The 55960-nt window shown below is 74.6% G+C and carries 53 protein-coding genes, 1 tRNA gene, 1 pseudogene and 1 riboswitch (2 of these 56 running past the window's edge); of the genes and pseudogenes, 18 read left to right on the top strand and 37 right to left on the bottom strand.

Annotation, left to right across the window (positions count from 1 at the left end; genetic code table 11):
* On the bottom strand, window positions 1-69 hold the start of the coding sequence (locus tag ACQP04_RS15560; protein ID WP_433507745.1) for a cytochrome P450 family protein. The gene continues 1128 nt to the left of window position 1, outside the view; 69 of the gene's 1197 nt are visible here — the first part of the coding sequence; its start codon is at window positions 67-69; its stop codon lies off the left edge, out of view.
* Between the two features lie 34 nt (window positions 70-103).
* A complete protein-coding gene (locus tag ACQP04_RS15555) occupies window positions 104-1207 on the bottom strand; it encodes an NAD(P)/FAD-dependent oxidoreductase (RefSeq protein WP_433507744.1) in 1104 nt (367 codons plus the stop codon).
* A 326-nt stretch (window positions 1208-1533) separates the two neighbouring features.
* On the opposite strand from ACQP04_RS15555, the gene ACQP04_RS15550 reads away from it, so the two are divergent.
* A complete protein-coding gene (locus tag ACQP04_RS15550; protein WP_433507743.1) occupies window positions 1534-1716 on the top strand; it encodes a hypothetical protein in 183 nt (60 codons plus the stop codon).
* A gap of 451 nt (window positions 1717-2167) precedes the next feature.
* Here ACQP04_RS15550 and ACQP04_RS15545 read toward each other — a convergent pair whose 3' ends face one another.
* The gene (locus ACQP04_RS15545) at window positions 2168-2512 is read right to left on the bottom strand and encodes a hypothetical protein (RefSeq protein WP_433507742.1); all 345 of its coding nucleotides are present in this window, start codon (window positions 2510-2512) and stop codon (window positions 2168-2170) included.
* Window positions 2513-2659: 147 nt separating this feature from the next.
* Between ACQP04_RS15545 and ACQP04_RS15540 the strand changes: the two genes are divergently transcribed.
* Window positions 2660-3328, top strand: coding sequence for a 4'-phosphopantetheinyl transferase family protein (locus tag ACQP04_RS15540; RefSeq protein ID WP_433507741.1), 669 nt, complete (start codon window positions 2660-2662; stop codon window positions 3326-3328).
* A gap of 1 nt (window position 3329) precedes the next feature.
* On the opposite strand, the gene nhaA is transcribed toward ACQP04_RS15540, so the two are convergent.
* Window positions 3330-4664, bottom strand: a complete 1335-nt coding sequence (gene nhaA / locus ACQP04_RS15535) for a Na+/H+ antiporter NhaA (protein ID WP_433507740.1) — start codon at window positions 4662-4664, stop codon at window positions 3330-3332.
* 46 nt (window positions 4665-4710) lie between these two features.
* On the opposite strand from nhaA, the gene ACQP04_RS15530 reads away from it, so the two are divergent.
* The 3 genes from ACQP04_RS15530 to ACQP04_RS15520 all read left to right on the top strand — a co-directional run bounded on the left by ACQP04_RS15530 (window position 4711) and on the right by ACQP04_RS15520 (window position 7694).
* Window positions 4711-5250: a DsbA family protein gene (locus tag ACQP04_RS15530; protein ID WP_433507739.1), complete on the top strand. Its 540-nt coding sequence runs from the start codon at window positions 4711-4713 to the stop codon at window positions 5248-5250.
* Between the two features lie 228 nt (window positions 5251-5478).
* The gene (locus tag ACQP04_RS15525) at window positions 5479-6231 is read left to right on the top strand and encodes a helix-turn-helix domain-containing protein (protein WP_433507738.1); all 753 of its coding nucleotides are present in this window, start codon (window positions 5479-5481) and stop codon (window positions 6229-6231) included.
* A 38-nt stretch (window positions 6232-6269) separates the two neighbouring features.
* Complete coding sequence (locus tag ACQP04_RS15520; RefSeq protein WP_433507737.1) at window positions 6270-7694, top strand: DNA polymerase IV; 1425 nt, start codon at window positions 6270-6272, stop codon at window positions 7692-7694.
* An 18-nt stretch (window positions 7695-7712) separates the two neighbouring features.
* Here ACQP04_RS15520 and cobT read toward each other — a convergent pair whose 3' ends face one another.
* Together cobT and ACQP04_RS15510 are read right to left on the bottom strand one after the other, a co-directional pair.
* Window positions 7713-9434 carry a nicotinate-nucleotide--dimethylbenzimidazole phosphoribosyltransferase gene (cobT, locus tag ACQP04_RS15515; RefSeq protein WP_433507736.1) on the bottom strand — a complete coding sequence of 574 codons (1722 nt, stop codon included), beginning with the start codon at window positions 9432-9434 and terminating at the stop codon, window positions 7713-7715.
* Window positions 9431-9820: a hypothetical protein gene (locus ACQP04_RS15510; protein ID WP_433507735.1), complete on the bottom strand. Its 390-nt coding sequence runs from the start codon at window positions 9818-9820 to the stop codon at window positions 9431-9433. Before ACQP04_RS15510 ends, cobT begins: the two co-directional genes overlap by 4 nt.
* A 31-nt stretch (window positions 9821-9851) precedes the next feature.
* A riboswitch (cobalamin riboswitch) is annotated at window positions 9852-10043 on the bottom strand.
* Window positions 10044-10203: 160 nt separating this feature from the next.
* Between ACQP04_RS15510 and ACQP04_RS15505 the strand changes: the two genes are divergently transcribed.
* Window positions 10204-10279 (top strand) — tRNA-Gly (locus ACQP04_RS15505).
* A 7-nt stretch (window positions 10280-10286) separates the two neighbouring features.
* Here ACQP04_RS15505 and ACQP04_RS15500 read toward each other — a convergent pair.
* The 8 genes and pseudogenes from ACQP04_RS15500 to ACQP04_RS15465 all read right to left on the bottom strand — a co-directional run.
* The gene (locus ACQP04_RS15500; protein WP_433507734.1) at window positions 10287-10871 is read right to left on the bottom strand and encodes a histidine phosphatase family protein; all 585 of its coding nucleotides are present in this window, start codon (window positions 10869-10871) and stop codon (window positions 10287-10289) included.
* Window positions 10868-12079 (bottom strand): uroporphyrinogen-III C-methyltransferase, encoded by a 1212-nt coding sequence (cobA, locus tag ACQP04_RS15495; RefSeq protein ID WP_433507733.1) that lies wholly within the window; start codon window positions 12077-12079, stop codon window positions 10868-10870. Before cobA ends, ACQP04_RS15500 begins: the two co-directional genes overlap by 4 nt.
* Window positions 12076-12684, bottom strand: coding sequence for a cobalamin biosynthesis protein (locus ACQP04_RS15490; protein WP_433507732.1), 609 nt, complete (start codon window positions 12682-12684; stop codon window positions 12076-12078). Before ACQP04_RS15490 ends, cobA begins: the two co-directional genes overlap by 4 nt.
* Window positions 12681-14036 (bottom strand): cobyrinate a,c-diamide synthase, encoded by a 1356-nt coding sequence (locus tag ACQP04_RS15485; protein WP_433507731.1) that lies wholly within the window; start codon window positions 14034-14036, stop codon window positions 12681-12683. Before ACQP04_RS15485 ends, ACQP04_RS15490 begins: the two co-directional genes overlap by 4 nt.
* A complete protein-coding gene (gene cobO, locus ACQP04_RS15480) occupies window positions 14030-14644 on the bottom strand; it encodes a cob(I)yrinic acid a,c-diamide adenosyltransferase (RefSeq protein ID WP_433507730.1) in 615 nt (204 codons plus the stop codon). Before cobO ends, ACQP04_RS15485 begins: the two co-directional genes overlap by 7 nt.
* 55 nt (window positions 14645-14699) lie before the next feature.
* Window positions 14700-16838, bottom strand: coding sequence for a putative cobaltochelatase (locus ACQP04_RS15475; RefSeq protein WP_433507729.1), 2139 nt, complete (start codon window positions 16836-16838; stop codon window positions 14700-14702).
* Window positions 16835-18364 carry a cobyric acid synthase gene (locus tag ACQP04_RS15470; protein ID WP_433507728.1) on the bottom strand — a complete coding sequence of 510 codons (1530 nt, stop codon included), beginning with the start codon at window positions 18362-18364 and terminating at the stop codon, window positions 16835-16837. Before ACQP04_RS15470 ends, ACQP04_RS15475 begins: the two co-directional genes overlap by 4 nt.
* Before the next feature lie 148 nt (window positions 18365-18512).
* A pseudogene (locus tag ACQP04_RS15465) lies at window positions 18513-18812 on the bottom strand (NosD domain-containing protein); the annotation flags it as partial.
* Window positions 18813-19127: 315 nt separating this feature from the next.
* Between ACQP04_RS15465 and ACQP04_RS15460 the strand changes: the two are divergent.
* Complete coding sequence (locus ACQP04_RS15460) at window positions 19128-19994, top strand: SURF1 family cytochrome oxidase biogenesis protein (protein ID WP_433507727.1); 867 nt, start codon at window positions 19128-19130, stop codon at window positions 19992-19994.
* Window positions 19995-20047: 53 nt separating this feature from the next.
* Here ACQP04_RS15460 and ACQP04_RS15455 read toward each other — a convergent pair whose 3' ends face one another.
* Window positions 20048-20998 carry a cobalamin biosynthesis protein gene (locus ACQP04_RS15455; RefSeq protein ID WP_433507726.1) on the bottom strand — a complete coding sequence of 317 codons (951 nt, stop codon included), beginning with the start codon at window positions 20996-20998 and terminating at the stop codon, window positions 20048-20050.
* A 33-nt stretch (window positions 20999-21031) separates the two neighbouring features.
* Here ACQP04_RS15455 and ACQP04_RS15450 point away from each other — a divergent pair, with 33 nt between their 5' ends.
* The gene (locus ACQP04_RS15450; protein ID WP_433507725.1) at window positions 21032-21667 is read left to right on the top strand and encodes a flavin reductase family protein; all 636 of its coding nucleotides are present in this window, start codon (window positions 21032-21034) and stop codon (window positions 21665-21667) included.
* 130 nt (window positions 21668-21797) lie between these two features.
* Window positions 21798-22514, top strand: a complete 717-nt coding sequence (locus tag ACQP04_RS15445; RefSeq protein WP_433507724.1) for a DUF4097 family beta strand repeat-containing protein — start codon at window positions 21798-21800, stop codon at window positions 22512-22514.
* Window positions 22515-22517: 3 nt separating this feature from the next.
* Here the strand turns inward: ACQP04_RS15445 and ACQP04_RS15440 are convergent, their stop codons facing one another.
* Both ACQP04_RS15440 and ACQP04_RS15435 read right to left on the bottom strand, forming a co-directional pair.
* Window positions 22518-22736 carry a hypothetical protein gene (locus ACQP04_RS15440; protein WP_433507723.1) on the bottom strand — a complete coding sequence of 73 codons (219 nt, stop codon included), beginning with the start codon at window positions 22734-22736 and terminating at the stop codon, window positions 22518-22520.
* 151 nt (window positions 22737-22887) lie between these two features.
* Window positions 22888-24573, bottom strand: coding sequence for an AMP-binding protein (locus ACQP04_RS15435; protein WP_433507722.1), 1686 nt, complete (start codon window positions 24571-24573; stop codon window positions 22888-22890).
* 160 nt (window positions 24574-24733) lie between these two features.
* On the opposite strand from ACQP04_RS15435, the gene ACQP04_RS15430 reads away from it, so the two are divergent.
* A complete protein-coding gene (locus tag ACQP04_RS15430) occupies window positions 24734-25207 on the top strand; it encodes a hypothetical protein (RefSeq protein ID WP_433507721.1) in 474 nt (157 codons plus the stop codon).
* A gap of 152 nt (window positions 25208-25359) precedes the next feature.
* A complete protein-coding gene (locus tag ACQP04_RS15425; protein WP_433507720.1) occupies window positions 25360-25776 on the top strand; it encodes an SsgA family sporulation/cell division regulator in 417 nt (138 codons plus the stop codon).
* Here ACQP04_RS15425 and ACQP04_RS15420 read toward each other — a convergent pair.
* Window positions 25754-26389, bottom strand: a complete 636-nt coding sequence (locus ACQP04_RS15420) for a DUF5709 domain-containing protein (RefSeq protein WP_433507719.1) — start codon at window positions 26387-26389, stop codon at window positions 25754-25756. The genes ACQP04_RS15425 and ACQP04_RS15420 overlap by 23 nt on opposite strands.
* 95 nt (window positions 26390-26484) lie before the next feature.
* Between ACQP04_RS15420 and ACQP04_RS15415 the strand changes: the two genes are divergently transcribed.
* Window positions 26485-27117: a TetR family transcriptional regulator gene (locus ACQP04_RS15415; RefSeq protein ID WP_433507718.1), complete on the top strand. Its 633-nt coding sequence runs from the start codon at window positions 26485-26487 to the stop codon at window positions 27115-27117.
* Window positions 27118-27997: 880 nt separating this feature from the next.
* Here the strand turns inward: ACQP04_RS15415 and ACQP04_RS15410 are convergent.
* From ACQP04_RS15410 to cobF, 3 genes are all read right to left on the bottom strand, one after another.
* On the bottom strand, window positions 27998-28666 hold the full coding sequence (locus ACQP04_RS15410) for an ATP-binding protein (RefSeq protein WP_433507717.1): 669 nt from the start codon (window positions 28664-28666) through the stop codon (window positions 27998-28000).
* Between the two features lie 428 nt (window positions 28667-29094).
* Window positions 29095-30606 (bottom strand): AI-2E family transporter, encoded by a 1512-nt coding sequence (locus ACQP04_RS15405; protein ID WP_433507716.1) that lies wholly within the window; start codon window positions 30604-30606, stop codon window positions 29095-29097.
* A gap of 36 nt (window positions 30607-30642) precedes the next feature.
* A complete protein-coding gene (cobF, locus tag ACQP04_RS15400; protein WP_433507715.1) occupies window positions 30643-31425 on the bottom strand; it encodes a precorrin-6A synthase (deacetylating) in 783 nt (260 codons plus the stop codon).
* Between the two features lie 134 nt (window positions 31426-31559).
* Between cobF and ACQP04_RS15395 the strand changes: the two genes are divergently transcribed.
* Window positions 31560-32678 carry a glycosyltransferase gene (locus ACQP04_RS15395; protein WP_433507714.1) on the top strand — a complete coding sequence of 373 codons (1119 nt, stop codon included), beginning with the start codon at window positions 31560-31562 and terminating at the stop codon, window positions 32676-32678.
* A 622-nt stretch (window positions 32679-33300) separates the two neighbouring features.
* Window positions 33301-34509 carry a C40 family peptidase gene (locus ACQP04_RS15390; RefSeq protein WP_433507713.1) on the top strand — a complete coding sequence of 403 codons (1209 nt, stop codon included), beginning with the start codon at window positions 33301-33303 and terminating at the stop codon, window positions 34507-34509.
* A gap of 113 nt (window positions 34510-34622) precedes the next feature.
* On the opposite strand, the gene rutA is transcribed toward ACQP04_RS15390, so the two are convergent.
* From rutA to ACQP04_RS15345, 9 genes are all read right to left on the bottom strand, one after another.
* Window positions 34623-35675: a pyrimidine utilization protein A gene (gene rutA / locus ACQP04_RS15385; RefSeq protein ID WP_433507712.1), complete on the bottom strand. Its 1053-nt coding sequence runs from the start codon at window positions 35673-35675 to the stop codon at window positions 34623-34625.
* Window positions 35630-36718 carry an LLM class flavin-dependent oxidoreductase gene (locus tag ACQP04_RS15380; protein ID WP_433507711.1) on the bottom strand — a complete coding sequence of 363 codons (1089 nt, stop codon included), beginning with the start codon at window positions 36716-36718 and terminating at the stop codon, window positions 35630-35632. The genes rutA and ACQP04_RS15380 overlap by 46 nt, the downstream gene beginning before the upstream one ends.
* Window positions 36711-38093: an MmgE/PrpD family protein gene (locus ACQP04_RS15375; RefSeq protein ID WP_433507710.1), complete on the bottom strand. Its 1383-nt coding sequence runs from the start codon at window positions 38091-38093 to the stop codon at window positions 36711-36713. The genes ACQP04_RS15380 and ACQP04_RS15375 overlap by 8 nt, the downstream gene beginning before the upstream one ends.
* A 59-nt stretch (window positions 38094-38152) precedes the next feature.
* Window positions 38153-39802, bottom strand: a complete 1650-nt coding sequence (locus tag ACQP04_RS15370; protein ID WP_433507709.1) for an amidase — start codon at window positions 39800-39802, stop codon at window positions 38153-38155.
* Between the two features lie 28 nt (window positions 39803-39830).
* Window positions 39831-40994 carry an acyl-CoA dehydrogenase family protein gene (locus ACQP04_RS15365; RefSeq protein WP_433507708.1) on the bottom strand — a complete coding sequence of 388 codons (1164 nt, stop codon included), beginning with the start codon at window positions 40992-40994 and terminating at the stop codon, window positions 39831-39833.
* A gap of 1 nt (window position 40995) precedes the next feature.
* Window positions 40996-42201: a CaiB/BaiF CoA transferase family protein gene (locus ACQP04_RS15360; protein WP_037048140.1), complete on the bottom strand. Its 1206-nt coding sequence runs from the start codon at window positions 42199-42201 to the stop codon at window positions 40996-40998.
* Window positions 42198-42722 (bottom strand): MaoC family dehydratase, encoded by a 525-nt coding sequence (locus ACQP04_RS15355; protein WP_433507707.1) that lies wholly within the window; start codon window positions 42720-42722, stop codon window positions 42198-42200. Before ACQP04_RS15355 ends, ACQP04_RS15360 begins: the two co-directional genes overlap by 4 nt.
* A gap of 14 nt (window positions 42723-42736) precedes the next feature.
* Window positions 42737-44146, bottom strand: coding sequence for an MFS transporter (locus ACQP04_RS15350; protein WP_433507706.1), 1410 nt, complete (start codon window positions 44144-44146; stop codon window positions 42737-42739).
* Between the two features lie 193 nt (window positions 44147-44339).
* Complete coding sequence (locus tag ACQP04_RS15345; RefSeq protein ID WP_433507705.1) at window positions 44340-45188, bottom strand: HpcH/HpaI aldolase/citrate lyase family protein; 849 nt, start codon at window positions 45186-45188, stop codon at window positions 44340-44342.
* A gap of 141 nt (window positions 45189-45329) precedes the next feature.
* Between ACQP04_RS15345 and ACQP04_RS15340 the strand changes: the two genes are divergently transcribed.
* Complete coding sequence (locus tag ACQP04_RS15340) at window positions 45330-46163, top strand: FadR/GntR family transcriptional regulator (RefSeq protein ID WP_433507704.1); 834 nt, start codon at window positions 45330-45332, stop codon at window positions 46161-46163.
* A gap of 28 nt (window positions 46164-46191) precedes the next feature.
* On the opposite strand, the gene ACQP04_RS15335 is transcribed toward ACQP04_RS15340, so the two are convergent.
* Window positions 46192-46983 carry a DeoR/GlpR family DNA-binding transcription regulator gene (locus tag ACQP04_RS15335; protein WP_037048132.1) on the bottom strand — a complete coding sequence of 264 codons (792 nt, stop codon included), beginning with the start codon at window positions 46981-46983 and terminating at the stop codon, window positions 46192-46194.
* A gap of 297 nt (window positions 46984-47280) precedes the next feature.
* Here ACQP04_RS15335 and ACQP04_RS15330 point away from each other — a divergent pair, with 297 nt between their 5' ends.
* The 3 genes from ACQP04_RS15330 to ACQP04_RS15320 all read left to right on the top strand — a co-directional run bounded on the left by ACQP04_RS15330 (window position 47281) and on the right by ACQP04_RS15320 (window position 50238).
* A complete protein-coding gene (locus tag ACQP04_RS15330; RefSeq protein ID WP_433507703.1) occupies window positions 47281-48972 on the top strand; it encodes a sodium:solute symporter family protein in 1692 nt (563 codons plus the stop codon).
* A 10-nt stretch (window positions 48973-48982) separates the two neighbouring features.
* On the top strand, window positions 48983-49300 hold the full coding sequence (locus tag ACQP04_RS15325; RefSeq protein ID WP_433507702.1) for a hypothetical protein: 318 nt from the start codon (window positions 48983-48985) through the stop codon (window positions 49298-49300).
* 317 nt (window positions 49301-49617) lie between these two features.
* The gene (locus ACQP04_RS15320; RefSeq protein WP_433507701.1) at window positions 49618-50238 is read left to right on the top strand and encodes a YigZ family protein; all 621 of its coding nucleotides are present in this window, start codon (window positions 49618-49620) and stop codon (window positions 50236-50238) included.
* Here the strand turns inward: ACQP04_RS15320 and ACQP04_RS15315 are convergent.
* The 6 genes from ACQP04_RS15315 to ACQP04_RS15290 form a co-directional block, all read right to left on the bottom strand.
* Window positions 50235-50846 (bottom strand): UdgX family uracil-DNA binding protein, encoded by a 612-nt coding sequence (locus ACQP04_RS15315; protein WP_433507700.1) that lies wholly within the window; start codon window positions 50844-50846, stop codon window positions 50235-50237. The genes ACQP04_RS15320 and ACQP04_RS15315 overlap by 4 nt on opposite strands.
* A 247-nt stretch (window positions 50847-51093) precedes the next feature.
* Window positions 51094-51810: a TetR/AcrR family transcriptional regulator gene (locus ACQP04_RS15310; protein ID WP_433507699.1), complete on the bottom strand. Its 717-nt coding sequence runs from the start codon at window positions 51808-51810 to the stop codon at window positions 51094-51096.
* 127 nt (window positions 51811-51937) lie between these two features.
* Entirely contained in the window at window positions 51938-53479 is a 1542-nt protein-coding gene (locus ACQP04_RS15305) for a class I adenylate-forming enzyme family protein (protein ID WP_433507698.1), read from the bottom strand.
* Between the two features lie 37 nt (window positions 53480-53516).
* Window positions 53517-54287: a crotonase/enoyl-CoA hydratase family protein gene (locus ACQP04_RS15300; protein ID WP_433507697.1), complete on the bottom strand. Its 771-nt coding sequence runs from the start codon at window positions 54285-54287 to the stop codon at window positions 53517-53519.
* Entirely contained in the window at window positions 54284-55549 is a 1266-nt protein-coding gene (locus ACQP04_RS15295) for an acyl-CoA dehydrogenase family protein (protein WP_433507696.1), read from the bottom strand. Before ACQP04_RS15295 ends, ACQP04_RS15300 begins: the two co-directional genes overlap by 4 nt.
* A protein-coding gene (locus ACQP04_RS15290; RefSeq protein WP_433507695.1) for an acyl-CoA dehydrogenase family protein crosses the window boundary here: on the bottom strand, window positions 55546-55960 show its 3' end. It continues 764 nt past the right edge of the window; the window shows 415 of its 1179 coding nt (coding positions 765-1179); its start codon lies beyond the right edge, outside the window; the stop codon is at window positions 55546-55548. The genes ACQP04_RS15295 and ACQP04_RS15290 overlap by 4 nt, the downstream gene beginning before the upstream one ends.

Below are 55960 nucleotides of genomic sequence, written 5' to 3'. Positions count from 1 at the left end.
GGCCGGGTAGGGATCGCTCCAGAACGGCCCGTCGAAGAGCTCGAGGCCGGAGGTGGTGGTCGGCGCCATACACCCCATCGTGCCGCAAGAAGTCAGCGCGCGCTTACAAGCGTGACGGAGACACCTGCTCCGGCCGGACGGCGACGTCCGCGGGCACCGGAGTCCCCGTCACGACGGCCGCGCCGAGCGCGGCCAGGGCGGGCGCCGACTCGATCCCGGAACCGCCCTGACCGGCGAAGAAGTGGAACCCGGGGAACTCCGGACGAGGTCCGACGACCGGGTCCCGGTCCGGAGCGAAGGTCCGCAGGCCCGCCCACGACGTGCGCACCGAGCGCAGGCCGAGGTGCAGCGCGTCCTCGACCCGCTCGAGGGCGAGGGCGACGTCGAGCTCGTCCGGACGGGCGTCGCCGGGCTCGGCGGGCGTCTCGTCGCCGGGCGAGAGCAGCAGGGTCTCGCCCTCCGGCTTGCAGTAGAAGCGCTCGGCGGCGTCGATCAGCATCGGCATGCCCGCGGGCAGCGCGCACGGGGAGATCGCGATCGTGCGGCGGTACGGGGTGAGGCCCGCTTTCGGCACCCCGGCGAAGGCGGCGACGACGTCCGCCCACGACCCGGCGGCGTCGACGACGTCGGGCGCGGTCCACGTGCCCGCCTGGGTCTCGACCCGCCACCTGTCGCCGGTCTGCGCGATCGCGGTGACCCGGGCGCCCTGCACGACCCGGCCACCCCGGCGGCGCAGCCCGCGGACGTAGGCGCCGTGCAGGCCGATGGCGTCGGCGTCCGCGGCCGACTCGGTGATCGCGCCCGTGCGCACGTTCCGCAGACCGGGGCAGGCCTTCGCGGTCTCGGCACCGGTCAGGGCGTGGGGACCGTCGGGTTCGGTCGCCCACTCGGCCAGGAGTTGCCGCAGCGCGCGCTCGCCGTCCTCGTCGGACGCCGCCCAGACGACGGTCAGCGGCCGCAGGAAGGGGGGCGCCTCCAGCTCCTCGGCGAGCGCGGCGAAGCGCGGCGCGCTCGCGCGGATGAGCGCGCGGAACACGGCGGTGCCGTGGCCGGGGATGTAGGTCGCCGCCGAGCGGCCGGTCGAGTGCACCGCCAGCGACGACTCGGCCTCCAGCAGCAGGACCGAGCGGTGCGCGGCGATCTCGTAGGCCACCGAGGCACCGGCGATCCCGCCGCCGATCACGATCACGTCCGGGGAGCCGTCCACACAAGTCACCGTAATTCGGTCGCGCCGGGCGGGAGGTGTCCCTAGGGTTTCGGCCATGGACCTCATCACCCTGTGAGACGGCGCGGCGGTTCTCCGCTCCGAGGCCGCCACCCGTTCCCGGCGCATCTCCGCGCCCACCGGTTCCTGTCCGTCCGGGCCGCCCCGCAGTGGCCGGACGTCCTCCCTCCTCGGATCGCGCGCGTGTCGCGGTCCGCGATCCCCGGACCCGCCCGTCGCTCGTGCGTCGAGCGTCGCCAGGCGTGATCCACGGGAGGACGCGCACACCGTCCCTCGGGGCGGCCCCTCATCTCCTCCAGGAGGTCCTCGTGCGAGTACGTGACACCAGCCAGACCCCGACCCAGCCCGCCAACCGCGCCGCCCGCCGTGCCGCCGCCCGCGGGAAGACCCCGCAGGCCACCGGCGCGCCGCGCACCCTCGCCCGGATCGGCCGGGCGAGCACCACCCCGGTGCACTTCCGCACCGACTTCGCCGCACGTCGCAGCGGCTGAGACCGTGGCGGGGCCGGCCACTCCTGGGCGCCGGCCCCGCCGCAACCCACCCGTGGGGGGATCGCCGGAGGGGAGCGGGACCGCTCGAGCGGCCCGCTCCCCTCCCATCGACCGGCCCGTCCCCGCGAGTCGGCAGTTCCGGCACCGCGAGTCGGCACTTCTGACACCGCGAGTCGGCACTTCTGACACCGCGAGTCGGCACTTCTGACACCGCGAGTCGGCACTTCTGACACCGCGAGTCGGCAGTTCTGACACCGCGAGTCGCGAGCTCCAGCACCGCGAGTCGACAGCTCCCGGAGATCGGGCCGCAGCGCGTGGAACCGATCCTTCCCCACCCGTCGCACCATGATCACCGCAACCGGAACGCAGTCCGCGCTGAACGCTGCTCCCGCCCCACTCCCGACGATCACCACCTCGGCGCGGGTCCGTCGCACCGACGGAAGGCGCAGGGCTACGGGACGAGGATCCCGCTGACCGCGACCTCGACCGTCATCAGCCCGGTGACGTCGCTGCGTCGGACGTTGAAGCCGCCGTACGGGCCGGCCATCCACAGCAGCATCGAGCTCGCCCCGGTGAAGACGTCCTGACCGCCGAACTGGCCCTGCAGGCTCATGACGAAGTACTGGGAGCCGGCGATGAGGCCCGGCGGCCCGTTCGCGTGCAACGTCGCCTGGACGACCTGACCCGGCGGTACCGAGACCCGGACCGACGCCTGCGTCGCGGCGAGCGTCTGGCTCCCGGGCACGTAGACTGCGAGGTTCGCGTAGGTGCCGGGCTGGCCGGGCCAATTGTTCATCGAAAGCTGGAACGGGGTGCCCTGCGCGGTCAACGACTGTCCCGGCAACACTGCTGCCTCCTCGCGCGGCTCGGCCCGCCGCGGGAGAAGAGGACCTTCGATCGTCGCGTGATACGGCAGGCCCCTCAGGTCGCCTAGGCTCGGGACGTGGCAGACGTCTGGTGGGCCCGCCCCGTCGACCCCTCGTCGGCGCCGCAGCTCGTCGCGCTGCTCGACGCCCACGAGCGCACCCGGCTCGCCGCCTTCCGCCGCCCCGTCGACCAGGCCCGCTACCTCGCCGCGCACGCCCTCACCCGGCTCCTGCTCGGAGCGCGCCTCGGCACCGACCCCGCGGGGATCGCACTCGACCGGACCTGCCGCTGCGGCAAGCCCCACGGCAAGCCACGCCTGGCCACCGGCGCCGCGCCCGCCTTCTCGCTGACCCACTCCGGGGACTTCGTGGGCGTCGCGCTGAGCGACGACGGACCCGTCGGCCTCGACGTCGAGGAGGTCCGCGCCCTCTCCGACCTCGACCGCCTCGCCGAGCACGCCCTCTCCCCCGTCGAGCGCACCCGCCCGCCGGCCGACGCCCGGGCGTTCCTCACCATCTGGACCCGCAAGGAAGCGCTGCTCAAGGCCACCGGCGAGGGTCTCGCGAGCCCCATGGACGCGATCACCCTCGGCCCGACGGGTGCCGTCGAGGCCTGGACGGACGGGCCCGGCGCGGCCTGGGTCGTCGACCTCGCGGCGGGCCCGGACCATCCGGCCGCGCTGGCCGGACTCGGCGCCGTCGCCCCCGAGGTCCGGGTCCACGACGGCGCCGCCCTGCTGCGCTGAGTCAGTCGACCGGCCGCCAGGGCCGCGGCGGCAGCGTCGGCAGCCCGGACGGCGAGCACTGCCCGCCGCGCTCCCCCGCCACCCGGAACACCAGCCAGCCCACCACGGCCGCGAGCACCGACCCCGTCAGGATGCCGATCTTGGCCTCGCTGATGAGGAGCTCGTCGTCGAGCGCCAGCTCGGTCACGAACAGGGCGACCGTGAACCCGATGCCGGACAGCCCGGCCCCGCCGAAGAGCTGGCCCCAGCGCAGCGTGTCCGGGACGCGCCCGATGCCGGTGCGCAGCGCCACCCACGTGCCGAGCGTGACGCCGATCGGCTTGCCCAGCACGAGCCCGACGATGATGCCCCAGGTCAGCGGCGAGGCGAACGCGGCGGTGAGGGTCTCGCGGTCGAGCACCACGCCGGCGTTGGCCAGCACGAACAGCGGCACGATCACGTAGCTCGACCAGGGTTGGATCTTCAGCTGCAGCCGCTCGTTGGGCGAGACCGCCTCCGTGACCGCGGCCTGCGCGGCGAGGGCGCGCTCGGGCGTCGGGTCGAGGATGAACGTCTTCCCGACGATCAGCGCGCGCTTCATGTCCTGCCGCCGCGGCGCGTAGGCGTTGACGAGCAGACCCAACGCCACCCCGACGACGCTCGGGTGCACGCCCGACGCCAGCACCGCGACCCACATGACCACGCCGATGACCGCGTAGAAGGGCGTCCGCCAGAACCGGACGAACCGCAGCCCGAGGAGCGCGGCGAAGAGCAGGATCGCGAGGAACAGCGCGAGGACGTCGACCTGCTCGGTGTAGAAGACGGCGATGGCGATGACGGCGCCGATGTCGTCGACGATCGCCAGCGCCAGCAGGAACACCCGGAGCTGGTCGGGGCACCGCGGCCCGACGAGCGCGAGCACGCCGAGCAGCACCGCGGTGTCGGTGGAGATCGTGATGCCCCACGCGTTCTGGGCGGTCGTGCCGGCGTTGAAGGCGAGGAAGACCAGCGCGGGGATCACCAGCCCGCCGACCGCCGCGGCCGCCGGCGCCGCGACCGCCCGGAAGCCGCGCAGCTCCCCGAGGGTCATCTCGCGCGCGATCTCCAAGCCGACGCTGAAGAAGAACAGCACCATCAGGCCGTCGTTCACCCAGTGCCGCAGGTCCAGGCTGAGCGACCACTCGCCGAGGTTCATGGCCAACTGGGTGTGCCAGAACGTCTCGTAGCCCAGCGGCAGGTTCGCCCAGAGCAGGGCGATCACGGCGGCGGAGATCAGCATCACCGCCGAGCCGGACTCGGTGCGGAGGAACTGCCGCGCGGCGCGGGAGAGCTCCCCGCGCTCGGATAGGGTCGTCACGGCCACCGGATCATCCTGCCCGGAGGCCCGACGCGGACGCGAGGAGGTGGGCGAAATCGGGCAGCTCGATCCGCCGCTCGGGGCGTACGACCACGTCGCCGGGCGGATCGACGCGCCGTTGGCGCTGGTGGAGTACGGCGACTTCGAGTGCCCGTACTGCCGCGCCGCCGCACCGGTGATCGAGGAGGTGCGGGAGCGGCTCGGCGCGGAGCTGCGGTTCGCCTTCCGGCACTTCCCCCTGCACGAGCTGCACCCGCACGCGCTGGCCGCGGCCACGGCGGCGGAGATGGCGGCGCTAGAGGGCCGGTTCTGGCCGATGCACGACAGTCTCTACGCGCCCGGCCCGCCCCACCTCACCCAGGCCGACCTGCGCGACCACGCCGTCGCGGCCGGGGTGAACCCGGACCGGGTGGTCTGGCCCGCGACCCGGCTGGTCGAGGACCGGGTGGAGGCGGACTTCAACTCCGGCGTGCGCAGCGGGGTCCGCGGCACGCCCACGCTGTTCGTCAACGGCGAGCAGTACCGCGGGGAGGTCAGCGTGGACCGGTTGGTCGCCGCCCTCACCTCGGTCCCTTCCGACTCCTAGCCTCTCGACGACGGGCGGGCCTGTGGAGGCGCACCGCGGCGGCCTCGACCCCTGATCGCCGTTCGGGATCGGGAGGAGACACATCCGGCCGTCACGGTCCGACCGGGCGATCACCGCGCGCCCCGTGCCGCCCGGACTTCGCCCGGCGCCGCAGCCGGTGATCATCACCCTGCGCCGGGTAGGCGGCCGCCGTGGTCGGGTGGCAGGAAGGCTTCTACCCTGAGTCGCGTGACCGCGCCGCCCGACTCCCCGCTCCGGGGCCTCCGCGCGGCCGCGACCCTGCCCCCGACCGACGACCCGCCGGCCACCCACGTCCTGGCGCCGGGCGAGCCGTTCACCGTCCCGGCCACCGGGTCCCTCGTGTTGTGCGGGGTGCTCGACGGCGGCCTCGCCGAGCCGGACCTCGCCCGGGGTGGCGCCGTGCTGGCCCGCCGCAGCGCGCCGACCCAGGCCGGACGCACCGGCGCCCGGCTGCTGATCTGCACGTACGCGGGCGCCGCCGGCGGGCTGCCGGACCTCGCCGTGGTGTCCGACGGGGTGTGCCCGGACCTGCTCGCGCGGGTGGCCGCGGACGGCCCGCCCCTCCTGCGGGAACGCCTGCTCACGGCCACCCTGGCCTGCTGGTTCGCCCGACCCCACGGTGCGGAACCGACCTGGTCGGCCGATCCCGTCGTCGGGCCCGCCCTCGCCGCGATCGACGCGGACCCGGCGCGCCCGTGGACGGTCGCGGCCCTCGCGGCCGCGGCCGGCGTCGCCCCGACCGACTTCGCCGCGCGGTTCCGCACGGTGGTGGGCGTCGCCCCGCTGGCACACCTCCGGCAGCGACGGATGCGGCTGGCCGCGGACTACCTCGCCGAGCCCGCGGCCACGGTCGCCGCGGTCGCCCGCCGGGTCGGGTACGCCGACCCGTTCTCGTTCAGCGCGGTGTTCACGCAGGAGCGCGGGGTCTCGCCGGCCGAGGTCCGCGGATCGCGGGTCTGACGCACGGGGCCGTCGGTCCCGACCGTCACAATGGCGGGGTGAGCCGGTGGGTCCTGCATCTCGACATGGATGCGTTCTTCGCGTCCGTCGAGCAGCTCACCCGGCCGACGCTCGCGGACCGGCCGGTCCTGGTCGGCGGCACCGGCGGCCGGGGCGTCGTCGCGGGGGCCAGCTACCAGGCGCGGGTGTTCGGCGCACGGTCGGCGATGCCGATGGGGCAGGCCCGCCGGCGCTGCCCGCACGCCACCGTCCTGCCGCCGCGGTTCCCCCTGTACAAGGTGATCTCCGAGGAGGTCATGGCGGTCCTGCGCGAGGCCGCACCGGTACTGGAGCCGGTGTCGGTCGACGAGGCCTTCCTCGAACCGCCCGCGCTCGCCGGTGCGTCCGCCGCCGAGGTCGAGGCCTTCTGCGTCGCGCTGCGGGCCGAGGTGCGGGCGCGCACCGGGCTGCCCGCGTCGGTCGGGGCGGGGTCGGGCAAGCAGGTGGCGAAGATCGCGTCGGAGCTGGCGAAGCCGGACGGGTTGAAGGTCGTCGCGCCCGCGGTCGAGCGGGAGGTGCTGGACCCGCTGCCGGTGCGGTCGCTGTGGGGCGTCGGTCCGGTGGCCGAGGCCGGGTTGCGCAAGGTTGGGATCGAGACGATCGGCGCCCTCGCCGCGATGGACGCCCGCGAGGTCGCCGGGGTCCTCGGCTCCGCGGTCGGCGCCGAGCTCCACCGGCTCGCCCGCGGGATCGACGAGCGCCCGGTCGCCCCGCGCGGCGCCGCCAAGCAGATCTCGGCCGAGACCACGTTCGAGCACGACCTCACCGCGATGGACGACGTCCTGCGCGAGGTCGGGCGCATGACGGCGGCGGCCCACCGCAGGCTCGTCGTCGACGGCCGGGCCGCCCGCACCGTCACGGTGAAGGCGCGTAATGCGGACTTCGAGACCCATACCCGCTCAGAGACCACCGCCTTCGCCTCCACCGACCTCGCCACGCTCACCGCGGTCGCGCAGCGCCTGGCCCGCACCGCGGTCCCCGAGGGCGGGGTGCGGCTGGTCGGGGTGTCGCTCTCGGGGCTCGCGGAGAGCCCGCCGCCCGCGCTGTTCGAGGCCGTCCCGTCGGCGTCGGGCTGGACCACGGCCCCGCTCGCGGAGCCCGCGGACGACGCCGGGGCGGACACGGTGCTCACCGTCGAGACCTCGGAGGAGGCCCACCCGGAGCCCGGCACAGAGTTCGGACCGCGCCCGGGCGGCCGGCACGGGCCCCGCGACCCGGCGAGCCCGTGGCGGGCGGGCGACGACGTCGCCCACTCCGAGCACGGGCACGGCTGGGTGCAGGGCGCGGGGCACGGGCGGGTCACCGTCCGGTTCGAGACGCGGGCGACCGGACCCGGTCCGGCGCGGACCTTCGCCGCGGACGACCCTGCCCTCTCCTTCGCCGACCCGGTCGAGAGCTGGCGGCTGCCCTCATCGGCGCACTGACGAGGCGCCCTTCGCTCCTCACGCGTCCTTGTCCGCCACCCCCGCGGCGTCGAAGGTGGCCACGTCGGCGAGCGCCCGCGCCGCTCCCTGCACCACCGGCAGGGCGAGCAGCGCGCCCGTGCCCTCCCCCAGCCGCATCCCGAGGTCGAGCAGCGGGTCGAGGCCGAGGTGCGCCATCGCGATCCGGTGCCCGGGCTCGGCGGAGCGGTGCCCGGCGACGCAGGCCGCCACGGCGTCGGGGGCCAGGACCGAGGTCACGAGCACGGCCGCCCCCGCGTTGACGCCGTCGAGCAGCACCGGGACGCGCAGCGCGGCGGCGCCGAGGACGAACCCGGCGATGCCGGCGTGCTCGAGCCCCCCGAACGCGGCCAGCAGCCCGAGCCCGTCGGCCGGATCCGGCGAGTGCAGGGCCAGCGCCTGCCGGACGACGTCCGTCTTGCGGACGAGCGTCTCGTCGTCGATCCCGGTGCCCCGACCGGTCGCCTCGGCCGGGTCCGCCCCGGTGACGGCGCAGATCAGCGCGGCCGCGGCGGTGGTGTTGGCGATGCCCATGTCGCCGGTGATCAGGCAGCGGTTGCCGGCGGCGACGAGATCCCGCGCCACCTCGATGCCGGCTTCGACCGCCCGGCGGGCGTGGTCGCGGGTCAGCGCCGGACCGGCCGTCATGTCCGCGGTGCCCGCGGCGACCCGGCGCGGGAGCAGCCCGGGCACCGGGTCGAGGGGCGCCGCGACGCCGACGTCGACCACCTGGACCTCGGCGCCGAGCTGGCGGGCGAACGCGTTGACCACGGCCCCGCCGGCCAGGAAGTTCCCGACCATCTGCGCCGTGACCTCCTGCGGCCACGGCGTCACGCCCTGGGCGTGGACGCCGTGGTCCCCGGCGAACACGGCGACGGCCGCGGGCTCGGGCACCTCCGGCGGGCACTGCCCCGCGATCCCGGCCAGCCGCACCGCGAGGTCCTCGACCCGGCCGAGCGAGCCGCGTGGCTTGGTCATCCGGTCGAGCCGGTCCCGCGCCTCCGCCTCGGCGGTGGCGTCGGCGGGCCGGATCGCGGCCACGGTCTCGTCGAGCAGGGTCATCGCCACCTCCCCGGGCAGCGCCCGGTCTCCGTACCGCTCCTGGTGCACCGCCCACCGCAGCGGGCGGCGACGGGCCCAGCCCGCGCTCGCCAGCTCCGGCTCCGGCGCGAACTCCCGCACGTGCCCGACGCACAGGTACGCCACCACCTCGACGTGCGCGGGCAGCCCGAGCAGGTCGGCGAGGGCCCGCAGGCCGGCGTCGTCGAAGAAGCTGACCCAGCCGACGCCGAGGCCCTCGGCGCGCGCGGCCAGCCACAGGTTCTGCACCGCCGAGGCCGTGGAGTGCGCGGCCATCTCGGGCCGCCCGTACCGGCCGAGGACGTGCCGGCCGCCGCGCGTGGGTTCCGAGGTGACGACGACGTTGACCGGGGTGTCGAGCACCGCCTCCACCTTGAGCGCGCCGAAGGCCGCCGCCCGGGCGCGCGGCATGGAGGCGGCGAACGCGGCCCGCTGCGCCGCGACCAGCTCGGCCACGCGCTCGCGGGTCGCCCGGTCCCGCACCACGACGAAGTCCCAGGGCTGCGAGAACCCCACGCTCGGCGCGGCGTGCGCGGCCTCGAGCACGCGGCGGAGCGCCGCGTCCGAGACCGGCTCGTCCGGCAGGAACCCGGTCCGGACGTCCCGACGACCGTGGACGACCTCGTAGAAGTCCCCCGTCACCACGGCATCGGGCTCAGCCGCGGCGGGACGACCGAGACGCCGGGCCGCGCGACCGCCTCGATCCCGGCGACGCGCAGGCCGTCGAGCAGCGCCCGGCAGCCCGGGTTCGACGCGGGGTCACCGTGCACGGCGAGCACCACGTGCGTCGCCCCCAGACCGATCATGTCGGCGACGGCGGCGGCCGCCCCGGCCAGGTCCGGAAGGCGTTCGACGCGCCAGGCCTCGGCGTAGAACAGGACCGTCGACTCGACGTCCGGGGTGGTGAGCACGGCGTCGGCGGCGGCGAGCAGGTCGGCGCCCTCGGCCGCGTCCGGGTCACCCCCGCCGGCACCGAGGACCGTCACGGTGGGAGTGCGCGCAGCGGTGTCGCGACCGTCGCCGGTCATCCTGGCCTCCTCGAGGGTCCGCGCCCTCATCGTCGAAACCTGCGACGGCGGCGAGTGTCCTGGCTCCCGGATCGACGCGCGTCCCCGGCCTTCCCACCCCCTCGGGGCAGTGGCCATCGGGCGGGGACGCGCTCCCCGGTCACAGTGGCGGGACCGCACCGGATTCACACCGGCTTCCTCCACTGCCGTCGCCCACGACGACACCACGCCGCGGGCGGAGAATCAAGCGGCCGGGCGTCACACCCGGTCGACCGGTGAGGCCATATACCGCACGGGTCCGTCGCGCTCGGTGATCACCCCCTGGTCGGAGGCCTTCCGAGGTGGGGTACTGTGGTCGGCGTCGGAGCGAACAGCCCGGCGGCCCCGGGAGACCGGGTGCAGATGCGGACGTAGCGCAGCTGGTAGCGCATCACCTTGCCAAGGTGAGGGTCGCGGGTTCGAGTCCCGTCGTCCGCTCCACGACCTCCTAGCGGTGCGGAGCCAGGTCCTCCGCCCGCGCCCACCTCCCGCGCCCGACCGGCCGCAGCGCGACGACCGTGCCGTTGGCCGGGACCTCGCGGGGCGCCTCCTCGACCCCCAGCCCGCAGGCGGCGGCGACGAGGGCCCGCAGCGTCTCGCCGTGGGTGACCAGCACGACCGATCCGGCCGCAGGTAGGGCGCGCAGGACCCGGCCGGCCCGCGCGTGCAGCTCCCGGCCCGTCTCGCCGCCCGGCGGGGCCCAGTCCGGCTCCGCACCGGCCAGCACCCCGGCGCACTCGGCGGCCGGGCGGCCCTCCCAGTCGCCGTGCGACTGTTCGCGCAGGCCGGGGCACTCGCGCACCGGCAGGCCGAGGACCCGGCCGACCACCGCCGCCGTCTCGGCCGCCCGGCGCTGCGGGCTCGTGAGGACCAGCGCGCCGGTGCCGACCTGCAGCGCCTCCGCCGCGGCCCGCGCCTGCGCCCGGCCCCGCGCCGTCAGCCCGACGTGCGCGGTGCGGCCCTGCAGCAGCCCCGCGGCGTTCCACGTGCTCTCGCCGTGCCGGACCAGGTGCAGCACCGGCGGGGTGCTCACCGCTGGGCCGCGAGCCCCGCGACCGGCCCGATCACGACGATCGCCGGCGGGCTGATCTCCTGCTCCTTGACCTGCACCGCGACCGTGCCGAGGGTGGCGCGCAGCGTGCGCTGGATGCGGGTGGTGCCGTCCTGGATCACCCCGACCGGGGTGTCCGCGGGCCGGCCGTACTCGATCAGCGCGGCGGCGAACTGCGCGATCCGCTCCACGGCCATCATCAGCACGACCGTGCCGCGCATCCGGCCGAGCGCCTGCCAGTCGACGAGGCTGCGCGGGTCGTCCGGCGCGACGTGCCCGGACACCACCACGATCTCGTGCGCCACCCCGCGGTGGCTGACCGGGATCCCCGCGACGGCCGGCGCGGCGAACGCGCTGGTGATGCCGGGGACGACCGTGACGGGTACGCCGGCCTCGGCACAGGCCTGGACCTCCTCGAACCCGCGCCCGTAGACGAACGGGTCGCCGCCCTTGAGCCGCACCACGAACTTGCCGGCCTTCGCGTGCTCGATCAGCAGCTCGTTGATCCGCTGCTGCGCCATCGCGCGGCCGTACGGGATCTTGGAGGCGTCGATGACCTCGACGTCCGGGCCCAGTTCCTCGATCAGGTCCCGCGGGCCGAGCCGGTCGGCCACCACGACGTCCGCCCGGGCGAGCAGCCGCCGCCCGCGGACGGTGATCAGCTCGGGATCGCCCGGCCCACCGCCGACCAGCGCGACCCCCGGCAGCACCGGGTCGGCCGAGTCGGACACCACCCCGGCCTGCAGGGCCTCGACCAGCGCGGTCCGGACCGCGGCCGAACGGCGGTGCGCGCCCCTGGCGAGGACGCCGACGGTCAGGCCGTCGTACTCCCCGGTCGCCGGGGTGACGGCGGTGCCGAGGCGTCCGTCGTCGGCCCGGACGCAGAAGACGCGGCGGCGCTCGGCCTCGGCGCCGACGGCGGCGTTGACCTCGGGGTCGTCCGTGCAGGCGATGGCGTACCAGGCGCCGTCGAGGTCACCCTCGGCGAAGCGGCGCGCGGTCCAGGTGATCTCGCGGGCCGAGGCCATGCCCTCGACAGCCGGGGTCACCTCGGGCGAGACGACCTCGACGAGCGCCCCCGACGCGATCAGCCGGGAGACCCGGCGCTGCGCGACCTGGCCTCCCCCGACGACGACCACCTTGCGCCCGGCGAGCTCGAGGCCGACGAGGTACTGGTCGTGCTGGGTCACGTGCAGGTCCTTCCGCGGATCGCCCCGGCGGGCTGGTCGTGGGCCCGCGCGCCCTGGAGAGAAGGTCGCGGGACGCACCCGGTGTCGCCCCGGGTTCGCTGTCGCCGACCGCGGAAGCATAACGAGCCGACGATCGGAGCTGAACGGTCCCGGACGGGGATCGCCTCACCCGATGGAGAGTTCCCGCTGGTCAGGGACATGTGCTCGACGCGCGCGGCGGCGACCGTCACATCCCCCACGATCGTCTTGGGCACGACGAGCCGCGGCTGCGCACCGAGCTCGGACGCCACCAGGAGGGCCGCGGCCTCCGCCACGGACGGTGTGCCGACCGCCTCGCCGACCCGCACGCTGCCCGGGACGCCGACTCCCGCCAGCGCGTCGGCGGACCGCACCTCGAGCCGCGCCGGCGAGATCGCGTCGAGGATGCCCTGCTCCCCCGCCTTGGCCTCGACCGAGGCGTAGACGACGTCGGCCTCCGCACCGACCACGTCCCGCACGACCTCCAACGCCGCCCGCACCGCCGCCCCCGACACCCCGCGCCGGGCCCCGATGCCGACCACCACCCGTGAGCGGCGACTGCCCCTGGAGGGGCAGTCGCCGCTCACGACCCGACCTGGGCTGCGGGAAGGTGCGCGGCCAGGAAGCGGCTCACCGAGCCGGGCGTGCCGGCGGGGTGGGTGTGCAGGAACGACGCGTGCACCCCATCCGCGACGAAGCCCTCCGGCTCCCCGCCCCGCCAGCCCCACGCCGGCGCCGCGCCTGCCCGTGGCGTGACCGCGCAGTGGTGGAACTCGTGCCCGCTGACCCGCTCCCCCGCGGCGAAGCCCGTCGAGTCGCTCAGCGCCACCGCGTCGCGGTAGCCGAGGGTGAGCCGGCCGGTCATCGCGGCGGCGGCGTCGAGGGCCCCGACCAGCGGGACGCCGTCGAGCTCCCGGCACAGGTAGAGCAGCCCGCCGCACTCCGCGCGGATCGGGGCCCCCGCGGCCGCGAGCGCGCGGATCGCGGCGAGCAGTGCGGTGTTGGCGCCGAGGTCCGCGACGTGCTCCTCCGGGAACCCGCCGGGCAGGACGAGCCCGCCGATGCCCGCGGGCAGGGTCTCGTCGCGAAGCGGGTCGACGAGCACGACCTCGGACCCCGCCGCCTCCAGCAGCTCGACGTGCTCGGCGTAGCCGAAGGAGAAGGCCGCCCCACCCAGCACCGCGGTCCGCAGGCCCGGCCCGGCCCGGAACCCGCCCAGTTCGCCGGCCGGGTCCCACACCGGCCCCGCAGGCAGCGGCTCCGCGACCCGGACCACCGCGTCGAGGTCGACGTGCTCGGCCACCAGGGCCGCCATCGCGTCGACCGCCGCGGTCGCCGCCGCACCGTGCTCGACGGCCGTCACCAGGCCGAGGTGGCGCGAGGGCACGGCCAGCTCCGCGCGCCGCGGCAGGACGCCAAGCACCGGCAGCCCGATCTCGTCGCACGCCGCCCGGAGCACCTCCTCGTGCCGCGGCGACCCGACCCGGTTGAGGATCACCCCGGCGATGCGCGTGGTCGGGTCGAAGCTGCGGAAGCCGTGCAGGAGCGCCGCGACCGACCGCGACTGCCCCCGGCAGTCCACGACGAGGACCACCGGCGCGCCGACCATGGCCGCGACCTGAGCCGTCGAGCCGTAGCCGTCCGCGACCCGGCCGTCGAACAGCCCCATGACGCCCTCGATCACCGCGACCTCGCAGCCGGCGGCCCCGTGGCGGACCAGCGGCCCGATGCGCTGCTCGCCGACGAGGACGGGGTCGAGGTTCCGGCCGGGGCGTCCGGCGGCGAGGGTGTGGTAGCCGGGGTCGATGTAGTCCGGCCCGATCTTGAACGGCGCGACGGCGGTCCCCCGCCGGGCCAGGGCGGCCATCAGGCCGGTGGCGACAGTCGTCTTCCCGGACCCCGACGCCGGGGCCGCGACGACGAGCGCGCGGGCTACCACTCGATCCCCCGCTGCCCCTTCTGCCCGGCGTCCATCGGGTGCTTGATCTTGGTCGTCTGCATGACGAGGTCGGCGGCCTCGATCAGCTCCGGCGCCGCGTCACGCCCGGTGATGATCACGTGCTGCCGGCCCTCGCGCGCGGTGAGCACCTCGACGACCTCGTGCACGTCCACCCAGCCCCACTTCAGCGGGTAGGTGAACTCGTCGAGCACGTAGACCTCGTGGACCTGGTTCTCGATCCGGCGGCGGATCTCCCGCCAGCCCTCGAGGGCCGCGGCGGCGTGGTCCTCCTCGCTGCCGGCCTTGCGGCTCCAGCTCCAGCCCGAGCCCATCTTGTGCCACTCGACCGGCCCGCCCTCGCCGGTCTGCTCGTGCAGCCGGCCGAGCGCGCGGAAGGCCTCCTCCTCGCCGACCTTCCACTTCGCCGACTTCACGAACTGGAACACGCCGATCGACCAGCCCTGGTTCCAGCCGCGCAGGGCCAGCCCGAAGGCCGCCGTCGACTTGCCCTTCATCTCGCCGGTGTGCACCACGAGCAGCGGGCGGTTGCGGCGCTGGCGGGTGGTGAGCCCGTCCTGCGGAACGGTGGAGACCTGGCCCTGGGGCATCGTCGTCCTCCCTGGTCAGTGGTGGTCGTGAGTGGCTACTGCCCCGCTAGGGGCACTAGGCACTCACGGCGGACGTGAGATCGGCGACGGTGAGCTCGTCGACCGTGATCACGGGGGCGCCGGCGGCCGCGGCGACCTGCCCGGCAAGGCCGAGCTTCACGAAGCCGGACTCGCAGTCGACCACCACGGTGTGCACGCCGTCGGCGGCGAGCAGGCCGGCGGCGCGGCGGGCGTCGGCGACGGGGTCGCCGCCGGGGCGGGTCGCGACCGTGGCCCGCCCGTCCGTCAGCAGGACGACGAGCGGGCGCCGCCGCGGGTCCCGCACCCGTTCGGCGGCGAGGGTCCGGCGGGCGAGCAGCAGGCCGTCGGCGAGCGGGGTGCGGCCGCCGGTGCGCATCGCGGCCATCCGGACCTGGGCGGTCGGGACGCTCGTGGTCGGCGGGAGGACGAGCTCGGCGCCGGCGGAGCGGAAGGTCACCAGGCCGACCTTGTCCCGGCGCTGGTAGGCGTCGCGGAGCAGGGCGAGGACGGCGCCGGAGACCGTGGCCATCCGCTTGCGGGCGGCCATCGACCCGGAGGCGTCGACCACGAACAGCACGAGGTTCCCCTCGCGCCCCTCGCGCAGCGCCGCACGCAGGTCGGCACGCTGCAGCAGCAGGCCCGGGCCGCGGCGGCCGCGTTCGTGCTGGAACGGGGCCGCGGCGGCGATCGTGGCGGGGAGGTGCAGGTCCGCGGCCCGGCGCGGGGTGGCGTCCGAGGACCGGACGACGCGTCCGGTGTCGGTCCGGGCGCGCGAGCGGCGGCCGGGCGCGCCGTCACCCACACCGGGCACGGTGAACCGCCGGACCGCGACCCGGCTCAGCCGGGCCGGGGCGCCGACCGGCATCGCGCTGCCGGCGCCCATGGTCTCCGGGCGGTCCTGCGGGGCCTCGACCGCCTCGCCGGGCTCCCGCGGCGGGGCCGGCGGGGTGTGCGACTCGGGACCGGCCCGGTCCGCGCCGCCGCTCGACGGGGTGGGTGCGCTGTGGGCGGGTTCCGCGTCGGTCGGGGGCTCCCCGTCGGGGCCGCCGTCGGCCTCGTCCGGCGCGCCGCCGCCCGGGTCGTCGTCGGGGTCGGTCGGGTCCGGCGGATCGGTCGGATCGGTCGGGTCCGTCGGGTCGGGCGGGTCCTCGGGCCCCAGGTCCTCCTCGGCGTCGCGCAGGGCCTCGTCGAGGTCCTTCTCGTCGATGCCGGGCTCGTCGAAGGGGTCCCGCCGCCGCCGGTGCGGCAGCGCCAGGCGCGCCGCGACCCGCACATCGTCCTCGGCGACGGCATCGGCGCCCCGCCAGGCGGCGTGCGCGACCGCGGTCCGGGCGATCACGAGGTCGGCCCGCATGCCGTCGACGTCGAACCGGGCACACACGAACGCGATCCGGCGCAGCTCCCGGTCGCTCAGCCGCACGGCCTCGACCCGGTCCCGCGCGGTGACGATCCGTTCCGCGACCTCGGCGTCGGCCGCGGCCCAGGTTCCGGCGAACCCGGCCGGGTCGGCCTCGAACGCCATCCGCCGCCGGACGACCTCGACGCGCGTGTCGACCTCCCGTGCCGCCCGCACCTCCACGGTCAGCCCGAACCGGTCGAGCAGCTGCGGCCGCAGCTCGCCCTCCTCCGGATTCATCGTCCCGACCAGCAGGAACCGCGCCGCGTGCGAGACCGAGACGCCGTCCCGCTCGACGTGCGCGCGGCCCATGGCGGCGGCGTCGAGCAGCAGGTCGACGAGGTGGTCGTGGAGCAGGTTGACCTCGTCGACGTAGAGCACGCCGCGGTGCGCCTCGGCCAGCAACCCGGGCTGGTAGGCGCGGGTGCCCTCGGACAGCGCCTTCTCCAGGTCGAGCGAGCCGACCAGCCGGTCCTCGGTGGTGCCCACGGGGAGCTCGACGAGCCGGGCCGGCCGGGTCGTGGAGCCGCCGGCATGCGGGGCGTCGGGGCAGGACGGGTCGGGAGCGGCCGGGTCACAGCCGAAGCGGCAGCCCGCCACGACCTCGAGCGCCGGCAGCAGGGCGGCGAGCGCGCGCACGGCCGTCGACTTGGCGGTGCCCTTCTCGCCACGCACCAGCACCCCGCCGACGCCGGGGTGCACGGCGTTGAGGACCAGGGCCAGGCGCAGGTCGTCGTGCCCGACGACCGCCGAGAAGGGGAATGCCGTACCGCTCACCGGCGCGACTCTGCCAGACCGGTCGCCAGCACCGGGAGATCCACCGGGGCACCGTGACTGATCACATGTTCAAGTGCGGCCGTGTCCAGGTGCCGCTCGACGAGGTCCGCCAGCAGGTCGAGCTGTGCGGTCCGCTCCGCCGCGAACGACGTGTCCGGGGCCGGGCGGAACCCGGTCCGACCTGACTGTTCGGCCAGCCGCGCCAGCAGGAGGCGGCGGAACGCGTCGTTCTCCAGCAGGCCGTGCCAGTGGGTGCCGAGCACGGCCCCGGCGTCGGACCCCTCGCCGTCGAGCAGCTGGGCGTCGCCGGACCGCACGACGCGGCCGTGGTGGATCTCGTAGCCGCGCACCGGCACGCCGAACGCGGTGCCGGTGGGGGTGCCGAGGTGCTTCTCGCGGTCGAAGGCGATCTCCAGGTCGAGCAGCCCGAGCCCGGCGACGTCGGCGCCCTCCGGCACCTCCACGCCCGGATCGGTGATCCGACGGCCCAGCATCTGGTAGCCGCCGCAGATCCCGAGGACCGGCTTGTTCTCGGCGGCGTGCGCCGCGATCGCGTCGGCCAGGCCCGTGGCCCGCAGCCAGGCCAGGTCCGAGACGGTCGCCTTGGACCCCGGCAGCACGACGACGTCCGCGTCGAGGATCCGCGACGGCTCGGTCACGTATCGCACCGCGACGCCGGGTTCGCAGGCCAGGGCCTCGGCGTCGGTCGCGTTGGAGATCCGCGGCAGCCGGACCACCGCGACGCGCAGCCACTGCTCGCCGAGCGGCGGGGCCGGGCGGCCGAGCACCCCGTCGGCGACGGCGGAGAGGGAATCCTCGGCGTCGAGCCACAGGCGGTCCGACCAGGGGACGACGCCGAGGGTGGGCCGACCGGTCAGCGCCCGGAGCTGCTCCAGCCCCGGGGCGAGCAGCGCGGGGTCGCCTCGGAACTTGTTGATCACGAAGCCGGCGATCCGGGCCTGGTCGGCCGGGTCGAGGACGGCGACGGTGCCGAAGAGGTGCGCGAGCACGCCGCCGCGGTCGATGTCCCCCACCACGACCACCGGAAGGTCCGCGGCCTGCGCCAGGCCCATGTTGGCGAGGTCGGTGGCCCGCAGGTTGATCTCGGCGGGCGAGCCGGCCCCCTCGCAGACCACGACGTCGAACCGGGACCGCAGCTCGGCCAGGGTGTCCGTGACGACCTCGAGCAGCGCGGCGGTCCGGGTCCGGTAGGACAGGGCGGAGACGTGCCCGTCCGCCCGACCCCGGACCACCACCTGCGAGGTCCGGTCGCTGCCCGGCTTGAGCAGCACGGGGTTGAAGGCGACGCTCGGCTCCAGGCCGCAGGCGTGCGCCTGCATCGCCTGGGCCCGGCCGATCTCCCCGCCGTCGACGGTGACGACGGAGTTGTTGCTCATGTTCTGGGCCTTGAACGGGGCGACGGACACCCCCCGCCGGCGCAGCCAGCGGCAGACGCCCGCCACCAGGGCGCTCTTGCCGGCGTCGGACGTCGTTCCCGCCACCAGCAGGGCGCCGCTCGGATCCACGCCGAGCAGTCTCCGTCAGAAGAGGCGGCAGAGGCCCGGCGGGGTGCTGCGGAGGCCGAGGTGCCGGTCCCGGGTGTTGGCGGTGCCGGCGGTCCTGGTGCCCTTGCTCTGGCCGGTGCAGTCGGAGAAAGGAGCGGTTGCCGGTCACGGTGACGCCGGCGCTGGCCGCGCCCTCCAGCAGGATCCCGGTGCCGGTGCTCTGCGCGACGGTGTTGCCGCTGATCGTGCCGGAGGTCTGGTCGACGAGCCGGATGCCGTTGAGGCGGTCGCCCACGGTGTTGGTGTTCACGGTCAGGCCCGTGTTCCTCACCGGGCTGAAGTCCTGCGTCACCGAGACGCCGTTCTTCGCGCCGCCGGTGAGGACGTTGCCGGTGACCTCGACGTTCTCCGTCGCGCCGCCGACCAGGATGCCGGTGCCGACGCCCGTGGTGGCGGTGGGGCGCCGCACCACCTGGTTGTGCGCGACGACCGGACCGTCGACGTTGGTGACGACGGCGAAGGTGGCGTCGTCGACGCTCTGGTTGCGCTCGATCCGCAGGCCGGTCGACCAGCTCGACGGGTCGCCGGCGGTGTTCACGGCGGCCGCGGCGTCGCCGTCGTGGCCGGTGAAGAGGTTGTGCCGTCCCCGCGCCGGCGATCGCGATCCCGGCGGCGATCACCGCGACCAGAACCGGGCGGACCGCGCGGCCCCCGACCGTCCTTGGTGCGCGACCGGCGGCGAGGCGGCGGGACCCGCCCTCCGCGGGGCGCCTACCGTAGGGGCATGCGCTTCCTGCTGCGCCCGGGCTGGATCGCCTTCGTGGTGGTGGTCATCGGCTTCGCCGTGGCGTGCTACACGCTGCTGGCCCCCTGGCAGTTCGGCCGCGAGGAGCAGCGTCAGGCGCAGCAGCACGCGATCGACACCGCCAACACCACCGCGCCGGTCCCGTTCGGCCGGCTGGTCCCCGGCTCCGAGGTCGACCCGGACGACGAGTGGCGTCAGGTCACGCTCGTCGGCACCTACCTGCCGCAGGCCGAGGTGCTGGTCCGGCTGCGGTTCGTCGACGGCAAGCCCGCCTCCGAGGTGCTGACGCCCGTCCGGCTCGACGACGGCCGCACCGTCGCCGTCGACCGCGGCTCGATCACCACCGACGACGGCCAGGCCGTCCCCGACTTCCCCGCCGCCCCCGCGGGTCCGGTGACCCTGACCGGGCGGCTGCGCGTGAACGAGACCGACACCAGCGGCCGCGCCCCGGCCACCGAGGGCGGCCACCTGCAGATCTACGCCGTCGACTCCCGGCAGCTGGCCGCGGCGACGGGGACGCCGGACATGGTCGAGGGGTACCTGCAGCTCGGCGCGGGCCAGCCGGGCGTCCTCACGCCGATCCCGGTCACGCCCGCGACCACCGCGGCCCCGTTCACCAACGGCTCGTACGCCCTGCAGTGGCTCACCTTCGGCGCCATCGCGGTCATCGCGCTCGGGTACTTCATCCGGCTCGAGGTGCTGCAGCGGCGCGGGAAGCGGGAGACGAAGGCGGGCCTGCGCGACGCCCTCTCGGGTCGCGACCTCGACCCCTCCGTCGACGACGACCCCGGCCCCCGCCGCGACCGGCCGGACACGGGCGACCGCGACACCCCCGCCCCTCACTGACGCCCGCTCCGAGAAGGAGCCGGAAGCAGGATCCGGCCGTCAGCTCCGGATGATCACCGTCGCCGCAGTCCCGCCACCGCCACCGCAACCCCCGCGGCGAGCAGCCCGACACAGCGGGAGAGGCGGGCGGCACGCACGAGGTCGGCGGCGACGGGAGCGGGGCCGCGACCGAGGGTGGGCCGGTCCTCCGCGCCGTAGGCGTACTCCGTCCGTCCACCCAGCCGCACGCCCAATGCCCCCGCCGCGGCGGCCTCCACCGGGCCGGCGTTGGGGCTGGGGTGCTCGCGGGCGTCGCGCCGCCAGGCGGCCAGGGCGGCGCCGGGCCGGCCCCCGACCAGCGGGGCCGCGGCCCCCGTGAGCAGCGCGGCGAGCCGGGCCGGCAGCAGGTTGGCGAGGTCGTCGAGCCGGGCCGAGGCCCAGCCGAAGCGGGTGTAGCGGGGCGAGCGGTACCCCACCATCGCGTCGAGGGTGTTGACGGCCCGGTACCCCAGCAACCCGGGCACGCCCGCCACCGCACCCCAGAACAGGGGTGCCACGACGGCGTCGGACGTGTTCTCCGCCAACGACTCCACGCCCGCCCGCGCCATCCCGGCCGCGTCGAGCAGCGCGGGGTCGCGGGCGCACAGGTGCGGGATCCGGGCCCGGGCCGCGTCGAGGTCGCCCTCCTCCAGCGACCTCCCCAGCGCCGCCCCCTCGCGCACGAGCGAGGTGCCCCCCAGCACGGCCCAGGTCGCCGCCGCGGTCAGCAGCACCCTGCCCGCCCGCGATCGCGGACGACCGGCCACCCCGGCGCCCACCGCACCCCCGACCAGCACCGCGGTGTAGGCCGCACCGGCCGCGCGGGAGTCGGCGTACAGGCGTCGTTCCAGCCCGGCGGCGACCCGGCCGAAACCCGCCACCGGGTGTCCGCGCCGGGGGTCGGCGAGGACGAGATCGGCCGCCACCCCCAACGCCAGGCCCCACGCCCGGTCCGGGCCGGGGCGGGGGGAGAGGCCGTGCCGCATGCCGGTCACCGTAGCCCGGGGGATGATCGGGGCATGCGCACGGACATCGACCCCGGCGAGCTGGGGCACGGCCGCTTCTACAAGGTGCTGACCAGCGTCGTCGTTCCCCGGCCCATCGCGTGGGTCTCGACGCGGTCGGCGGCGGGCGTCGACAACCTCGCCCCGCACTCCTTCTTCACGGTCTCGTGCGTGGACCCGCCCATGGTGCAGTTCACGTCGGTCGGGAAGAAGGACTCGCTGCGCAACGCCACCGAGACCGGCGAGTTCGTCGTCTGCCTCGCCTCCGAGTCCATGTTCGAGCGGATCAACGCCACGGGCACCAACTTCCCCGCCGAGATCTCCGAGTTCGCCGAGGTCGGGCTGACCGCGGAGCCGAGCGCGACCGTGGCGCCGCCGCGGGTGAAGGAGTCCCCCGTCGCGCTGGAGTGCCGGCTCGAGCAGGCCCTCGAGCTGGGCGACTCGACGGTCGTGATCGGCCGGGTCCTGCACGCCGCGATCGACGCCGACGTCTTCGAGACCGACGCCCGCGGCCACAGCCTCCCCGCGATCGAGCGGCTGCGCCCGCTCGCCCGCCTGGGCCGCAACGAATGGTCGACGATCGGCAAGATCCTCGACATCACCCGCATCCCGTACGAGGAGTGGCCGGGCCACTACAGCCGCGAGGACTGAGCGGAGCCTGCGGAGCAGAGTCGACCCTGAGTGGAGCGCGCGGAGCGAGAATCGACCCTGAGCCGAACGTCCCTGGTCACGGCCCCGGGCGCCGCCTACCGTCGCCCCCGGCGGGCGGGGAGGGGGACACATGGGCCGGTGGGGTGTGCGGACGGCCGTGGGCGTGCTCGCCGCGGCCGCCGCGGTGGCGGGCTGCAGCGTCGGCACCGGGCAGACGACGCGGGACCGGGCGGCGCTCGGGGGCCCGGTCACCGAGATCCGGATCGACAACCAGGCGGGCGGCGTGACCGTCGTCGGCGACGGCGGGGCCTCGCTGGAGCGGGAGGTCACCTACCGCGGCTCCGCGCCGTCCGGCCAGAGCCACCGCGTCGAGGGCGGCGTGCTCGTGCTCGGCGGCTGCGGCGACCACTGCGCGGTCACGTACACCGTGCACGTCCCGGCCGGGCTGCCGGTCACCGGACGGACCGAGGCCGGCGGCATCACCTTGACGCGGGTGGGCCGGGTCGACGTCGCGACCGGGGCCGGCGGGATCACGCTCGACACCGTCACCGGGACGGCCCGGGCGCGCACCCAAGCCGGCACGATCATCGGCCGTACCCTGCGCGACGCCGACGTGCTGGCGCAGACCGCGAACGGCGACGTCGAGCTCACCCTCGCCACCCCGGGCTCGGCCCGGGTGGAGACCGAGCGCGGGGACATCACCGTGCGCGTGCCGCAGGCGACGTACCGGGTGACCGTGCACACCGACCTCGGCGAGACGTCGGTGCGGGTCCCGAGCGAGCCGGGCGCCGACCACGCGCTGGACCTGCGGACCGAGGTGGGCGACGTCGTCGTCGCCCCCGTCTGACCGCTACCGCGGCCGGCGGGCGTGCAGCTCCGCGGCACGGGTCGCGATCTGGTGCAGGGTGCACGGCCAGACGACGCCCGAGCCCGCGTTGCGGCAGGCGGAGCAGCGGCCCAGGCGGTCCGGTACGTGCTCGGCGAGCAACCGGCCGAAGACCTCGGGCATGCCCGCCAGCACGCCCGCCATCGGTCCGCTCCCGGGCGTGTACCCGTCGCCTGCGGCCATCTGCACCCTCCACGTCCCGGTCGTGCGCCGCCGCCGGTGAGGGCGACGACCCGCCGGCGGTGACCCGCCGGCGCACGCGCCGCGCCCCGCGGCACGGCCTGACCGAATCAGTACCGGACGGCCGGGCGGGAGACCCGCCCGGCCACCCGTACTAGAGGGTGAACTCGCCCGACGGCGTGGCCGACGGGTCGGCGTGCAGGTCGCCCTCGCGGCTCCGCAGCTCGACGCGCCGGATCTTGCCGGAGATCGTCTTGGGCAGTTCGTGGAACTCCAGCCGCCGGATCCGCTTGTACGGCGCGAGGTTGTCCCGCGCGAACTGCAGGATGTCCTTCGCGGTCTCCTCCGTGGGCTCGTAACCCGCCGCCAGCACCACGTACGCCTTCGGCACGGCCAGCCGCACCGGGTCCGGCGAGGGCACGATCGCCGCCTCCGCCACCGCCGGGTGCTCGATCAGCACGCTCTCCAGCTCGAACGGGCTGATCCGGTAGTCCGAGGCCTTGAAGACGTCGTCGGCGCGGCCCACGTAGGTGATGTAGCCGTCCGCGTCCCGGGAGCCGACGTCGCCGGTGTGGTAGTACCCGCCGGCCATCGCCTCGGCGTTGCGCTCGGGGTCGTCCCTGTAGCCCACCATGAGCCCGGTCGGCCGCTGCGCGAGGTCGATGCAGATCTCGCCCTCGTCGGCCTTCTCCCCCGTCGCGGGGTCGATCAGCGCGATCGGGAAGCCGGGCATCGGCCGGCCCATCGAGCCGGGCTTGATCGGCGAGCCGGGCGGGTTGGCGATCTGGACGCTGGACTCGGTCTGCCCGAACCCGTCCCGGATCTTCAGCCCCCAGGCCTTCTCGACCTGCTCGATCACCTCGGGGTTGAGCGGCTCGCCGGCACCGACGACCTTGGTCGGGGGCGTCCGGAGCCCGGACAGGTCGGCCTGGATCAACATGCGCCACACCGTGGGCGGGGCGCAGAAGCTGGTCACGCCGTACTTGTCCAGCACGCCCAGCAGGTTGTTCGCGTTGAACTTGGTGTAGTTCATGACGAGCACGGTCGCCTCGGCGATCCACGGCGCGAAGACGTTCGACCACGCGTGCTTGGCCCAGCCGGGCGAGGAGATGTTGAGGTGGACGTCGCCGGGCTCGAGCCCGATCCAGTACATCGTCGACAGGTGGCCGACCGGGTAGCTCTGGTGCGTGTGCTCGACGAGCTTCGGCTTGGCCGTGGTGCCCGAGGTGAAGTAGAGCAACAGGGTGTCGGTGGCCTGCGTCGGTCCGTCGGGCTGGAAGACGGCCGACCTGTCGTAGGCGTCGGTGTAGTCCTCCCACCCCTTCGGCGCGCCGCGGACGGAGATCCGGGTGTAGTCGCCCGGCACGTCGTCGAACTTCGCCGCGTCGTCCTTGCCGACGATCACGTGCCTGGCGTTGCCCCGGTCGACCCGGTCGCGCAGGTCCTCGGCGGTGAGCAGCGTGGTCGCGGGGATGACGACGGCGCCCAGCTTCATCGCCGCCAGCAGCGTCTCCCACAGCTCCAGCTGGTTGGCCAGCATGAGGATGATGCGGTCGCCGCGGGCGACCCCCCGCTCGCGCAGCCAGTTCGCCACCCGGTTGGACCGCTCCGAGAGCTCGGCGAAGGTCCACGAGGCGTCGCTCCCGTCCGCCTCGATGATCCACAGCGCCTTGCGGGCGCCGCGCTCCGGGTCGGCGGCGGCGGCGTCGAAGTGGTCGAGCGCCCAGTTGAACTCGGTGAGCTCGGGCCAGCGGAAGTCGCGCACGGCGGTGTCGTAGTCCGTGCGGTGCGCGAGGAGGAAGTCCCGCGCCGCGTAGAAGGCCGTGCTGCTGTCGGACATTGCACCTCACAGGATTCGGCGGCTCTGCTCTGCCGGAACCCTATTCGAGATCGGCCGTCGCGCCACGTCCGGTCGGGCAGGTGGGCGCGGGTACGCCGACCCTCGAACGTGGCGGTGCGTCGGTGCCGCGGGGGCGCCGGCCGGGGCTAGCGTGCCGGGCGTGGACGGGGCGACGACGCGCGGTGCCGGTGGACTGCTGACGGCGGCGGCACTGGCCGCGCTGCTCGCCGGGTGCGGCGGCACGTCACCCCCCGCCCCGCAGGCGGCGGGGTCCTCCGCCGCACTGTCCGCCGCGCCGTCGGCCGCCCCGTCGGTCATGCCGCAGACCACCGCACCCCAGGCCGCGCCGAACGGGACCACGCTGCTGTGGCCGGTCACCGACCTGGCCGCGGCCCAGGAGCTGCAGACCCGGGTCGACGGCGGCGCCCAGCCGTGGACCCTCGACCCCGAGGAGGTCGCCGTCAGCTACGCGACCACCACCTACGGCTGGACGAACCCGGAGCCGACGTCCACCGGGCCGGGCTCGGTCGACCTCACCGACCCGTCGGGCGGCACCGCGCACGTCACGCTCGTCCAGCCGGTCCGGGCGGGCTCGACGGGCATCTGGGTCGTGTCGGCCGCCACCCGCGGCTGACCGCCCCCGTCCCCGACACCGCCGGACGTCGCGGATACGGTCACCAGAAAGGGTGAAAGGGCCGCGAACCTGCTGCGTTCCGACGAGCGCCGCCGATTCCCACCATGAGAGCCGTCCACACCGCCGGACGGCCAGCGCCAGGGAGCCACGCCATGACGACCAGCGACTCGGTCCAGCAGGACATGTTCACCGTGCTGCACGGGCAGCCCGCGCCCGTCGTCACGCGGTGGACCTACACCGCGACCGACCCGTTCGCGGTCACCCTCGCCGTCCGGACCAGGCAGGACCGGTGGGTCGAGTGGCTCGTCGCCCGCGACCTGGTGGTCGAGGCGCTGTCCGGGCCGGCCGGCTACGGCGACATCCGGATGAGCCCGCAGCTCGTCCAGGGCTACGACATCGTCGAGATCGAGATCCGCTCCACCGACGGCCGCGCCGTGCTCGAGGTCGACCGGGACCTGCTGCGGCACTTCGTCGAGTCGTCGGCGGAGCTGGTTCCGCTCGGTGAGGAGTCGGCGGTCCTGGACCTCGACCGGGTGATCGAGCAGATCACCCAGAGCTGCGAGGGCTGACGCCGGCGTCGCGGGCGCCGTCGACCCCGGGCACGCCGCCCGTGTCCGGGTTCGCGTCGATCCGCGCCGCGGCGCTCGGCCGCTCCTGCGGCTCGGTCTCCTCCGCGAAGTCGCGGACCGCGTCCTCCTCCGCCTCGCCCGGCCGCTGGTCCTCGGCCAGCGACCGCGCGACCTCGGGATCCTCGATCGGGGACTCGTCCAGCACCGGCTCGATCCCGGCGTCCAGCTCGTGCACGGCGGCCTCCTCGGCCGACGCCGCCGCCCCGTCGACGCCGACGTCCTCGGCCGCGGTCGCGGGGTCCTGGTCGACGGCCTCGCCGTCCGCCCCCGCGTCCCGCGGGGCCAGCCGCCCGGTACGGGTGGTGTCCCGGACCTCCTCCTCGTCGGGCTCCTCGCGCTCCAGGCGCTCGTCGAGCGTCTCGCCCTCGCGCTGCCCCGCCGGGGTCACCGTGGGGTCGTCGACCCCGTAGGGCCGGTCGGCCGGCACGTAGCCGGCGTCGAGCGGGTCCGCGCCCGACGGGCCCGTCAGCGTCTCCTCGTTGCCGAGCTGGAGGGCCTCCACCAGGTCCGGCGACGTGTCGATGCCCCGCTCGTCGCTCTCGCGCTGCGCCATGATCCTCCGCTCTCTCGTTCGCGGGCGTCGATGACACCCTCGACCCCGCCTACCCCGGACGCCGCCTCCGCACACGCGGCGTGGTCCGATAGGGCATGACCAGCGACAGCGGCATGCACGGCGACGCGGACCGGGCGCCGGACACGCCCCGGCCCGCCCGCCCGCGTGACTCCGCCGCGACCCGGCGGGCGCTGCTCGCCGCGGGCCGTGAGCTGTTCGCGAGGGTGGGCTACGAGGGCACGACCGTCCGTGCGGTCGCCGAGCGCGCGGGCGTCAACCAGGCCCTGCTGTTCCGGCATTTCGGGTCCAAGGAGGGCCTCTTCGCCGAGGCCGTCACGGGGCAGGCCCTCGACCTGCTGCACGACGGCCCGCCCGAGCAGGTCCTCCCCCGCACGCTCGCCGCGATCCTGGCCACGGACGACGGCTCGGCCGACGACGTCGCCCTCTTCCTCGCCGCCCTCCGCTCGGCGGGCAACACCGACGCCGCCGCCACCGTCCGCGAGGAGCTGCGGGTCGCCTACGGCGGCACGCTCGCGCGGCTCGTCGCCACGGACGACCCGGCCGACGCCGCCCTCCGCGCCGAGCTCGCCCTCGCCTGGCTGCTGGGCATCGCCTTGCTGCGCAAGGTGATCCGCAGCGACGCGGTTGCCGAGGCGGACCCCGGGACGGTGGTCGGACACGTCACACGGGCGGTGGAGGCGCTCTTCTCCCCCGCCGAGGCGGGTTGACGCGCTGGGACGTGCATCTGGCCGGGGCGGTGGCACACCCGGGGGGGCGGCGGCACACCCGGTGGCGCAGCGGCACGTTCGGCTGGACCAGGTGGAACGTCCTAGCCGTGGGGCGGCGCCACACCCGGCCGGACACCGCGGCACACCCGGCGGGGCGCCGCGCATCTGCTCGCGCCCCGCAACGCACCCGACGTGAGCGCCGCACACCTCGTCGACCGGATGTGAGGCGCCGAAGCGGATGTGCCACGGCCGCGGCGCATGGAGAGAGCCGCCCCTGTCGCTCGCTCGCACCGGTCGGAAGCGGACTTCGGGCAGCCGCAGCGCCGCGGGTCGATCCCCCGCACCCGCCCGGGCGCCACACACCCTGTCGACGAGGTGTCCGACGCACCTCACGGGTGTGCAGCTGCGCCACGAGGGGTGCCGCGCCAGGTCGGTTGTGCGAGCTGCTGCAGCGGTTGCGCGAGCCACCGACCCGGCGCTCACCCGGGAGCGATATCGGTTGTTCGAGCCGCTGATCCAGCTCGCTCGCGGCCGGCCAGAAGAGCGATCGTCAGGCACTCGCGATCGACACCGCGCCCGACCGGCCACACCCGCTCGGCCGCCACACATCCGGTCGACGAGGTGTGCGACGCACGTCGCGGGCGTGCGGCCGCGCAAGGAGGGGTGTGCCGCGCAAGGACGGTTGTGCGAGCTGGGACAGCGGTTGTGCCAGCCACTGGGAGGTCGCTCGGGCCAGCGCGGCCGGCGCTCGGCCGGGCGCCGCAACGGTTGTGTCAGCCGCCCAAACAGCTGTGTGGATGCCAACCGCCCGGTCAGGCCTCTCGTGAGACCGAAGCGCGCCCGGAGCCGCGCCGATGACGTTCGTCCCGCCCCGGCCGGGTCAGCGCGAGTGGCGGGGCGAGTCCTCGGTCGCGGCGGCGTCGTCGAACTCGGCCTCGCCGATGCCGCCCGTCTCCGCGTCGGCGGGGCGGTTGAAGCGGTGGCGAAGGAGGACCCGGCTGCCGCGGCCGTCGAAGTGGACGAGCACGGTCTCGACCATGTGCTGCATGAGGAGCATGCCGCGGCCGCCCCGGGCGTCGCCGGTGATCGTGCCGCCCTCGCCCTGCGTGGGCCGCCAGCTGCCGTGGTCGGTGATCTCGATGCAGAGCGCCTCGCCCTCGGTCCAGAGGGTGAGCTCGACGTCGCCGGGCCGGTCCTCCGGGTAGGCGTGCCGGACGGCGTTGGCGACGGCCTCGTCGACCGCGAGCACGACGTCGTCCTTCTGCTCGGTGCTCAGCCCCAGCGGCGCGAGCCAGCCGAGCAGCTCACGCCGGATGACGGAGAGCTGGACCGGGTTGGCGGGCCAGCTGCGGTGGACGTACTCGACGGAGTCGGCCAGGCCGGTGAGGTCGGCCCCGGCGCGCTCGACGTCGCCGGTCACCTCGGCAAGCACCGCGGCCGGGTCGACGCCGGCGGACTCGGTGAAGTCGGTGGGCTCGAGGGCGTCGGTCGCCTCGCCGGGTGCGTCCGGGGGCCGGATCTGGTGCGGGATCTGTGCCGGGCAGGTCATGGGAGGCCTCTCGATGCGGGGAGCGTGCGGCCGGACACCCCTGGAATGGCCCCGCGCGACCGTCCGGGAAACACCGCTGGTCGAGCCCCCGACGCCGCTCGTCGCGCGCACCCGGCCGGGACCTCCACCGGACGGACCGCAACCACCCGTCCGGATGGCCGAAGACCTCGCAACCCGGCGTCAGAGCTCCGACGAGGGCCGACAGGAGCGCAATCCCCGCCGACCCGCCGGGCCACCGAAGAAGGCCGACGCACGAGCCTGCGGTTCCCGCCGACCGGCATCGAGTCCTCCGAAGAGCGCGGGCGCACGGAACGCGTGCCCCGCCCAAGGCCTCTCAGGGAGTCGACGCATGGGAACCGCGACGCCGCGGACCGGACCCCGACCTCCGACGAGTCCCGACGCACGACCGCGACCGCTGCCCGCCGGTCTCAGGTCTCCGGAGTGGGCCGGCGCACCGGGCCGGGGCCACCGTCCTCGGCCGGGATACGCGCGGTCTCGTCGGCCGGGGCGCCGATGCCTTTCCCGCGTTCCGACGCGTCGCCGTCCGGCCCCTCGGGGGCGTCGCTCGGCGGCGCCGCCCGCACCCCGGCCCGCCGGTCGATCTCCTCCCCGATGTACCGCAGCACCTCGGCCGCGACCGCCGCGACCGGCACGGCCAGGAACGCCCCGGCGATGCCCCAGATCGCACCGCCCGCGGTGACCGCGAGCAGCACGACGGCGCCGTGCAGGTTGAGGCTGCGGCTCTGCAGGATCGGCTGCAGGACGTTCCCCTCGATCTGCTGCACCGCGATGATGATCGCGAGCACGATCAGGGCGGTCGTGAAGCCCTTGGTCACCAGCGCGACCAGCACCGACAGGGCGCCCGCGACGAGCGCGCCGACGATCGGCACGAAGCTGCCGAAGAAGGTCAGCACGGCCAGCGGCAGCGCCAGCGGGACGCCGAGGATCACCAGGCCGAGGCCGATGAAGAAGGCGTCGACGAACGCCACCAGGGCCTGCGTGCGGATGAACCCGCCGAGCGTCCGCCACGCGCGCTCCAGCACCCCGGCCACGTGCCGGCCCGCCCGGGCCCCGGTCACGCGGGTGACCCAGGGCAGGAAGCGCGGACCGTCCTTGACGAAGAAGAAGGCGAGCACCACGGCGAGCACGATGTTGAGCAGGCCGTTCGCGAACGCCGACACACCGGTCAGCACGCTGCCGGCGATCGTCGACGCGCTGGCCTGCAGTTGGCGGGTGACCGAGTCGAGCACCGCGCCGATCTGGCCCGCGCCGAGGTTGAACGGCGGCCCGGACACCCACTGCTGGATCTGCCCCAGCCCGCCCGTGACGCCCGCGGCGATCTCGTCCGACTGCCCCGCCACCTGCGGCGCGATCAGCGTGATGATCCCGCCGAGCACCACGAGCGCCCCGACGAGCACCAGCAGCGCGGCCAGGACGGGCGGGATCCGGCGCTCGACCAGCCAGCGCACCGGCGGCCGCAGGACGGTCGCGAGGATGACGCCGAGGAGCACCGGCAGCACGATCGGCCACAGCGCACCGACCACGAGGCCGAACAGGATGGCGCCGAACGCGATCAGCAGGATCCGCCAGCTCCAGGTCGCCAGCCAGGTCAGCCCGCCGCCGATCACCGCGCCGCGGTCCGGCGGTGGGGTCACCGGGGGCCCCGCCGACGCCGGAGCAGCCACCGGAGCCGCGGGCGGCGCGAGCGGCGACCCGTCCGCGGCACCGTCCACCGCGCCGTCGAGCGCCCCGTTCACGGCCCCGTCCTCGGGTCCGTCGATCGGTCCGGTGCTACGACGGCCGGCGGTGCCGTTGCGGACGGCGTCGGGGTCACCGGCCACGTCCGCGCCGCCGAGCCCGGTCCCGTCGGCCGGGATCGAGCGCCCCTCGTCGTCCCGACGTCCGCGCGCCCCGCGCGCCGACGTGCCTCGCTCGGTCACACCGCCACCCCCGTCCCGCTCCCGCGGCCGGCCCGCTCAGCGGTCCCCGGGATGCCGCCGCAGCAGGTACGTGTCCATGATCCAGCCCTTGCGCTCCCGTGCCTCCGCCCGGAGCCTCACGATCTCGTCACGGACCTCGAGGACGGGGCCGGACACCAGGAGCTCGTCCGGGCTGCCCACGTAGGCCCCCCAGTACACCTCCACGTCGGCGACCTCGTCGTCGGGCAGCTGCGCGAAGGCGGTGCCGCCGTCGAGCATCACCACGACGTCGTCGACGTCGGCGGGCAGCCCGGCCGCGATCCGCCGGCCGGTGGTGATCAGCACGGGCCGTCCGACCCGGTTGAGGATCAGCCGGTGGGCGGCGGCGAGCGCCTGCACGCTGGAGATCCCGGGGTAGGAGACGACCTCGATCCCCTCGACGCCCTCGAGCAGCCGCAGGGTGCCGTCGTAGAGGGAGGGGTCGCCCCACACGAGGAAGGCGCCGGTCTCGCCGTCGGCCAGCTCCGCGAGCATCGACGCGTAGAGCGACCCGCGGCGGTCCTGCCAGTCGACGACGGCGGCCGTGTACCTCTCGGACCGCCCGGCCTCCCCCGCGCCGGCCCTGCGGTCCCGCTCGGGGTCCGCGGCCTCGACGACCCGGTAGCTGCCGGGCTCGAGGTGCCGGTCGAGGATCCCGGTCCGCAGCGCGGTGAGGTCCTCCTTCACCCCGCCCTTGTCGATGACGAAGACGACGTCGACGCGCTTCAGCGCGGCCACCGCCTGCAATGTGAGGTGGTCGGGGTCCCCCGAGCCGATCCCGATCACGTACACCGTGCGCACGTCGACACCCTATGCGGGCGAGGGTCGGGGCCGAGCCGCCCGGGCGGAGCGGGTTCGCCGGGTCGCGCAGCGTCACCGGCCCGGTAGGGTCGCGGACCCGACCGGGTGAACTCGAGCGAGCGGAGGACCGGGACGTGAGGGTGGCGCACCTCGTCGACACGCTGCACCCCGACGGGGGTGAGTACGGCCTCGAGGCCCTCGCCCGCGCCGCGCGGGCGGCGGGACTGGAGCTCGTGGTAGTCGGCATCTCCGGCAGCGGCGACGGCGCGCGGGCGGCCGCGCTCCGCCGGTCCGGTGCCGTGGTCGTCGAGCACGGGCTCGCACCGTGGGACCCGCGGGCGGTGCCCCGGGTGGTCGAGACGCTGCGCGAGCACCGGGTCCGGCTGGTGCACACGCACGCCCCGAACGCCGACGTCGCCGGCAGCGCGGCCGCGACCCGGCTGCGGATCCCGGTGGTCTCCACGCTGCACCGCATCGAGGAGGAGCCCGCGGACCGGCTCGACCGGGTGCGGCGCACCGCCCGCACGCTGGCCCGGAAGCGGTTCGTCACGCGGACCATCGCGATCTCCCGACTGCAGCGGGACTGGTACCTGCGGGTCGCCGGCTCGGAGAAGGGCCTGGTCGTGCTGCCCGACGGCGTCACCGACCCGGGCCCGGCCGACCCGGCGGTGCGGGCGCGCGTGCGGCGCGGCCTGGGCGTGGGCGACGACGGGCTGCTGGCGGTGTCCGCCGCGCCGATGCGCCGCGGCAAGGGCCAGGACCTGCTGCTCGACGCCCTCGCCGAGCTCCCCGAGGACCTCCCGCTCACCGTCGTGCTCACCGGCGACGGGCCGCTGCGGCCCTGGCTGGAAGCGCGGGTGGGGCGCGAGGAGGAGCTGGAGGGCCGGGTCGTGTTCCGGCACCACGGCGATCCCGGGGAGCTGCTGCAGGCCGCGGACCTGCAGCTGCACACCACGCGCACCGACGCCATGCCCAGCGTGGTGGTCCGCGGGATGGCCGCCGGGGTGCCGGCCATCGTGAGCCGGGTCGGCGGGCTGCCCGAGATCGTCACGCGGGACGTCGGGCGGCAGGTCCCGCTGACGGCCGCCGCCATCGCCGACGCGATCGTGGAGCTCGCCGGCGACGACGCCCTCCGCGCCCGGCTCGGCCGCGCCGCCCGGGCCCGCTTCCTCGAGCGCTTCGAGGCCGACGGCTGGGCCGCCCGCCTCCGCGAGGTCTACGAGGCCGCCCTCACCCGACCCGTGAGCGCCTAGGGAAACTGCTGAAGAACCCCGGTCGTCGCGAGCGGCGGCCGGGTGGTGTCCGCGCAAGGCGGAGCCCGCAGCTCATACCGGGCGTATTCGCAAGGCCGACAACGCAGCGCGGGCGCCGCTCGGGCGTCGCGCAGTAGGCCGGGGTTCGTCAGCAGTCTCCTAGCGACGCTAGAGGGGCACTCGCCACTCACGACCCCCGGTGAGCTGCGGTGTTCTCGCTCCTCGAGGGAGCGGTGTGGCGCCGCCCGCCGTTACACGATCACCCTGTGATCCCGTCCGGCGCTGCCGGTCGTGCGGTCCGCGGGAGTGGCGTCCCGTTCGCCGGTCGAGGCCGGGTCGTGACCTGCGTCCGGATCGCCACGAGCGGCTTCGACGGCGGGAAACGACGGCTCGTCCCTCGGGGCCGTCCGCTCGGCGCGCCGGGGCCCGTTCGGACCGCGCGGCGATCACGGGACGGTTACGGTCGGTTCTGCCGGTGGGAACGACGTCCACCGGCACGCCCGGTCGGCCCGTCCCGCCTGCCCGCCGACATTCCCCCGGGCGCCCAACCCCCGGCACGGGGCAGGCGCGGCGCGGTTGCTCCCCGGCTTCCCGCACGCCCGTGGACGGCGAGGAACGACGCATGTCCGACACGTGTGTGGCACCGCGCCCGGTGCTCGTGCCGAGCTCCCGGCACAGTGCAGAGGACGGTCAGGGTCAGTCCGCCGCGGACCTGATCGCCCGGCTCACCGGCTCGTCCGCTCCCCCGCCCTCGGGCGGCCGCCGTGCCCGGCGCGCCGCCGAGGCGGACGAGGCGGACGGGGCCCCGTTCTCCCCCCTCGGCGTCCCCGCCGCGGACGCGCGGCCGGCCGCGCCCGACTCGGCGCCGACGGCGCTCACCCCGCCGGTCGCCCCGGCCGTCCGGGAGGAGCGCCCCGCGCCGCCCGCCGGCCTCACCGGCTCCTTCTTCACCTCGGGCCTCGGCGCGGGGCGCGGCCCGGGTGGCGACGGCATCTCGCTGACCGGCGTCTTCCCCGCGCTGTCGGCCGCGATCCGTTCGCCGAAGGCCGTCGCGGCCGCGGCGACCGTCACCGTCCTGGGCGCCAGCGCGGTCCTCACCGGCCTGCCCACCCCGGGCGGCGAGATCGCCCAGGCCACCGGCGTCGACTCCCCGACCGTCCGCCTCGCCGCGGCCGACGCGACGCTCGACGGCGGCACGGACGCCGACGACCGGGGCGACGACCGGCCGACCCAGGTCCTGCAGGCCGTCCAGGACGGTCCCGGCGCCGTCGGCGGCTCGATGCAGTCCGCCTTCGGCACCGCCATGGGCGCGCTGCCGCAGGTCTTCGACAAGGCCGACGCCGCCAGGATCGCCGCGGTCCAGAAGGCCGAGGCCGCCAAGGCTGCCGAGGCCGCCGAGGAGCAGCGCAGCGCGCTGCGCCGGGCCGCCCGGTCGGCCGGGGGCGCGATCGACGACGCGGTGGACGACGTCGTCGGGCAGGCCACCGGGGCCGGGGCGAAGGCTCTCGCCGCGGCCCGCGCCAAGCTCGGCACCCCCTACCAGTGGGGCGCGAGCGGCCCGAACGCGTTCGACTGCTCCGGCCTGACCTCGTGGGCCTTCAAGCAGGCCGGGATCAGCATCCCGCGCACGTCCGCGGCCCAGTCGACCTTCGGGACCGCGGTCAGCAAGGACCAGCTGCAGCCCGGCGACCTGGTGTTCTTCTACTCGCCGGTGAGCCACGTGGGCATCTACATGGGCGGCGGCAAGATCCTGCACGCCAGCACCAGCGGCGAGCCGGTGAAGGTCTCCGACATGTCGGCGATGCCGTTCCACAACGCCCGCCGGATCTGAGCACCGGCCCCGGGGGCGCCCTGTGCGACCGCGCCCCCGGGGACCGGCAGATCAGCGCCGATGCTCGCTCCGCGAGCTCCGCTCAGCGCCGATGCTCGCTCCGTGAGCTCCGCTCAGCCGAGCAGCGGCTTCACCTTCGTGCCGAAGTCGTGCACGCCCTGCTCGAAGTCGTCGAAGGTGAACATCATCCCCTTGACCCCGGGCATGGTCGCGACCTGGTCGATCTGCCGCGCGATCGTCTCGTAGCTGCCCACCAGGGTCGCCATGTTGAAGTTCACGGCCCCCTCCGGCAGGTTGATCATCTTCGCGGTGCCGCCGGTGTCCGTGCCGGTGTCCTTGCCGCCCTCGTCGGCCATGTAGCCGAGCGCCCCGGCGTCCGCCCCGGCCTGGTAGGAGTCCCACTTGGCGCGGGCCTCCTCGTCCGTGTCGGCCATGATCGCCATGAACAGCGGCAGCGACCCGACATCCCGGCCGGTCTGCTCGGCCGCCTTCGCGAGCCGCTGGGTGGACTCCCGGTAGACCTCCGGGTCGTTCACGCCGGGGCTGAGGATGAAGTTGTAGTCGCCCTGCTCGGCGACCATCCGCATGCCGCGGTCGGACTGCCCCGCGCAGACGATGTCGATGTGCCCGCTCGGCCTCGGCGACAGCACGCAGTCCTCCATCTGGAAGTACTGCCCCTTGAAGTCGCTGCGCCCCTTCTCCCACAGCTCCTTCATGACCTGGACGTACTCGGTCGAGTAGTCGTAGCGGTAGTTGTAGTAGTCGTCGCCCGGCCACAGACCCATCTGCGCGTACTCGCCGCTGGCCCAGCCGGACACGATGTTGATGCCGAAGCGTCCCGGCGCGATCGAGTCGATCGTCGTCGCCATGCGGGCCACCATCGCCGGCGGCAGGGTCAGGACCGCCGTGGAGGCGTAGAGCTTGATCCGCTCGGTGACGGCGGCCAGGCCCGCCATCAGCGTGAACGACTCCAGCGCGTGGTCCCAGAACTCGACCTTGCCGCCGAAGCCGCGCAGCTTGATCATCGACAGGGCGAACGCGAAGTCCTGCGCCTCGGCCTCCTGCACGATGCGCTTGTTCAGCTCGAACGTCGGCATGTACTGGGGCGAGTTCTCGGAGATCAGCCAGCCGTTGTTGGCGATGGGGATGAAGACGCCGAAGTCCATCGCGGACTCCCTTCGGGGCTCGGGGGACGGGAACCGGCCGGGGAGGACCGGAGCACGGGGGCCACCTCGCGCGCGAGCAGCTCGACGGAGGCCAGGGCGTCGCCGACGGGCATACCCGCCCAGTCGGTGCGCAGTACGAAGTGGTCGACCCCCAGCTCCCGCCACGGCAGCAGCGCCGCGAGGCAGTCCTCCGGAGAGCCCACCACGAACCGGTCCTCGGCGAGGTCGGCGTAATCCGTTCGGAACGACTCCTTCTCGGGCATGACACGGTCCTGCCCCCAGTCGGCGTAGACCGCGTACTTCCCGGCCAGGTGCGGCCGGGCCAGCTCGATCGCCCGCTCCCGCGTCGGGGCGCAGTAGATCTCCCGCATCAGCGGCAGCTCCCGCACGGGCTCCCGGCCCGCGGCGGCGCGCTCGGCGTGGAAGAGGTCGAGCTGACGACGGATGGTCGACGTCGTGGCGTGCGGGTTGATCATCCAGGTGTCGGCGAGCCGGGCCGCCCGCTTCACCGCGGCATCGGAGTTCGCGGCCATCCAGACGGGCGGGCGCCCCGCGGGCAACGTCGTGGAGCGCACGCCGTCGAGCCGGCACCAGTCGTTGTCCGCGTACACCGGCTCGCCGGACCACATCGCCTCGACGATCCGCAGGTTCTCCTCGAACCGCCGGACCTTCTGCCGCGGCGGGATCCCGAAGGCCGCGTACTCGACCTCCCGGTAGCCCAGCCCGACGCCGAAGATGGACCGGCCGCCGCACACGGCGTCGAGGCTCGCGAAGTTCTCCGCGGTGTCGACGGGGTTGTGCAGCGCGAGCAGGTGGATCCCGGTGCCGATCCGCATGTCGCCCGCCTCGGCGGCGAGCCGGGCGAGCCACGGCAGCGGCTGGATGTGGGAGAACGACTCCGGGAGGTGGTGCTGTCCGGCGAAGACCGAGTCCAGCCCGCCGTCGCGGGCCGCGCGCACGAGCGAGAGCTGCTCCTGCAGCGCCACCACCGGGTCCCGCCCGGCCGGCTGCTGGTGGGTCAGGAAGACGCCGACACTACCCACGACACGCCTCGGCGAAGTCGGCGGCGGGGGTGCCGTCGCCGAGGGACAGCACGGCGTCGAGCACCCGGTCGGCGGTGGCGTCGGGGGCGACCCGGCCGATCGTCTCCCGGAACTTGGCCACGACCTCCGCGTTGGTGAGCGGGCGCTCGTCGTGCCCGCGGTTGACCTGCTCGCGGTGCCGCAGCACCCGCCCGTCGGCCAGCTCGATCTCGACGGCGCCGGAGTACGCGGCCGGGAAGGCGCTGTCCGGGTCCTCGGAGACCCGCACCTTCTGCGCGAGGTCGAGGATCGCGGCGTCGCCGAGGGCGTCGTCCTCCAGCTCGGCGAGCGTGAACCGACCGCGGGTGAGCGCCGCGGAGACCACGAACGGCAGGCTGAACTTGGCGTCGTACTCGTCGCGCGGGACCCACTTCGCCTCGGCCGGCTCGCAGACGACCTTGCCCGGCACCGGGTGGATCGCACAGCGGATCTCGGTGATCCCGGTCGCGCCGATCTCCGGGCGCAGCGTGAGCACGGCATCGGCGAAGGCGTGGATGAAGTGGCAGATCGGGTACGGCTTGACGGCCGTGCGCACCAGCTCCCAGGTCTCCCCCAGCCGGTCGCCGACGGCCTCGGGGTGGGTCTCGCGCCCCGCGAGATGGGTGTTGTAGAGCCCGAACCGGCCCTCGTACACCGCGGGCGGGCCGCTCCAGCCGGCCTTGGCGAAGCTCGCCGCGGTCAGCCCGGACATCGCCGCCCAGCCCGGGTGCAGGCGCTTGGTCCAGGCGCCGTCGGCGAGGAACTCCAGCAGCCCGGCGCTCATCGACCCGACGACGCCCTGGGCCGCGGCCAGGCCGTCGGCGTCGAGCCCGGCGATCTTGCCGGCCGCCACGGACGCGCCGAACGCGCCCGCCACCGCGGTCGGGTGGAAGCCGACGTCGTGGAATCCGCCGGCCCCGCCGATCCCGACCCGCGCCGACACCTCGACGCCGAGGATGTAGGCCAACAGCAGGTCCTCGGTGGTCGCGCCCCGGCTCACGGCCGCCGAGATCGCCGCGGGCAGCGCGGCGGCGGAGACGTGCGTGACGGCCGGGATGTGGGTGTCGTCGAAGTCCATGCCGTGGATCAGCACGCCGTTGAGCACCGCGGCATCGCGCGGCGAGAGCCGGTCCGGCATCCCGAGCACCGGGTGGGTGCCGCCGCCGAAGGCGGACAACGCCTCCAGGGCGACCTTCGGGAACCCGTATGCCGTCGACGCGAAGGCCAGGCCGACCGCGTCGAGGATCAGGTGGCGGGCGCGCTCCGCCACCTCCGCGGGCACGTCGGACAGCTCGGCACGGGCGGCGAAGTCGCCGACCTGACCGGCGAGGGCGGTGCGGGCTGGGCTGAGGGTCATCGGTGAGCCTCCTGGTCGAGGGCGGACGATACGTCAGACGTATGTGCGCTGGGAAGGGGTCAGGCCGAGATCGGGGCCGTGCGGGTGTGGTGGTCGGTGCGGTCCTGGAACAGCTGGGCCGCCCGCAGCGCGGTCGCCTCCCCGTGCGGCGGGGCGATGAGCAGGGCCGAGACCGGGCAGCCGTCGGGTGCGAACCCGGTGGGCAGGGCGAGTCCCGGGGCCCCCGTGAGGTTGCCGAGCATCGTCGCGCGGGACTGCGCGGCGTAGAGCGGGTACCGCTCGCCGTCGACGGTCACGGTGCCGTCGGGCAGCCGCGGCGCGGTCGCCGGCGTGGTCGGGACGACGATCAGGTCGGCGCCCCCGAACACGCGCTCGAGCTCGTCCTGCAGCTCCGCCCGGAACTGCAGCGCGCGGAGATAGTCGCTCGCCGGCGTGGCGATCCCCTGGCTGATCCGCTTGACCGTCACCGGGTCGTACTCGCCCCAGCGCGCGGCGTCGATCCGGTGCAGGGCCGCGGCCTCGGTGAACACGATCTCGTAGCCGATCGGCAGGGCCCGTTCGGCGCTCGGGATCTCGCCGGGGACGATCTCGGCCCCGGCGTCGACGAGGACCTCGGCGAGGTGGGCCACGCCGGCCCGGACGGCGCCGTCGCACAGCTCGGTGAGGTAGCCGCCGGGCAGGGCGATGCGCAGTCCGCGCAGGTCGGCGGGCGGGCGCAGCGGGACGTCCGGCATCCGCGGGTCGACGCCGTCGGGCCCGCGGAGCAGGGCGAACAGCAACGCGACGGTGCGGGCGTCGCGGGCCAGCGGGCCGACCGTCTCGGTGGTCCAGGACAGCGGGACCACCCCGGTGCGCGGGATCGCGCCCGCGGTCGGCTTGAGCCCGGTGAGGCCGCACCAGGCGGCCGGCAACCGGACCGAGCCGCCGACGTCCGTGCCCAGCCCGAAGGGGACGGCGCCGGCCGCCACCGCCGCGGCCGTGCCGGTCGAGGAGCCGCCGGCCCAGCGTTCGCGGTCCCACGGGTTGCGGCAGGGTCCGGTCAGCGGTGGGTGCGGCCCGCCGACGGCGAACTCCGTGGTGGCGTCCTTCGAGATCGGGATCGCCCCGTGCGCCTCCAGCCGCGCGACGACGGTCGCCGAGGCCGCGGCGGGGGCCGCGTCGGCCCGGGTGCGGGAGGCCGCCGTGGTCGGGACGCCCTCGACGTCGATCACGTCCTTGACCGCGAACGGCACGCCCTCGAGCAGCCGTGGCGCCACGCGGTCGTCCGATGCGGCGGCCCGTTCCGCGGCGCGCTCGTGCAGGAATCGGATGGTGCAGTTCAGCTCGGCGTGCACCCGTTCCAGCCCGGCGAGGGCGGCCGCGACCCGCTCGCCGGCGGGCCCGGCGCTCCGCAGTCGCGCCGCGCTCTCCCGCAGGCCCTCCGTACCGCCGAGGTCGAGCACCCCGAGCCCGTCGAGCACGTTCTCGCTGGTCACCGGAGGTCGTGAGGGCGAAGTGCCGCCAGCGGGGCAGTCGGCACTCACGGGTCCCCGCAGCCAGGTCTCGCCGCGGAACGGGTCGGCGGTCTCCGGGCGTACCGGCAGGTCGCGCAGGGCGGCGGCCGCGGGTTCGGCGGCGGCGACCGCCTCGGCCATGTCCTTCACCTGGGTCGGGTCGAGGGCGTAGCCGAGCCGGACCGCCAGGGCGCCGAGCTCCTCCGGCGAGCTCATGCCGGGCCTTCCGCGACGCGAGGGTCCGTCACCGGATGGTCGCCTTCCCCGCGAGGAGGGCCTTGGCGACGACGCCGCGCAGCACGTCGTTCGTCCCCTCGCCGATCGACATCAGCGGGGCGTCCCGGTACAGCCGCTCGACCTCGAACTCGGTGGAGTAGCCGTAGCCGCCGTGGATGCGCATGGCGTCGGTCGCGCAGGCCAGCGCCTGCTCGGAGGCGAAGATCTTCGCCATGCCCGACTCGGTGTCCATCCGCACGCCGTCGTCCATCCGCGAGGCTGCCCAGTAGGTCATGAGCCGCGCCGCCTGCAGCCGCACGGCGATCTCCGCGAGCCGCATCTGCACGGCCTGGAACTCGCCGATGGCCTGCCCGAACGCCGTGCGCTCGCGGGCATAGTTGAGCGCCTCGTCGTAGGCGCGCTGGGCGATCCCGACGCTGCGCGCCGCGATGTTGATCCGGCCGGTCTCCAGCGAGGACAGCGCCTGCTGCATGCCGCGGCCCTCGATCCCGCCGAGCAGCTGCGACTCCGGCACCCGGACGTCCGTCAGCACGACCTCGCAGGACTCGGTGCCCTTGTAGCCGAGCTTGCCGATGTCCTGGGTGACCTCGAAACCGGGCGTGCCGGCCTCGACCAGCAGGATGCTCATCCCCTTGTGCGCCGGGGTGGCGGTCGGGTCGGTCTTCACCAGCACCGGCAGCGGGTCCGCGTACCGGGCGTTGGTGATCCACATCTTGGTCCCGTTGATCACGTACTCGTCGCCCTCCTTGCGGGCGACGGTCCGGATCCCCTGCAGGTCGGTCCCCGCGCCCGGCTCGGTGAGCGCGATCCCGGTGCGGCGCTTGCCGGTCGCCAGGTCCGGCAGGTAGCGGGTCTTCTGCTCCTCGGTGCCGTGCCGGGCGAGCATGAAGCACGAGACGGAGTGGCTGCCGAGGATGCCGGCGATGCCCATCCAGCCGCGGGAGATCTCCTCGAACGTCAGCGCGAACGACACCGTGTCCGCCGCGAGCCCGCCGTACTCCTCGGGGACGGCGAGGCCGAACAGCCCGAGCTGCTTCATCCCCTCGACGATCTCCGTCGGGTAGCGCCCGGACTGCTCCCAGTCCCGCGCCACCGGCACGATCTCCTTGTCGACGAAGTCCCGCAGCGTGTCCCGGAACAGGCGCTGCTCGTCGTTCAGCTGGAAGTCCATCTCAGCCCTCCCCGAAGGCCCCGGACGCGCGCAGGGCGGCGATCCGGTCGTCGTCGTAACCCAGGTCCTTGAGGACGCGCTCGGTGTCCGCCCCCATCGCCGGCGCCGGCCGCGTCGGCGCCCGGTCCGCCCCCGGCGGCCCGACCCGCACGGCGCTGCGCAGGCTCCGCACCTGCCCGAGCGCCTCGCTCTCCGTCTCGGCGATCAGGTTGCGCTCCAGCGTGTGCGGGTCCACCAGCGCGTCGGCCACGTCGTTGATCGGCGCGCACGGGATCGACGCCGCGTACATCGGCGCGAGCCAGTCGGCGACCGTCCGCGTCCGGAAGATCTCCTCCAGCAGCGGGATGATCACCTCGCGGTTCCGGTTGCGGTCGGCGAAGGTCGCGAAGCGCGGGTCCTCGGCCAGCTCCGGGCGGCCCATCACCACGGTCAGCCGCTGCCAGAACTTCTCCTTGGCGCAGCCGACGACCAGCCAGCCGTCGGCCGCCTCGAAGGCCTGGAACGGGATCAGCGACGGGTGCGCCGAGTGGTGCGTGCGGGCCGGCTCGTAGCCCGCCGTCATGTGCCAGGTGCCCGGGTAGGTCAGCAGGCTGACGGCGGTGTCGTACAGCGACAGGTCGCAGTCCGTGCCGACGCCGTCCCGCCGCGCCGCGTGGATCGCCGCCAGCAGCGAGATCGCCGCGACGTACCCGCCGCAGTAGTCCACGAGCGAGAGCCCGGTCTTCTGCGGCGCCCCGCCCGGCTCGCCGGTCAGCGACATCCACCCGCCGAGGGCCTGCAGCACGTAGTCGTACCCGGGCTCCTTCGAGCGCGGGCCCGTCATGCCGAAGCCCGTCAGCGAGCAGCAGACGATCCGCGGGTTGACCTCCTTGAGGTCCTCGTAGCGGATCCGGAGCTTCTCCGGGACGTCGCCGCGCAGGTTGGAGTACACCGCGTCGGCGCTGCGGACCAGGTCCTCGAACACCGCGCGGCCCTCGGGCGTGCGGATGTCGAGGGTGATCGAGGACTTGTCCCGGTTGAAGGACTGGAAGAAGAGGGAGTCGCCCGCCTCCGCGTACGGCGGCACGGAGCGCCCGACGTCCCCGCCCACCGACGGGTCCTCCACCTTGATGATCTCCGCGCCCAGCTCCGCGAGGTGCATGGAACCGAACGGGCCCGCCCCGTACTGCTCGAGCGAGACGATCCGGACGTCCTCCAGCGGCCTCACGCGTCCTCCAGCCGCAGCGGCGTCGCGGCCTGCGGGAACAACGACGTCGCGCCGTCCGTGTCCCGCTTGTGCACGTAGAAGGTGCGCTTGAACGACAGCACCTCGACGGCGTCCTGGTTCAGCGTCCGGGTCTTGATCGTGACGATCCCGGCGTGCGGCCTGCTGCCCGACTCCCGCTTGTCCAGCACGATCGACTCCGACCAGATGGTGTCGCCGGCGAAGACCGGGGCGGTGAGCTTCAGCTCGTCGAGCCCGAGGTTCGCGAAGGCGTTCTGCGTGGTGTCGGTGACGGACTGGCCCATGGCGATCGAGATCGTCAGCGGCGAGGCGACGAGCATCCGGCCGAACTCCGACGACTGCCCGACCTGCGCGTTGAAGTGCGCCTGGTTGGTGTTCATCGTCAGGAGCGTGAACCAGGTGTTGTCGGTCTCGGTGATCGTGCGCCCCAGCGGGTGCTGGTAGACGTCCCCGATCTCGAAGTCCTCGTAGAACCGTCCCTGCCAGCCCGGCTTCACGGTCACGTGGGGTTCCTCCTTCAGCTGCGCTCGATGTCCTCGAGCCGGCGGTTGGTGGTGCGCTCGCCGAACAGGGCCATGACCAGGCCCATCAGGAGCGCGGCGAGCGCCAGGTAGGTGAACACGCCGGCCAGGCCGGTCCCGGTGTACAGCGCGGCGACCAGGAAGCCCCCGAGTACCCCGGCGAGCCGGCCGGAACCGTTGGCGATGCCGGAGCCGAGCCCGCGCAGGTGCAGCGGGAAGACCTCGGCGATGTAGGTGTACAGCGTGGCGACGCCGGTCTGCATCAGCATGGCCGCGCCGAAGCCGCAGACGATGATCGCGGCGGGGTGGTCGATCAGGCCGAAGAGCAGCAGGAGCACCGCGACGACGACCTCGAGCACGAGGATCACCGTCTTCCGCTCGAACCGGTCGATGACCGGCAGCGCGAGCAGGGCGCCCGGCACCGCGGCGATGGCGAGGATCGACGAGTACGTGAGGCTCTCGGCCGTCGAGTAGCCGCGCTCGACCAGCAGCGTCGGCACCCAGGAGCTGAAGCCGTAGAACGACAGGATCAGGAAGACGCAGGCCGCCGCGGCGACCACGGTCTTGCGCAGCGTGGCGCCGCGCAGCAGCTCGGTCAGCTTCCCGGGCACGACCGGCCGGTCGGCGACGGGCGCCGGCAGCGGCTGTCCGGTCTTCTCCTCGGCCTGCGCCTCCAGCCGCGCGACGAGCTCCTCCTGCCGCGGGTCGCCGGTGCGGCCGTGCGCGGCGCACCAGCGGATCGACTCGGGCAGGGTGCGCAGCGCGACCACGCCGCCGACCGCGCCGAGCGCGCCGACGACGAAGATCCACCGCCAGGTGTCGGGTCCCATCGGCACGACGAGCCGGGCCACCCACGCCGCGATCGGCACGCCGGCGAGCCCGATGGCCAGCAGCAGCGCCTGGTAGCGGCCGCGCAGCGGCCGCGGGAACATCTCGCTCACCCAGACCAGCAGCACGCCGGTCATGGCCTGCAACCCGAAGCCGGTGAGGATGCGCAGCCCGCCGAGCATCAGCGGGCCGGTCGCCAGCGCGCTCAGCAGCGAGAACAGCGAGTAGAAGAAGACGGCGCCGATCAGGACCGGGCGGCGGCCGATGCGGTCGGAGAGCCGGCCGCCCGCGATCGCGCCGAAGAACATCCCGACGAAGCCCGCCGAGGTGATCGCGCCGACGCCGCCGATCGACAGCCCCCACTCGGCGCGCAGGGCGGGCGCGGCGTAGGCGAAGGAGTTGAGGTCGACCAGGTCGAACACGAACAGGAAGCCGAGCAGCCCCACCCAGCGACGGTGGGCCGGCGTGACGACCGGGATGCGGTCGAGCCGGGCGGCGAGGCCGGCGGTCGGTGCGCCGGTGGTCGGTGGGCGGGCGGACGCGCCGGAGTCGGTGGGTCGAGACGGTCCGGGTGTCATCGCGTGGCTCCCCTCGCGCGCTGCGGTGCGCGCTCGTCCCACCCCGCGCCGCGAGGCACGGGGGCGGCCGGGCGGGTCCCCGACCACTTGTCGCACGCTAATCATCAGACGTTTCGACGACAAGGGGTCGGCGCCAACCTCACCCGTCCTCGGCCGTGGGTCGGCCGTGGGTCGGCCGTGGGTCGGCCGTGGGTCAGCCGGACTCGCCGGCGCGCAGCAGCAGGGCCCGCGCCCGCTCCACCACCGGCTTGTCGATCATCTTCCCGTCGACGACGGCGACCCCGCCCGCCGCCGACGCCCCGACCACCGCGCGGGCCCACTCGACCTGCTCGGGAGTCGGCGAGAACGCGATCGTGACCGGCCCCACCTGCGCGGGGTGAATGCACATCTTGGCGGTGAAGCCCAGCGACAGCCCGTGCGCACAGTCCTCGAGGAGGAGCTGCTCGTCCCGCACCGCCGTCGTCACGCCGTCGATCGGGGCGCCCGCGCCGACGGCCCGGCTGCCCAGCACCAGCGCCGAGCGCGCGAACCGCAGGGCCTCCCGGTCGACGGGGTCGACGCCCAGCTCGCTCGCCAGGTCGACGCTGCCGAACCCGGCCCGCACCACGCCCTCGACCCCGCACACCTCGACGGCCCGGTGCACCCCGAGGGCGGTTTCGACCAGCGGCACGACCTGCGCCCCCGGGCCCAGAGCGGCGACCAGCGCGGCCACCTCGGCGGGGTCCTGCGCCTTGGGCAGCATGACCGGCACGGGGGCTGCCGTGACGGCGGCGACGGCCGCGACGTCCTCCTCGTACCACTCCGTGCCGGGCGGGTTGATCCGCACCATCCCCCGGTTCCCGGCGGCGAGCCACTCCCGGACGGCCTCGCGGGCGTCCGGCTTGGCCGCCGGCGCGACGGCGTCCTCGAGGTCCAGCACGACGAGGTCGGCACCGGACCCCGCGGCCTTGGCGAAGCGCTCCGGGCGGTCGCCCGGCACGAAGAGGAGGGTCCGCGTGCCGAGCAGGTCGGCGGCGGCGGTCGGGAGCACGGGGTCGGTCACGGTGTCGGACGTTTCCACGCCGGATCGCCCCGGTCCACCCCGGGCCGTGGGTAGGCTGCGGGGACGCGGCGGCCGCGCACCGGCCGGTGCGCATCCGCCGACGTCCCACGCCGGGGCGCGAGACTCCCGGAGCGTGATCACATGGCCCCGACCCCGGAGCGCCGCGACGCCGCGGCTCCCCCGGCCGACGGGGCGACGTCCGGCCGGGTGCCGTCCGGTCCCGCGGTCCGGGCGGGTGCGCCGGTCGCCCACCTGCGCGTCCAGCGCGTGCGGCCGGCCTACCGGCAGGTGGCGGACGAGCTGCGCTCCCAGATCATGCAGGGCATGCTCGAACCCGGCGCCCGCCTCCCCGCGGAGGCCGAGCTGACCAGGATGTTCGGCGTCAGCCGCTCCACCGTGCGGGAGGCCCTGCGGTCCCTGGCCAGCCAGCACCTCATCGAGACCCGGCGCGGGGTGCAGGGCGGGTCGTTCGTCAGCGCGCCGGACCCCACGAAGCTGGTCGAGGACGTCGGCAGCGCGCTCGGCGTCCTCGTCGCCACCCCGCAGCTCCGGATCGGCGACCTGCTCGAGGCCCGTCTGCTGCTGGAGCCCGCGGCGGCCCGGCTCGCGGCCCAGCGCGCCGACGAGGAGACCGTCGAGGCCCTCCGCGCCGCCGCCACCGCACCGCGGGACCCCCGCGACCCGAGCGGGTTCGTGCCGCACCTCGACTTCCACACCACGATCCTCATGGCCACCGGGAACCTGATGTTCACGATGATGGGCCAGCCGGTCGGCGACGTGCTGCGGACCAAGCTCGACCGCGCCGCCGTCGCCCGCGAGCAGTGGGACGAGGTCGACGGCTGTCACGCCACGATCGCCGAGCACATCGCCCGGGGCGAGGCGGAGCAGGCGGAGGAGGCGATGCGCAGCCACCTCCTCGACCTGCGCGAGCTGTACGAGCACCCCGGCACCTGGCGCGGCCGCCCCCGCCCCTGACGGTCGCACCGAACAGCCCCGCGGACGCTCAGCCGCGGGCGGGGGCGAGGACCAGCTGGTCCACCTCGCCCTCGAGCACCGCGCGGGCGTCGTCGTCGAGGCCGTCGTCCGTGACGAGGACGTCGGCCTCGGAGAGCTCGGCGATCGTGGAGATGCCGGCCGTCCCCCACTTCGTGCTGTCGGCGACCACCACGAGCCGCTGACCGGCCTCGACCAGCGCCCGGTCGGTCTCGGACTCCATCAGGTTCGGGGTGGTGAAGCCGCTGGCCGCGCTCATCCCGTGCACGCCGAGGAACACGACGTCGAGATTGAGCGAGCGCAGCGCCGCCACGGCGACCGGCCCGACCAACGCCTCCGACGGCGTGCGGATCCCGCCTGTCAGCACGACGGTGCGGTCGGGGCGGCGGGCAGCGTGCAGGACCTCCGCCACCGCCATCGAGTTGGTGACGACGGTGAGGTCGGCGACGTCGGTGATGCGGCGGGCCAGGGCCCACGTCGTGGTCCCCGCGGACAGCCCGATCGCCGTGCCGGGCTCGACGAACCGGGCGGCGGCCTCGGCGATGGCCTCCTTCTCCTCCTGCTGCCGGCCGGACTTCACGGCGAACCCGGGCTCGTCCGTGCTGGCCGCGACGGGACCCACCGCCGTCGCGCCGCCGTGCACCTTGTCGACGAGCCGCCGCCGGGCGAGGACGTCGAGGTCCCGGCGCACGGTCATGTCCGACACCCCGAACCGCTCGGCGAGATCGGACACGCGGACGGCGCCCCGCTCACGCACCTGTTCGAGGATGAGCTCCTGACGTTGACGCGCGAGGAGGCTCACGGCCGCACACCCTCGTCCCGCACCACATCGCACACAATGCAACGCCACCACACGGGCGTCAACGGGCCGAGCGGACAGATCCGTGCAGGATCCGCGCAGATCGCTCGGCACTGTCAGGCTGAAGGTTCGGTCTCGTTCGCACATACTCGACCGATTCAGCCTGTCGGATAATGTTCAGTTTCGCGCGGGAAGGGGTACCTTGCGTCCCGACACGTACCGCACCGGGACCGGCGAGGGAGCCGCTATGACGCGAACCGGACGGGGCCGCACGGCGGCCCGGCTGCGAGGCGGACTCGCATGACGACCATCCTTGCGCAAGGACAGACGGACCTCCGGCTCGACGCCAACGTCCTCGACTACCTGCTCGTCGCCTTCTACTTCGTGCTCGTGCTCGGCATCGGGTACGCGGCCCGCCGGTCGGTGTCGTCCAGCCTGGACTTCCTGCTGTCCGGCCGCTCGATGCCCGCGTGGGTCACCGGCCTCGCCTTCATCTCGGCGAACCTGGGCGCGCTCGAGCTGATCGGCATGGTCGCCAACGGTGCCCAGTACGGCATCCCGACCGTGCACTACTACTGGATCGGCGCGATCCCGGCGATGGTCTTCCTCGCCCTGGTGATGATGCCGTTCTACTACGGCAGCAAGGCGCGCAGCGTCCCGGAGTTCCTCTACAAGCGGTTCAACCGGACCACCCAGCGCGTGCAGGCCGTGATCTTCGCGCTGTCCTCCGTGCTGATCGCCGGTGTGAACCTGTTCTCGCTCGGCCTGCTGCTGGAGGCCCTGCTCGGCTGGTCGCTGGGGGTGGCGATCCCGGTGGCCGCGCTGATCGTGCTGGCCTACATCACCCTCGGCGGGCTGTCGGCGGCGATCTACTCCGAGGTCCTGCAGTTCTTCGTCATCCTGGCCCTGCTCGTCCCGCTCACGATCTCGGGCCTGGCCCGGGTGGGCGGCTGGAACGGGCTGAAGGAGGCCATCACCGCCGGCCCCGGCGGCGCCGAGCAGCTCTCGTCCTGGCCGGGCACGTCGCTCACGGAGATCGCGAACCCGGCGCTCTCGGTGATCGGCATCGTGTTCGGCCTCGGGTTCGTGCTGTCCTTCGGCTACTGGACCACCAACTTCGCCGAGGTCCAGCGCGCGCTCTCGGCCAAGAGCATGTCCGCCGCGAAGCGCACGCCCCTGATCGGCGCCTACCCGAAGGCGCTCATCCCGCTCGTCATCATCATCCCCGGCATGGTCGCCGCGGTGCTGGTGCCGCAGCTGCAGGTGCTCAAGTCCGGCGGCACGACGGACGTCACCTACAACAACGCGCTGTCGCTGCTGATGAAGGAGGTCCTGCCGAACGGCATCCTCGGTGTCGCCATCGCGGGTCTGCTGGCGGCGTTCATGGCCGGTATGGCGGCGAACATCAGCTCGTTCAACACCGTGTTCACCTACGACATCTGGCAGGACTGGGTGAAGCCGGGCAAGTCGGACCACTACTACCTGCAGGTCGGCAGGTGGATCACCGTGATCGGCTGCGTGCTCGCCATCGCCACCGCGTTCATCGCGTCGGGCTCCGGCAACATCATGGACTACCTGCAGTCGCTGTTCAGCTTCTTCAACGCACCGCTGTTCGCGATCTTCATCCTCGGCCTGTTCTGGCCACGGATGACCGGCACGTCGGCCTGGACCGGGCTGCTGTCGGGCACCGCCGCGGCGGTCGTCGTGAACATCCTGGTCACCAGCGGCGTGCTCGCCCTGTCCAGCCAGGCGGGCAGCTTCGTCGGCGCCAGCGCGGCGTTCATCGTCGGCGTGCTGGTGGCGATGGGGGTGTCGATGGTCAGCACCCCGAAGCCCGCGTCCGAGCTCGGCGGGCTCGTCTGGAGCCTGACGTCGAAGGAGGAACGCACCCACGAGAGCCACGGCGAGGACAGCGGCTGGTACCGCAGCCCGACGATCCTCGCGGTGGGCGTGCTCGCGCTGACCACCATCCTCTACATCATCTTCTGGTAAGGGACGGGCCATGACGGAACCGGAAGGCCCCGTGGCGGGTCAGGACACGCCGGTCTCGACCACCGCGTCGCGGCTGTTCGACCTGCGGACGGTGCTCGCGCTGCTGTTCTCGGTGTACGGGATCGTGCTGCTCATCGTCGGCCTCGTCGCGACCGACCAGGCCGACATCGCGAAGGCGGGGGGCTGGAACGTCAACCTCATCACGGGCATCTCGATGCTCGTGCTCGCGGCCTTCTTCATCCTCTGGGTCCGGCTGCGGCCGGTGAAGGCCCCGGTCGAGGAGATCGAGGGGACGGCCGGCGACACTGCCGGTCCCCCCGGACACTAGAGCCGGACCGTGCCCGGTCGGCTCCGCGGGGCGTCAGCTGCGGGAGCCGACCGGGTACTGCGGGTTGAACGCGTGGAGCGTCCAGTTGTCGAAACGGCGGACCGTGCTGCGGACCGTGGTCCAGAACGTGCTCATCTCTTCCTTCCCATCAGGAACTTCCTCTGTCGTGAGGGCCTGTCGCCGGTCCCTCGCCCCGTGTGACGAGCCGATCTTCTGAATCGTTACCGAACTCCGTGGTAACGCGAGCGGTGTCACAGCGCGTACCCGAGAACGGGGATGACGGCGAGCCGGTCACGCCGCCCGGTAGCGTCGCCGGAATGCCGGACCCGCTGCTCGTGATCGCCCGGGACGGCGAGCACGAGATCGAGATCCAGCGCTCCCGCTTCCTCTGCCGCCTGGTCCGGGTGCCCGACGCCGAGGCCGCCGCCGCGGTGATCGCCGAGGTCCGCCGCGAGCACTGGTCGGCCACCCACAACTGCACGGCCTTCCGCGTCGGCCGTGCCGGCGAGGTCCAGCGCTCCTCGGACGACGGCGAGCCCGCCGGCACCGCGGGCGTCCCGATGCTCGAGGTGCTGCTGCGGCGCGAGCTCACGGACGTCGTCGCCGTGGTCACCCGCTACTTCGGCGGCGTCAAGCTCGGCGCCGGCGGGCTCGTGCGCGCCTACGGCCGGGCCGTGTCGGAGACGGTCGACGTCGTCGGGGTGCTCCGCCGCGTCCGGCACACCCGCTTCCTGCTCGCCGTGCCGCACGCCGACGCCGGCCGGCTGGAGAACGCCCTGCGCGCGGCTGGGTACCCGGTCGTCGACGTCGGCTACGGACGGGACGTCGCGATCACCGCCACCGCCGCCGACCCGGAGGGGTTCCACGGCTGGCTGGCCGCGCAGACCGGCGGGAGCGTCGAGGCGGTCGAGGTGGGCGAGGTCGACGTGGAGATCTAGGGCCGCGCCCCCGCGATGACTTTCAGGTCGGCGACGAAGGCGGCCAGCAGCTCCTCCCGCTCCTTCGGGTCCGACCGCAGGATCGACGACGGGTGCACCGTCGGCACGACCGTGCGCCCGTCCTGCTCCAGCAGCTCGCCGCGGTGGTCGGTGATGCGGAAGTCCTGACCCAGCAGCGACTTGGCCGCGACCGCGCCCAGCACCCCGACGACGGGCGGCCCGACCAGCCGCAGCTCGGCGTCGAGCCACGGGCGGCAGGCCCGGACCTGGCGCACGGTCGGCTGCTTGTGGATGCGGCGCTTGCCACGCTCCTCGAACCGGAAGTGCTTGACCGCGTTGGTCACGAACACCTCGTCGCGGGCGATGCCGGCCTCGTCGAGGGCCTGGTCGAGGACGCGCCCCGCCGGGCCGACGAAGGGCTTGCCCGCCTTGTCCTCCTGGTCGCCGGGCTGCTCGCCGACGAGCATCAGCCACGCGCTCCGCGGGCCCTCGCCCCCGACCGTCGGCCCGGCCGCCTTGTAGAGCTCGCACCCCGTGCAGTCGGCCTCGACCTCGCGCAACTGGTCGAGGTCGGTCACGGACGGGGCGTCGGCGGCGGGCTCGGTCATGCGGGAACAGTGCCCGGCCCGGGACCTGGCGAAACTCCCGACTCGCGCTACCGGGAACTCGCGACTCGCGCTACCGGATCCCCCGACTCGCGCTACCGGAACTCGCGACTCGCGCTACCGGAACCCCCGACTCGCGCTACCGGAACTCGCGACTCGGGGGGCCGGAGCTCCCGACTCGCGCTACCGGAACTCGCGACTCGGGGGGCCGGAGCTCCCGACTCGCGGGGGCCACGGCGCGACCCGCGGGTCAGGCCGGGGCGGTACCGGCGGCCGTGCGCCAGGAGGTGGAGTCGTCGACCCCGATCGTGCGCGCCCACACCGTGGTGAGCGACTCGAGCACGTCCTCCTCCTCGAACGGCTTGCCGAGGGAGAGCCAGACGTAGCAGGTGTGGTCGGCCATCGCCCCCAGCACCTGCACCGTCATGAACGGGTCGAGCGTCGGGTCGGCGATCCCGTCGGCCTGCTGCCGCTTGAGCACCCGCTCGAGCTGGGCCAGCCAGGCCTCCCGGACGTGCAGCCGCGTCTCGCGCATCTCCGGGGTGAACGTGCCGACCTGCTCCATCAGCGCGATCATCCGGGCGTTCTCCCGGTAGACCTCGATGTAGCCGCGCAGACCGGCCCGGATCCGCTCCCGCATCGACGCGTCGGGCGGGACCACCGTGGCGGCCGCGACGTCGGCCATCATCCGCTCGACGACGATCTCGCAGACCTCGCGGAAGATCGTGTCCTTGGAGTCGAAGTAGCTGTAGAACGTGCCCTGCGCGACCCGGGCCTCGGCCACGATGTCGGCCACCCGGGCGTCGACGAACCCCTTGCGCTCGAACACCGTGTGGGCGGCCTCGAGCAGCTGGTCACGGCGCTGCTGCCCCTTGTCGGTCTGCGGGCCGCTCTCCCGCCGCTGCTGCTGCGGGTCGCTGGCGCCGGTCACCCGCCTGCCGCGGGTACTGCCGCCGCGCGATGCCATCGTCCGTCCCTTCGGAGCCGTCCGGCCCCCCGTCATCGCGGCCCCCGAGGCGGGATCCGGCCGCGCGTCCCACCGTCCGGACGGACGAGTCTACCGGCCGTGACCTGCGCGGTCGCCGCGCGGGCGGTCACGACCCGGTCCGTCTGAGCTCGCGCTTGAGGATCTTGCCGCTGGCGTTCATCGGCAGCTCCTCGCGGACGACGACCTCCGCGGGCACCTTGTACCGGGCGAGCCTGCCCCGGCACAGCTCGACGAGCTCGGCGGCCAGCTCCTCGTCCGTCCCGGTCCACGAGGGCGCGGTGACGAAGGCGCGCACGGTCTCGCCCCAGTGCTCGTCCGGCACCCCGACCACGGCGCACTGCACCACCGCCGGGTGCTCGGCCAGCACCGTCTCGATCTCGACGGGGTAGATGTTCTCGCCACCCCGGATGATCATGTCCTTCTTGCGGCCGTGCAGGTAGAGGTAGCCGTCCTTGTCCCGGTAGGCCATGTCGCCCGCGCGGAACCAGCCGCCGGCGAAGGCCCGCTCGGTCTCCTCCGGCATGTCGAGGTAGCCGTCCATGACCATGTCGCTGCGGGTGGCGATCTCGCCGACCTCGCCGACGGGCACGTCGTTGAGGTCCTCGTCGACCAGCCGCAGCGCGATGCCGTAGCCGGGGCGCCCGATCGAGCCGAGCAGCTCGGTGCGTCCGGCGAGCGCCAGCCGGTGCTCCTCCGGGGTGAGGAAGGCCTGCAGGCCCGCCTCGGTGCCCGCGCCGAAGAGCTGCAGGAAGTCGCAGTCGAAGACGTCCATCGCGCGGCGCAGCAGGGTCGGCGACATCGGCGCGGCGCCGTAGTAGATGAGCCGCAGCCGGTCGTAGGTGTGGTCGGCCACCCCGGGCTGCTGCAGCAGCGTGCTGATCATGGTCGGGACGAGGAACGCCCCGGTGATCCGGTCCTCCGCCATGAACCCGAGGACGGTCGCCGGGTCGAACTGCGGCAGCAGCAGCGAGGTGAACCCGGTGGCCACGCCGCCCAGCAGCCCGGCGATCCCGGTGACGTGGAAGGCCGGGGCGGCGACGTAGCGGATGTCGTCCGGGCGCGGCTGGTTGGTGATCATCCCGTGCTCGACGATCGCCTTCATCATCCCCTGGGACTGCAGCACGCCCTTCGGCGTGCCGGTCGTCCCGGAGGTGAAGGCCAGGCCGAGCAGGTCCCGGTCCTGGCAGACGACCGGCGGCTCGACGTCCTGCCCGGTCTCCACGAAGCCGTCGAACGCGGTCTCCATCTCGATCACGAGGCGCAGCGACGGGTGCTGGTCGGCGATGCCGGTCAGCAGGTCGGCGTACCGGGCGTCGTGGAACATCGCGACGGCCTGCCCGCGCTCGAGGAAGACGTCCACCTCGGGCCGCATGAGCCGGTAGTTCAGCGGCATGTAGACCGCACCGAGCTTCAGGCAGGCCAGCACGATCTCGACGTACCGGTGCGAGTCGAGCGCCAGCACCGCCAGCCGGTCGCCCCGCCCGATCCCGTGCGCCTGCAGCGCCGAGACCAGCTTGTTGACCCGGGAGTTGGTGAGGGCGAACGAGTGCTCCGTCCCGTCGGGGAACAGGAATGCCGCCTTGTCGGGGTGGCGCGCCGCGGACAGCGGGAGCGCCTCGCCCAGGGAGAACGCGAGCGGGGCCGTCATGGGATCTCCTCGTCGAGAACCGATGGGGAACGAGCTGCTACTTGCCGCGCCAGACGGGCGCACGCTTCTCCGCGAAGGCGAGCGCGCCCTCGCGGGCGTCCTCCGAGGAGGAGATGGGATCGGCGACCTCGCGCTGGCGGGCCCACTTCTCCTCGGCGGGCCAGCCGAGCGACTCGGCGACGATCTTCTTGCTGATGCGGACGGCCAGCGGGCCGTTCGCGGTGATCTCGCCGGCCAGCGCGAGGGCCGCGTCGAGCGCCCCGCCGGTCGGTACCAGGCGGTTGACCAGGCCGAGCTCGGCCATCCGCGTGGCGGGCATGTGGTTGCCGGTCAGGGCCAGCTCCATCGCGACGTGGTACGGGATGCGCTCGGGCAGCCGCAGCAGGCCACCGCCCGCCGCGACCAGGCCGCGCTTGGCCTCCGGGATGCCGAACGTGGCCCCCTCCCCCGCGACGACCAGGTCGCACGCCAGCACGATCTCGCAGCCGCCGGCCAGGGCGTAGCCCTCGACGGCCGCGATCAGCGGCTTCTCCGGCCCGCGCTCGGTGACCCCGGCGAACCCGCGGTCCCCGACGTAGGGCCGCTCGCCGCGGACGAACGCCTTGAGGTCCATCCCGGAGCAGAACGTGCCGTTCGCGCCGGTCAGGATGCCGACGCGCAGGTCCGGGTCGGAGTCGAGGCGATCCATCGCCTCGGCGACCAGCTCCGCGAGCCGCGAGTTCACGGCGTTGCGGGCCTCGGGGCGGTCGAGGGTGACGAGCAGCACACCCTCGACCGGCGTCGTGACGTGGACGGGCTCGGTGGTCACCCGCGGCCCCTCTCGTTGAAGGGCAGGTGGCGCTCGGGATCCGGGTCCTTGGGCAGCCCCAGCACCCGCTCGGCGATGATGTTGCGCTGGATCTCCGAGGTCCCGCCCGCGATGGAGTAGGTCTTCATCGCGAGGAAGCGGTCCGCGGCCTCGCTGCCCTCCGCGGGGTCCCAGGCCACGGCGCCGTCGGCCTCGAGATCGGTGCCGAGCACCCCGAGCTTCTCCGCGAGCACCGAGTGCGCGAGCTTGCGGATCGAGCCCTCGGCGGTCGGCGCGGCGTCCCCGGAGGCGACGAAGCTGCGCACCGTGGTCATCTGGAGGACCTTCTCCTCCACGTAGGCCTCGAGCAGCCGGTCCCGCAGCACCGGGTCCTCCCAGGACCCGTTCCCGACGGCGCGGCCGACCAGCTCGTCCGCCTCCCCCGGCCCGACGGCGGGGCGCCCGGACAGCCCGTTGCGCTCCTGCATCAGGGTGGTGATCGCGACCGACCAGCCCTGGTTGACGGGGCCGATCCGCGCGGAGTCCGGGACCACGACGTCCGTCAGGAAGGTCTCGTTGAACTCGGCGTTGCCGGTCATCTGCTTCAGCGGCCGCGGCTCGACGCCGGGCGTGCGCATGTCCAGCAGGAAGTACGTGATGCCGCGGTGCTTCGGCGCGCTCGGGTCGGTGCGGGCCATGAGCAGCCCGAAGTCCGCGAGGTGGGCGTAGGAGTTCCAGACCTTCTGGCCGTTGACCAGCCAGGTCCCGTCCGCCTGCTGGACCGCCCGGGTCGACAGCCCGGCCAGGTCCGAGCCCGCGCCCGGCTCGCTGAACAGCTGGCACCAGAACTCGCGGCCGCGGCGCAGCGCGGGCAGCCGCTCGGCCTTCTGCTCCGGGCTGCCCCACTCCAGGATCGTGTGCCCGGCCAGGACGAGCCCGACGAAGTCCCGGTTGTGCCGCTCGGCCCGGTACCGCGCCAGCGTCTCGGTGACGACGGCACCGCGGTCCGCGGGCAGCCCCAGCCCGCCGTGCTCGACGGGCCAGGTCGGCGTGGCCAGCCCGGAGTCGCCGAGCAGGTCGAACCAGGCGGGCCCGCGCTCCGGGTCCTCGCGGATGGCCTCGACGGCGGCCAGGTCGCCGCGCGCCACGGCCGCCTGCCAGTCCTCGGGCAGGTGGGCCCGCAGCCAGGCCTCGACGGCGGCGATGATCTCCGCGTCCGAGGCGCCGGCGGCGAGCGTGACCCGCTCGGTGACGGGTTGGGTGCCGGGTTCTGTCACGGTCATGCGGGGATCCCCTCGGTGGTCGTGCGCGCGGGCACGGTGGGCACGAGCGCGGGAACGAGCTCGGCCCTGGCCAGCTGCGGGGAGCCGAGCAGCGCCCGGTCGGCGCGGGCCCGGCGGAGGTAGAGGTGGGCGTCGTGCTCCCAGGTGAAGCCGATGCCGCCGTGCAGCTGGATCGCGTCGAGCCCGGTCTGCAGGAAGGCGTCGCCGCAGTAGGAGCGGGCGATCGCGGCGGCCTGGGCGAACTCCGGCGTGCCGGGCTCCTGCCAGGCGGCCCAGTAGGCCGCGGAGTGCGCCATCTCCTGCCGGACGGCCATGTCCGCCAGCCGGTGCTTGACGCCCTGGAAGGAGCCGATGAGCCGGCCGAACTGGCGGCGGGTGCGGGCGTACTCGGCGGTGAGGTCGGTCGCCGCG

Source organism: Pseudonocardia halophobica (genome assembly GCF_050948485.1).
GTDB classification, from domain to species: domain Bacteria; phylum Actinomycetota; class Actinomycetes; order Mycobacteriales; family Pseudonocardiaceae; genus Pseudonocardia; species Pseudonocardia halophobica.
This window is presented reverse-complemented; position numbering and strand designations above follow the sequence as displayed.

Bases quoted from the DNA above. Each gene is read 5' to 3' on its own strand.
- ACQP04_RS15545 (WP_433507742.1), bottom strand. From the start codon at position 2,512: ATGAACAATTGGCCCGGCCAGCCCGGCACCTACGCGAACCTCGCAGTC.
- ACQP04_RS15510 (WP_433507735.1), bottom strand. From the start codon at position 9,820: ATGACCGGCGACGGTCGCGACACCGCTGCGCGCACTCCCACCGTGACG.
- cobO (WP_433507730.1), bottom strand. From the start codon at position 14,644: ATGCCCCAGGGCCAGGTCTCCACCGTTCCGCAGGACGGGCTCACCACC.
- ACQP04_RS15460 (WP_433507727.1), top strand. From the start codon at position 19,128: ATGCGCTTCCTGCTGCGCCCGGGCTGGATCGCCTTCGTGGTGGTGGTC.
- ACQP04_RS15455 (WP_433507726.1), bottom strand. From the start codon at position 20,998: ATGCGGCACGGCCTCTCCCCCCGCCCCGGCCCGGACCGGGCGTGGGGC.
- ACQP04_RS15450 (WP_433507725.1), top strand. From the start codon at position 21,032: ATGCGCACGGACATCGACCCCGGCGAGCTGGGGCACGGCCGCTTCTAC.
- ACQP04_RS15445 (WP_433507724.1), top strand. From the start codon at position 21,798: ATGGGCCGGTGGGGTGTGCGGACGGCCGTGGGCGTGCTCGCCGCGGCC.
- ACQP04_RS15440 (WP_433507723.1), bottom strand. From the start codon at position 22,736: ATGGCCGCAGGCGACGGGTACACGCCCGGGAGCGGACCGATGGCGGGC.
- ACQP04_RS15435 (WP_433507722.1), bottom strand. From the start codon at position 24,573: ATGTCCGACAGCAGCACGGCCTTCTACGCGGCGCGGGACTTCCTCCTC.
- ACQP04_RS15425 (WP_433507720.1), top strand. From the start codon at position 25,360: ATGACGACCAGCGACTCGGTCCAGCAGGACATGTTCACCGTGCTGCAC.
- ACQP04_RS15420 (WP_433507719.1), bottom strand. From the start codon at position 26,389: ATGGCGCAGCGCGAGAGCGACGAGCGGGGCATCGACACGTCGCCGGAC.
- ACQP04_RS15415 (WP_433507718.1), top strand. From the start codon at position 26,485: ATGACCAGCGACAGCGGCATGCACGGCGACGCGGACCGGGCGCCGGAC.
- ACQP04_RS15410 (WP_433507717.1), bottom strand. From the start codon at position 28,666: ATGACCTGCCCGGCACAGATCCCGCACCAGATCCGGCCCCCGGACGCA.
- ACQP04_RS15390 (WP_433507713.1), top strand. From the start codon at position 33,301: ATGTCCGACACGTGTGTGGCACCGCGCCCGGTGCTCGTGCCGAGCTCC.
- rutA (WP_433507712.1), bottom strand. From the start codon at position 35,675: ATGGACTTCGGCGTCTTCATCCCCATCGCCAACAACGGCTGGCTGATC.
- ACQP04_RS15375 (WP_433507710.1), bottom strand. From the start codon at position 38,093: ATGACCCTCAGCCCAGCCCGCACCGCCCTCGCCGGTCAGGTCGGCGAC.
- ACQP04_RS15370 (WP_433507709.1), bottom strand. From the start codon at position 39,802: ATGAGCTCGCCGGAGGAGCTCGGCGCCCTGGCGGTCCGGCTCGGCTAC.
- ACQP04_RS15365 (WP_433507708.1), bottom strand. From the start codon at position 40,994: ATGGACTTCCAGCTGAACGACGAGCAGCGCCTGTTCCGGGACACGCTG.
- ACQP04_RS15350 (WP_433507706.1), bottom strand. From the start codon at position 44,146: ATGACACCCGGACCGTCTCGACCCACCGACTCCGGCGCGTCCGCCCGC.
- ACQP04_RS15340 (WP_433507704.1), top strand. From the start codon at position 45,330: ATGGCCCCGACCCCGGAGCGCCGCGACGCCGCGGCTCCCCCGGCCGAC.
- ACQP04_RS15330 (WP_433507703.1), top strand. From the start codon at position 47,281: ATGACGACCATCCTTGCGCAAGGACAGACGGACCTCCGGCTCGACGCC.
- ACQP04_RS15325 (WP_433507702.1), top strand. From the start codon at position 48,983: ATGACGGAACCGGAAGGCCCCGTGGCGGGTCAGGACACGCCGGTCTCG.
- ACQP04_RS15320 (WP_433507701.1), top strand. From the start codon at position 49,618: ATGCCGGACCCGCTGCTCGTGATCGCCCGGGACGGCGAGCACGAGATC.
- ACQP04_RS15315 (WP_433507700.1), bottom strand. From the start codon at position 50,846: ATGACCGAGCCCGCCGCCGACGCCCCGTCCGTGACCGACCTCGACCAG.
- ACQP04_RS15310 (WP_433507699.1), bottom strand. From the start codon at position 51,810: ATGGCATCGCGCGGCGGCAGTACCCGCGGCAGGCGGGTGACCGGCGCC.
- ACQP04_RS15305 (WP_433507698.1), bottom strand. From the start codon at position 53,479: ATGACGGCCCCGCTCGCGTTCTCCCTGGGCGAGGCGCTCCCGCTGTCC.
- ACQP04_RS15295 (WP_433507696.1), bottom strand. From the start codon at position 55,549: ATGACCGTGACAGAACCCGGCACCCAACCCGTCACCGAGCGGGTCACG.